Raw genomic sequence first — 44,430 nt, forward strand, 5'->3', positions numbered from 1 at the left:
AATATCCCTTCATCAGCAGGGAATGGCAGTGCTGCTGTACAAGAATCGCCAGCTAAAGCAGCCATCGAGCAAAATGCACCTGCAGCTGCAGCGCAGAAAACTGCACAATCAGCTCCTGCTGCATCTGTTTCTGCACAGCCTGGAGATATTGAAATTCCTGTTACCGGCATCCGCAAAGCGATTGCTTCTAACATGCTGCGGAGCAAACACGAGGCGCCTCATGCCTGGACGATGATTGAAGTGGATGCAACCAATCTGGTTGAATACCGCAATACAATCAAGACAGAATTCAAGCAAAAAGAAGGATTTAATCTAACCTTCTTTGCGTTTTTCGTCAAAGCTGTCGCACAAGCATTAAAAGAATTCCCGCAGATCAATTCAATGTGGGCGGGTGAGAGTATTATTCAGAAGAAAGACATCAATATCTCAATTGCGGTTGCAACAGAAGATGCATTGTATGTTCCCGTGATTAAACATGCTGATGAAAAAACAATCAAAGGCATAGGCCGTGAAATTTCAGAACTTGCAGGCAAGGTCCGCACAGGGAAGCTATCTGCAGATGAAATGAAAGGCGGAACCTTTACAGTAAACAATACAGGTTCATTTGGATCTGTCCAGTCAATGGGGATTATCAACTATCCGCAGGCGGCCATTCTTCAGGTGGAATCCATCGTAAAACGACCTGTTGTGATGAACAATGGCATGATCGCGGTGCGCGATATGGTGAACATATGCATGTCTCTTGATCATCGTGTGCTTGATGGTTTAGTGTGCGGCAGATTCCTTGCCAGAGTAAAAGAAATTTTAGAGAATACGTCTAAAGATACGACCTCTATTTATTAATAAAAAAAACGCCATCACTTTTTGTTATATGATGGCGTTTTTCTTATAATGGCTCCTTAGGAGAAAGCATTTGAAAATGGTTATGCAAGATTGTAATCGTTTCGGGTGTTTTTGAATAAATCTCACCGTCAGTATCGACACTCATTTCTTCCTTTGTTTCAATATGCATGCTTCTCGCCTGATAGTGCATCAGCTGAGAATCTATATGATTCCAGTCAATGTTTTCTTTCATTGTCATCACTTCTTTAATAAGGGAAAAATTCGCTTCTTTAATAATGAAAATATCAGCATAGCCGTCATCGATTTTGATATCAGGATGAGGCAGCATATTTGTGCCGATGAATTTGCCATTTGCAATCAGCACCATGATCGCTTCTTCTTCAATCCATGTGTCATCAAGCTTCAGTCTGAAGTGAAAAGGCTTCATGGATTTAATCGTTCTAAACGCGCTTAGAAAATAGCTGACTTTTCCGAGCAGTGCTTTTTCTGTGTCATTAATATTTTCAGATGTTTCCGCAACAAGGCCGATTCCCCAGAAGTTGAGGAAGTAGCCCCCGCTGGTTTCTGCAGCGTCTGTTCCGCGAATCTCACCTTCAAATAATGCTTCAGCAGCTTTCTTTAAGTTTTGAGGAATACCGAGTGTTCTTGAAAAGTCATTGCAAGTGCCGCCGGGCAAAATGGCGATAACCGGTCTATGAATCAGTCCGCCGAGTCCGTTTATACATTCATGTACTGTGCCATCTCCGCCAAGTATAATCACGATATCCATGTTTTCCCCGTGTTTCCTGCAGTATTCCTGTGCATCCAGAGGTTTTGAAGTTTGAAGCAGCAAAAGCTGTTCCACATGCAGAGAAATAATCGGAACACAGATGCCAAGTGTTTTTTCAGCGTCCTTCTGGCCGGCATTTCCATTATAAATCAGCATGCCTTTTTTATATTTCGCCATAAAAAAACCCCTTATGAGCTTGCAGAATAGGTTTAAAAATTAAATAAATTGATAAAAAACCTTACAATGTAAATGAGAATTCTAAACGGAAGAAGGATTAAATATTCAATCAAGCCGATACACTCAACTAAAGTGTCGACTAACCAATTCCCCCGTTTTTTGCGTTTCTTTTTTTCTCCGAATTTACTCTTCTTCTTTAAATTAACCTCTCTTACTTTAATTGAAACATTTTTTAGATCCATACGTCTGAATGAGCTTGAAGGTTACAATATTGAAATAGAATTGCTGATTGCGTAGAGGTATAATAAAATGAAATAGATTAAGTTTTTACTATTTTCAAAAATGTAAACGCATTCTTTTGCGTCAAGGGGGTGGGCTTCCTATCCGGGAAGCGGGAGTATGAAGCAAAGAATCAATCACGAAATAAATGATTTTGAAAAAGCATCCGAACAAATGTGGGTGGAAGAGGCAGAGAAAGCTTTAAAGGGGAAAAGCATTCAAAGTCTTTCCAGAAAAACATATGAAGGAATTACTCTAAGTCCATTATATACTGAGCACAACACGCAATCCAGCTGGGAAAATAGGGGGACCGCTGCCCAGAAAAGAAATGATTGGTCTGTCAGCCAAAAACTTCAGCGCTCAAAAACACCTGAACAGTTAAATGATGAAATTCGCGAAGCCATGCAGCGGGGCCAGGATATCATTCACTTAGAAGACATTGGGTATTTGGAAACCTATCAGAACATTTGCACAGCGTTTGAAGGCATTGACTTGGAACAAATAGAATTCCATCTTTCATTGAAGGGCAATATCGGATTCTTCCCATTAATGATAACCTATTTGAAAAATAAAGATTGTAAAGGCTTGTTTGCTTTTGATCCATACGGTGAATGGATCAGCGAATCTGACCCTGTTTCTTTAAAGAAGAAAATAGAATGTCTGGCGGAAATGATCGATATACTCGATCAGGAAAATTTGCCAAATGTAAGAGCAGTATTATTCAGCGGTGAAATTTTTCACAATGCAGGCGGGTCCGCATTAGAAGAGCTGGCATTTACGTTTTCTAATGCCATTGAGCTTTTAAATACATTAAAAGAACGCGGTTTTTCCATCGGAAAGCTTGCAGACAAAATCGGTTTTACGTTTTCTGCCGGATCTAATTTTTTTATGGAGATTGCTAAATTCAGAGCGGCTAAAAAAATATGGGCAACCATTATGACAGCATTTGGGGCAAGTGCAGATCTCCATCCTCTAGTATTGCATGCTGCTTCATCAGCATTCAATAAGACAAAGCACGATTTGCACGTAAATTCGCTGAGAGCAACTACAGAAGCATTTTCAGCTGCTATCGGCGGGGTGAACAGCTTAACTATTGCACCTTTTGATGAAGTGCTTGGTGACGTCAGCAAAACAGGTGACAGAATTGCAAGAAACACTCATTATATTTTGAAAGAAGAAAGTCTTTTGTCTAAAGTTGCCGATCCTGCAGGGGGTTCATGGTACATTGAAGAGCTTACTGAAGAGCTTGCGGAACTTGCCTGGAAGGAAATTCAGTGTATTGAAACGATGGGCGGATTCGTGCAGGCAGCAAGGCAAAATTATATTCAGGAAAAATTGCGTACCCTTCTGACACTGAGACTGGAAGATGTCAGTAAACGAAAAGTGCAGCTGATTGGAACGAACTATTATGCGAATTTGCAGGAGCCTGAGCTGGAAATTCAAAAAACTGAAAGAAAAACACCGATTGCAGAAGCAGGCGGGACTGAAAGCGCCTTATCATTGAAAGAATGGATGAAAGCCGCAAATACAGTAAAAGCAAGTGAAATAAATGCAGCATTAACAGGTGATAAATCAAATGAAAAATTAACTCATCTGTTATCAAAGAGACTTGCAGAACAATTTGAAGGTCTCAGGGCCGATTCAGGCAGATACAAAAGCAGATTCGGCCATTATCCAAAAGTGGAGGTCCTAGTGCTTGGAAAGCTGCTTGATTATAAGCCGCGGCTTGATTTTGTAACAGGAATGCTTTCTGCAGGAGGTATAGAGGCTGTGATTTTGAAACCTGATCAGCAGGAAGTGCCGGACAAACCAATTATCATCTGCGGGAAAGATGAGGCGTACGGATCGCTTGATTTCATAAAGGGATTGCAAGACGTTATTGTTTACGCAGCGGGACGGCTTGATAAAGATAAACTTGAGCAGCACGGCATTCATGAATGCATCTATCATGGAATGGATGTTTATGCCTTCTTAAAAAAATTGCAGCTTCAATTGGGGGTATCGTAATATGAATCGAATTAATCTTGCCAATGTAGACTTGATCAGCGGCAGTTCTGCCGAAAAGAATCAGGAAAACGTTCATGCTGCCGAACCTTTTCAATCCAATGAAGGGATTCCCTTAAAAGCTTCTTATACTTCAGAAGACCGAAAAAATATGCCTTATTTGGACAGCTATCCGGGCATTGCGCCTTTTCTGAGAGGGCCCTACTCCACCATGTATGTGAACAGACCATGGACAATCAGGCAGTACGCCGGTTTTTCAACCGCAGAAGACAGCAATGCTTTCTACCGCCGGAATTTAGCCATGGGACAAAAAGGATTATCCGTTGCTTTTGATCTCGCGACCCACAGAGGGTACGATTCTGATCACCCGCGGGTTGAAGGGGATGTAGGGAAAGCAGGCGTAGCTATTGACTCCATTCTCGATATGAAAATCCTTTTTGATGAGATTCCGCTCGATCAAATGTCAGTATCAATGACGATGAATGGAGCTGTTCTGCCTATCATGGCCTTTTATATTGTGACAGCTGAAGAACAAGGTGTTCCTAAGGAGAAACTGGCTGGCACGATTCAAAATGACATTTTAAAAGAATATATGGTCCGGAATACATACATTTACCCTCCAGAAACATCCATGAGGATTATCGGGGATATTTTTGAATATACAGCGGAAAATATGCCAAAATTCAACAGCATCAGTATTTCGGGCTATCATATGCAGGAAGCGGGGGCCACTGCAGATATCGAGCTTGCTTATACACTTGCTGACGGACTTGAATATATTCGGACAGGATTAAAAGCAGGTCTTGATATTGATCAATTCGCTCCGAGACTTTCCTTTTTTTGGGCAATCGGCATGAATTATTTTATGGAAGTTGCAAAGATGAGGGCGGCAAGGCTAATGTGGGCCAAAATTGTCAAAGAATTTAATCCTGAAAATCCTAAATCACTGGCTCTCAGAACACATTCCCAAACTTCAGGCTGGAGTTTGACAGCACAAGATCCGTTTAACAATGTTGCCAGAACATGCATTGAAGCACATGCTGCTGTTATGGGACATACCCAGTCACTGCATACAAATGCACTGGATGAAGCCATTGCCCTTCCAACTGATTTCTCTGCACGCATTGCAAGAAACACGCAGCTTTATTTGCAGCAGGAAACCGGCATATGCGATGTAATCGATCCATGGGGGGGTTCTTATTATGTAGAATCTCTTACAAAACAGCTGATGGACAAGGCTTGGATGCATATTGAAGAGGTGGAAAACCTTGGCGGAATGACAAAAGCGATTGAAACAGGGCTTCCTAAAATGAAAATTGAAGAAGCGGCAGCTAAACGGCAGGCTAAGATAGATTCAGGAACGGAAACGATTATCGGCGTCAATAAATTTCAAGTTGAGGAAGAGGACCCGATTGAAATCTTGAATATTGATAATACAATCGTAAGAAGAAAACAGATTGAAAGGCTTCAGACTTTGAAAGAGGCACGTGATCAGGACAGGGTGGACCTGGCACTTGAAGCATTAACAGAGGCTGTCAGAAGCGGAGAAGGGAATTTGCTTGCGCTTGCTGTTGAGGCAGCGAGAGAAAGAGCAACTTTAGGCGAAATTTCCGATGCAGTTGAAAAGGCCTCCAAACGGCATCAGGCAGTGATCCGTTCCATCAGCGGCGTGTACAGCTCTGAATTTTCAAATGAAGAAGAAATCGAAAGTGTAAGAAGAATGACGGATGAATTTTCCGAACTGGAAGGAAGAAGACCGCGCATTTTAATCGCCAAGATGGGCCAGGATGGTCATGACCGCGGTGCAAAGGTTGTGGCAACGGCATATGCAGATCTTGGTTTTGATGTGGATATCGGTCCATTATTTCAAACACCGGCGGAAACAGCTGCACAGGCAGTTGAAAATGATGTTCATATTGTCGGCATGAGTTCTCTTGCAGCAGGCCACAAAACCCTTCTTCCGCAATTGATAAAAGAATTGAAGACACTTGGCAGAGAAGACATTGTCGTGATTGTCGGAGGCGTTATCCCGTATCAGGATTATGAATTTTTATTAGACAGCGGAGCTTCTGCTATATTTGGACCAGGAACTGTTATTCCGAATGCAGCAAAGGTTATGCTTGAGAAAATTTACGAAAGACTTGGCTATGAGGATGCAGACGAATGACAGGAAGTCCTCAAAAGCGGAAAAAAGCGGGAAGTATGGAAAAGAGCGCAGAGCACTATATTGCAGGTGTTTTAAATGGCGACAGAGTGGCTGTTGCCCAGGCTATTACTCTAGTGGAAAGCAATGCCGAAAAGCATTTTGAAAAAGCGCAGCAGATGATTGAAGAACTCCAGCAAAAAGAGACTTCTTCGATACGAATTGGGATCACAGGGGTTCCTGGTGCAGGAAAGAGCACTTTTATTGATTCTTTCGGGACGTATTTGTGCAGTCTCGGACACAAAGTGGCTGTTCTTGCTGTCGATCCGAGCAGTCAAGTTTCAAAAGGCAGTATACTGGGAGATAAAACGAGAATGGAGAGGCTCTCGCGTAATCAGGATGCCTTTATCAGACCTTCTCCATCAAGCGGAACACTTGGAGGCGTCACGCGGAAAACAAGGGAATCCATCATTGTTTGCGAGGCAGCAGGGTATGATGTGATCCTTGTTGAAACGGTTGGTGTCGGACAGGGTGAGTTTGCCATAAGAGGAATGGTTGATTTTTTCCTCTTATTGGTTTTGACCGGTGCCGGTGATGAGCTGCAGACGATGAAAAAAGGAATTATGGAGCTTCCCGATCTTGTAGTCGTCAACAAAGCGGATGGCGATAATCGTGATCATGCAAAAAAAGCTGAGCATGAGTACAATCATATTCTTCATTTTCTAAAATCCTATACACAAGGCTGGGAAACGAAAGCAGTGACCGCTTCTGCCCTCCATGAAAAAGGGATACAGGAAATATGGGAGACAATTAATGTTTTTTCACAGAAAACAAGAGAAAGCGGAATGTTCGAAGGCAGAAGGAAGCTTCAGCAGAAGGAATGGCTCTATGAAATGATTGAGCAACAGCTGAAGCATCATTTTTTTCAGCATACTTATATAAAAGGCAATATGCAGCGCTATGAAAAAGATGTGGTAGAAGGAAAGCGTCCGGTTTCAGGCAGTGTAAAAGAACTTATTTCTGCTTTTTTAAGCAGATAAGTGCCAATTTAACTGTCTTTCAGAGCTAAAAAGGCGGTTCCGCATTTCAGTGGTGTCCAGCTCCACCGCCCAGCTCCTCGGCCAGAACAAATTCCCCCAAAAAGTCAAAACCGGACTTTTCGGGTGAATTCTTATCTGTCTGTCGGGTCTAAACAGCGGTTCCGCATTTCAGTGGTCATTTGCCGCAACTCTTGGTAAAATGGATGTATTGTCAGTAAAGGAGAGGTTATAACGTGAATATCGATTTTAATATGTTTATGAATGATGTAGTCGCACAGGCAAGAAAAGAAATCACGGCTGCAGGATATACAGAATTAACTACACCTGAAGAGGTGGAAGAAACATTTAAGCAAGAAGGAACAACTCTTGTGATGGTCAACTCGGTATGCGGCTGTGCAGGCGGTATAGCAAGACCTGCAGCTGCTCACTCTGTTCATTATGATAAACGACCTGACCGTCTTGTTACTGTGTTTGCAGGACAGGATAAAGAAGCAACTTCATATGCAAGAGAACATTTCACTGGTTATCCGCCTTCATCACCATCGTTTGCCCTGTTAAAAGACGGCAAGCTTGTGGCTATGGTTGAGCGCCATGAAATTGAAGGACATGATCCGATGAGTGTTGTAGCGAAGCTTCAAGAAGCTTTTGATCAGCATTGCGAAGAAATCTAAACTGCCGTTTTAACGGCAGTTTTTTTTTGGGATCTTTTTATTCTTGAAAAGTTTAACATTCTTTTTCACTATAATATTACTGCATAAAAATAAATTATTTATCTATATATTGCATATTTATAAGTATGTGTTAAAATACATTTAGCCGGATATTTATCCACAAAAAAACACTTGTAAAATATTATTCTATAGAAGATAATATTATTAAATTTAGAATTTTAAGAAAAATACAGGGGGAAAAAAATGAAAAAGCTATTATTAGGTATGATTTCTATTTTAGTGATTGGAGTACTTGCTGCATGCGGATCTTCAGACAATGGATCTGAAGAAGAGAAAAAAGTTTTAAAGATGGCAACATCGGCGGATTATCCTCCTTTTGAGTATATTGACACAGCAAAAGGCAGCGAGATCATCGGATTTGATGTTGACCTTGCAAAAGCAATCGGCAAAGAGCTTGGCTATGAAATTGAAGTTCAGGACATGGATTTCACTGGTTTAATTCCAGCACTTCAGGCTAACAAGGCTGATATTGTTTTAGCAGGGATGACACCGACTGAAGAACGCAAAAAAAGCGTGGATTTCTCAGATGTTTACTATACTGCTAAGCATATGATCATTTCTCCAAAAGGCAGCGGCATTAAATCTGTTGAAGATTTAGAAGGAAAGACAGTCGGCGTCCAGCTGGCTTCGATTCAAGAAGGCAAAGCAGAGGAAATCGCTAAAGAGGTAAACATCAAAGTTGAAAACCGCAACAGAATTCCTGAACTGATCCAAGAAATGAAATCAGGCCGTTTTGATGCAGCGATTATTGAAGACACAGTGGCAAAAGGCTACTTTGAAAAGGATAAAGAACTAGAAGGTGTGACAATAGAAGACGGTGAAACAGAAGAAGCAGGTTCTGCGATTGCTTTCCCTAAAGACAGCAAACATGCAGAAGAATTCAACAAAGAGCTTCAGAAAATGAAAGAAAACGGCGAACTTGAAAAGTTAGTCGTGAAATGGTTCGGCGGAGAAGAAAAATAAGTTAACATAAAAAAACGCTCAACGGAACGATTGTTGAACGTTTTTTAAGAAATAAAAAAGCATAAAATTTTTGCGCATTGGTGTCTAGCTCCAACGCTCAGGCTCCTCGGCCAGAACGGATCCGACAGTAAAGGCAAAAAGCGCCTTTTCTGTCGGATCCTTATCTGTCTGCCTGCGCTAAACAGGCGATTGCGCTTTTCTTAATTCCTTATACAGAAAGGAGTGTCATGAAAAATGAATCTGGATTTTCCGGCTATAGCGCCCTCCATTCCTTTTATCCTTCAGGGGATACCGGTTACATTGAAAATTGTAGGGCTTTCTGCTTTAATTGGATTTATTCTTGCTGTCATTCTTGCTCTGCTCAAGATCAGCAGAATTAAGCCGCTGATGTGGATTGCAGATGCATATACATCCGTTTTTCGCGGCACGCCGCTTATCTTGCAATTATTAATCATTTATTATGGTGCACCGCAAATACTCGGCTTTGAGATTGATCCGTATCCAGCAGCAGTTGCAACATTTGCCCTGAATTCTGGCGCATACATTTCTGAGGTAATCAGAGCAGGCATCATGGCAATCGATAAAGGCCAGCGCGAAGCTGCAATGGCTCTAGGTGTTCCTTACTCAAAAATGATGAAAGACATCATTTTTCCTCAGGCCATCAAAAATATTCTTCCTGCACTGATGAATGAGTTCATTACGCTCACAAAGGAATCTGCGATTGTAACCATTATCGGCGTACAGGATATCATGAGAAGTTCGTATATTGTCGGTGGCCAAACATACCGTTATTTTGAACCGATCTTAATTGCGGGTTTCATCTATTATGTCATGGTTATCATCTTAACACTCCTTGGCAAACTCGTTGAAAGGAGAATGGCGCGCAGTGATTAAAGTAGAAAATCTTCATAAGTCATTTGGTAAATTAGAAGTGCTTAAAGGAATTACCACATCAATTGCTGAAAAAGAGGTTGTCGCGATTATCGGTCCTTCAGGCTCAGGAAAATCCACCTTTTTGCGCTGTTTGAATCGTTTGGAAGATCCAACAGACGGACATGTCTGGATAAAGGATCATGATATTACAAATCCAAAAACAGATATTAATAAAGTTCGTCAAAATGTGGGGATGGTTTTTCAGCATTTTCATCTTTTTCCTCATAAAACCGTTTTGGAAAACTTAACATACGCACCATTAACGGTTAAGGGAACTTCCAAAAAGGAAGCAGAAGCACAGGGTCACGAGCTTTTAAAGAAAGTCGGTCTAGCTGAAAAAGCTCATGAATACCCAAGCAGGCTGTCAGGCGGACAAAAGCAGCGGGTTGCAATTGCAAGGGCGCTTGCAATGAATCCTGAAGTTATGCTGTTTGATGAACCTACCTCTGCTCTTGATCCGGAGATGGTAAAGGAAGTATTGGAAGTTATGAAAAATCTTGCGTTTTCCGGGATGACAATGGCGATTGTAACCCATGAAATGGGATTTGCAAGAGAAGTAGCAGACAGAGTCCTCTTTCTCGATGAGGGTATTTTAGTGGAAGATGCGCCGCCAAAAGAGTTTTTCACCAATCCTAAAACGAAACGTGCTCAAATTTTCCTTGAAAAAATGCTATAATCCTAAAGTGAAAGATGATCATGATGATCATCTTTTTCTTTTTGGAGTTTTAATAAGGGTTGGCCGTACTCATTTATACATACTAATTTGAAAAGAAACACCACTAAATGAGCTGTTCATATTAAACCACAGCAGCGCACATAAGACTTATTTAAAAATCATTCTTCTTTTTGGTTACACTAACAAACAGAATGATGAAGCAAGGGGAAAGAAAATGTTTAAAATCGGATACCGCACGCTTAAAACTGCATTTGGAGCAGCGATTGCCATCAGTCTGGCACAGCTGTTTCAGCTCGATAATTTCGCATCAGCAGGAATACTGACGATTCTCTGCATTCAAGTAACAAAGAAGAAATCATTGCAGACTTCCTGGGCAAGATTTTTTGCCTGTTTAATTGCCATTCTCTTTTCATTTATCTTCTTTGAAGGAATTGGCTATTATCCATTTGTTATCGGACTTCTTTTATTGTTCTTTATTCCTGTGACAGTGATTGTCCGTGCAAAAGAAGGAATTGTGACAAGTTCCGTTATCATTTTGCACTTATACACATCCTCTCATATTACGTTCAGTCTAGTTTTGAATGAAATTGCGCTTATCTCAACCGGGATAGGAGTTGCCCTGATTATGAACCTTTATATGCCGAGTGTTGATAAAAAACTGAAAGAATATCAGCTGAAAATTGAAGATAATCTCTCGAAAATTTTTCTTGAGATTGAGGAATATTTACTATCAAACGACAGTTCATGGGATGGAAAAGAAATAACTGAGACCGCTCTCTTAATAAACGAAGCCAAAACTCTGGCATTCAGAGACGTCGAAAACCATTTTATGAGGCATGAAAATCTCTATTACCATTATTTCAAAATGAGAGAAAAACAATTTGAAATTATTGAACGTGTCCTTCCGATTATCACTTCCGTTAATGTAACGGTCGATCAGGCTGAAATCATCGCTGAATTTATTCAGGAAGTCAGAGAAGCGATACACCCCGGCAATACGGCACACAAGTTTTTAGTCAAACTTCATCATATGAGAAAAAATTTTGAAGAAATGCCGCTTCCAGAAACACGGGAAGAATTTGAAGCAAGAGCCGCTCTTCTGCACTTTGTAAGGGAAATGGAGCAGTATCTTGTCATAAAAAGCCAGTTTAAAGGCATATCTGCAGAGCATGAATTTCATCCTTCCAGTGCAACATAAAGAAAAAAGGGTGATTCATCATGAAAGTATTGCTTCTTTCCATCTTGTTTCTCTCTCCGCTTTGGCCGCTCGGAGAAAATCCATCTGTAGGTGATCCATATGTCATTATCAATAAGCAGTCGAACGAACTTGCATATATAGATAATGGCCAGGTTATAAAAATCTTTGATGTTGCGACAGGCAAGAATGAAGAGCTCACACCAGAAGGTGAATTTACAATCACTGTGAAAGCTCAAGATCCGTATTATCGAAAAAAGAATATTCAGGGCGGTGATCCTGAAAACCCGCTTGGGACCAGGTGGATTGGATTTGATGCAGAAAATTCTGATGGCAGAACATATGGCATTCATGGAACGAACAATGAAGATTCAATTGGCTCCTTTGTGACCCAGGGATGTGTGCGCATGTATAATGAGGAAGTAGAAATCCTCTTTGAACATATTCCAATCGGCACAAAAGTATTTATTACAAAAAACAATAAGCCGTTTGAAGAATTAGCAGCTGAAAAAGGCGCAATGAAAAAAGGTGGTTCCCAATGAGGGAATCACCTTTTTGTTATAAGCTGCCGGTTATCAGTTGTAAAGCTTTGCCTCTTAACCCCTCGGTCAGAACAAATCCGTCAGCAAAGGCAAAAAGCGCCTTTCCTGCCGGATTCTTATCTGCCATGCCTAGGCTAAACAGTCGGCGCCGCATTTCATATTAAAACCACATGCTCATCCCAGCAAGCAATGTTGTGGCAATCATCACGGCAAGCATCAAATAAATGATCACTTTTTGAAATCTTTTAGACATAATCTTCACTCCTATGCAGGATTCTTTCTATATTTTAACGTGAATAAATGGGCTGGACAAGGGAGGAGTTATGAACAAAATTGCACATTTTAGTCGAAACAGCAGGAATATTGACAGTAAATAAAGAAGTAAGTCATGTTCATAAGAGTTAAGCGTTTTCAACAAGAGGAGGGAAGAGATGATTAAAAAGGTAGATCACATAGGGGTAGCGGTGCGTTCCATTTCTGAGGTGCTTCCGTTTTATGAGGAGACTCTTGGATTACAGCTTCAGGGCATTGAGCACGTGGAAGAGCAAAAGGTGAAAGTCGCTTTTCTGAAAATAGGCGAGACAAAAATTGAATTGCTTGAGCCCACATCAGAGGACAGTGCTGTAGCCCGATTTATTGAAAAACGGGGAGAAGGCATACATCATTTGGCTTTAGGTGTGGATGATATAAAGAAACGGATTGAAGATTTACGGAATAATGGAGTGAAAATGATAGATGAAACTCCAAGGAACGGTGCAGGCGGCGCTTCAATCGCTTTTTTGCATCCTAAAGCTGCAAATGGTGTATTAGTGGAACTATGTGAAAAGAAAGAGGGTACTGTTCGATGAGCATAGATATTTTCGATAAAATAAATGAATTATATGATCGAAGACGTGAAGTGGAAATGGGCGGCGGTGATGAACGCATTGAAAAACAGCATGAAAAAGGAAAGCTGACAGCAAGAGAACGAATTGATTTATTAGTAGATGAAGGCACGTTTGTCGAGATGAATCCTTTTACAGAGCACCGCTGCAATGACTTTGGCCTTAGCGGGAAAAAAGGACCTGGAGACGGAGTTGTCACAGGCTACGGCAAAGTCCACGGACGGCCAATCTACTTATTCTCACAGGATTTTACCGTTTTTGGAGGCGCACTTGGAGAAATGCATGCCAAGAAAATTGCTGCAGTCATGGACCTTGCTGCGAAAACCGGAACGCCTTTCATTGGCCTGAACGACTCCGGAGGTGCTAGAATTCAAGAAGGTGTGGTATCATTAGATGGATATGGGCAGATATTTTACCGCAATACCATCTACTCAGGCGTGATTCCACAAATTTCGGTTATCCTTGGTCCTTGTGCAGGCGGTGCTGTATATTCTCCTGCCATTACAGACTTTGTCTTTATGGTCGAGAAAACGAGTCAAATGTTTATAACAGGTCCTAAAGTGATTGAAACGGTAACAGGCGAAAAAATCAGTTCCGAAGATTTAGGCGGAGCTAAAGTACATAATACAATCAGCGGAAATGCCCATTTTTCTGGTGAAACAGAAGAAGAGGTGCTTTCTCAAGTTCGAAAATTAATCACTTATTTGCCGCAAAATAATCAGGAAAAGGCGGTTGTTTTGCCATTCGAAGAGGAATCTGATTATCGTCCTAATCTGACAGACTGCATTCCATTTGATGCGCTCAGACCCTATGATGTCCGAGTGGTGATTCAAGAAGTCGCTGATACAGATTCTTTTTATGAGGTGCAAAAGGACTTTGCGAAAAATATTGTCGTCGGTTTTGCAAGAATAAAAGGAGAAGTCGTAGGACTTGTCTGCAATCAGCCAAAGTATATGGCAGGCGGGCTCGATATTGATTCTTCAGATAAAGCTTCCAGGTTCATCCGTTTTTGTGATTCTTTCCAGATTCCGATTATTACATTTGAAGATGTAACGGGATTTTTCCCTGGAATCAAGCAGGAGCACGGGGGAATCATCAGACACGGAGCAAAAATTTTATATGCCTATTCAGAAGCAACCGTTCCTAAATTGACGGTTATTTTGCGGAAAGCCTATGGCGGAGCATATGTTGCATTAAACAGCAAATCCATCGGAGCGGATCTTGTGTTTGCTTGGCCGAATGCCGAGATTGCTGTAATGGGTCCTCAGGGTGCTGCGAATATTATTTTCGCTAAAGAAATTGAAAACAGTGATAATCCTGAGGAAACAAGAGCGAATAAGATCGAAGAATACAGAGAGAAATTCGCAAATCCGTATGTTGCTGCAAGTCAGGGCATGGTCGATGATGTCATTGATCCGCGGGATACAAGAATCAAATTGATTCAGGCGCTTGAAATGCTGCGGACAAAGCAGGAGCAAAGACCTGTCAAAAAGCATGGAAATATTCCGCTTTAATACAATTTATGGAGGAAATACATATGGTTAATCAAGAACGCTTAGTTAATGAATTTCTGGAGCTTGTTCAAATTGATTCAGAGACGAAATTCGAAACAGAAATGGCAAAAGTTTTAAAAGAGAAGTTTTCAGCACTCGGAGTTCATGTAGTGGAAGATGATACAACTGGAGTCACTGGGCATGGAGCAGGAAATCTAATTTGTACTCTTGAAGCTGTAAAGGACGGAGTGGATCCAATTTACTTTACGTCACATATGGATACAGTTGTTCCTGGAAAAGGCATTAAGCCATCCATTAAAGATGATTACATTGTGACAGATGGAACAACGATTTTAGGTGCTGATGATAAAACTGGTTTATCCGCGATGCTTGAAGCCGTCCGCGTTTTAAAGGAAAATAACATCGCACATGGAAAAATCGAATTTATTATTACTGCCGGTGAAGAATCTGGCCTTGTAGGCGCAAAGGCTTTAGATGGTTCTCAAATCACGGCAAAATTCGGTTATGCATTAGACAGTGATGGAAAAGTCGGCACAATCATTGTAGCCGCTCCAACACAGGCTAAAGTAAAAGCAGCCATCTTTGGCAAAACGGCTCATGCCGGTGTCGCTCCTGAAAAAGGCGTATCTGCGATTACCATTGCATCCAAAGCGATCGCAAAAATGCCTTTAGGCAGAATTGATCAAGAAACAACAGCTAATATTGGCCGTTTTGAAGGAGGCACGCAAACAAACATCGTTTGCGACCATGTGAATATCTTAGCTGAAGCAAGATCCTTGGTTCCTGAGAAAATGGAAGCCCAAGTGGCGAAAATGAAAGAGGCTTTTGAGAGCGTTGCTGCTGAAATGGGCGGACGGGCTGAAGTCGATATTGAAGTGATGTATCCAGGATTTAAATTTGGCGAGGGTGATCATGTTGTTGAAGTCGCGAAAAAAGCGGCTGCAGCAATCGGACGCACAAGCGAGCTTCAAACAAGCGGCGGTGGCAGTGATGCCAATGTGATTGCGGGATTTGACATCCCAACTGTGAATTTGGCAGTAGGATACGAAGATATCCATACAACAAATGAAAAGATGCCGATAGAAGAGCTTGTCAAAACAGCTGAACTCGTTATTGCTATCATTAAAGAAGTTGCTAAAGGCGAATAACCCAAAAAGAATGGCAGGCGCAGCGATTGCTCCTGCTGTTTCTTATTTAGAAAGATGAGGTGTCATGCATGAATAAGCGGGAAAAAGCAACGTTTGCCGGTGGATGTTTCTGGTGTATGGTCAAGCCGTTTGACGAGCAGCCTGGAATCATTGAGGTTGTTTCCGGCTATACAGGCGGAAACATGGAAGATCCTGTTTATGAACAAATTAAAACAGGTGAGACGGGACATAGGGAAGCTGTAGAAATTACTTTTGAACCTGAACTGTTTTCATATGAAAGACTGCTTGAGCTGTATTGGCCGCAAATTGATCCGACAGATGACGGCGGACAGTTCTTTGATAGAGGAAGCCAGTACCGCACAGCCATTTTTTATCATACAGAAGAACAAAAGCAAAAAGCAGAGCAGTCAAAAGCTGCGGTTGAAGAAAGCGGCCGCTTTAAAAAGCCGGTTGTAACTGAAATCCTGCCTGCAGCTCCTTTTTACCATGCAGAGGAATATCATCAAAAGTTTTATGCTAAAAATCCCGAGAAGTATAAGCAAGAAAGAGAAGAGTCTGGAAGAGAAGAATTTATTCAGAAAAATTGGAAGAAGTAAGCGCAAAGCCCTTTGCCGTTTATACAGGTGAAGGGTTTTTTCAATGTGCTGATAATAGTTTGTCAAAGAGCGCAGCGGGGTACTTTCCATATTAAGGAGAGGTGACAATATGAATACATTCAATGAAAGCGCTATTGCTTCCTATGTGAAAACGAGAGCGGAAGAGAATTGCAAGCTTCTTCAAAATAACCTGAATGAACTTGAGAAAGGGAAAATTCTTGGGAGAATGGAAGCCTACAATGAGTTTCTTGAAAGGTTTGGATTTGATAAGGTGGAGTGCAAGTGAATAGATTCAGATGAAAACACACCATTCATTGTTGAATGGTGTGTTTTGCTATGATGGGGAATCGTACCCTTTAAAAATGAATGTTGGTTTTAGGGGGTAAGAAAGCGAGTGAATCGTGCCCTCGAAAACTGAATATCGATTACAGAGGGTAAGAAAGCGGTGAAATCGTACCCTCGAAAACTGATATGTTGGTTTTAGGGGGTAAGAAAGCGAGTGAATCGTACCCTCGAAAACTGAATATCGATTTCAGAGGGAAATAAACCACTTAAATAAAAAACCCCCAGAAAAATCTCCGGGGGCAGCCAAATTTTATGCACTTGCTTTCATCACTTCGTCCGCTTTAATACGGTTGTATTTTCCTTCTGATTTTGACATGACAATCGCAGCCAATGTATTTCCAACTAAGTTAACTACTGTACGCGCCATGTCCATGATGCGGTCAACACCTGCAATAAAGGCAAGTCCTTCTGCAGGAATTCCGATGGTCCCAAGGGTAGCAAGCAGGACTACGAATGATGTGCCTGGAACTGCAGCCATGCCTTTTGAAGTGACCATCAAGACTAAGATCAGCGTCAATTGCTGTACAATTGTCAATTCAATGCCGTAAACCTGAGCAAGGAACAAGGCAGCGATTGCCTGATAGAGCACAGATCCATCGAGGTTGAAGGTGTAGCCAATCGGAACGACAAATGAAACGATTCCTTTAGGGCATCCCATCTTTTCAAGCTTTTCCATTATGCGGGGCAGGACAGTTTCAGAGCTGGATGTACTGAATGCCAGAAGTAATTCGTCCTTAATGTAGCGGAGGAGTGAAAAGATATTCACACCCGCCCATTTGGCAACTGCACCTAAAACAACGATCAAAAAGAATATCAGGGCAGCGTATACTAGCAAAACTAATTTTCCGAGAGACAATAAGGAATCAATCCCGAACTTGGACACGGTTACGCCAATTAGGGCAAACACACCAATCGGAGCCGCTTTCATCACGAGATTTACAACGTGGAACATCGCGTGCGAGACGCCGTCAAAAAACTGAAGGACAGGTTTTCCCCGCTCCCCTATGGCTGCAACCCCAAGCCCAAACAGGACAGAGAAGAAGATAATGGCAAGCATGTCTCCTTCAACGACAGATTTAAAAAAGTTTGTCGGAACGATATGAAGGAACGTTTCCGCTACCGATTTTTCACTTTGCTCCTCAGACGTATCGACATACTGCTGAATATCAGTCTTTTGAGCAGACTCAAGGTCAACACCTTGACCAGGCTGGAAGACATTTGCAAGCAGTACTCCAAGAACAATCGCAACAGTAGTAATGATTTCAAAATAAAGGATGGTTTTTCCGCCAAGCCTACCGACGTGTTTTCCATTGCCGGCACCGGCAACCCCGACAATTAAGCTGGAAATGACAATGGGAATGACGATCATTTTAATTAACCGGAGAAATAAATCACCAAGCGGCTGCAGAAACGCTGCAACGCGCGGATCGTTAAACCAAACAACACCTACCAAAATTCCTGCTATCAAACCGATGAAAATTTGGGAAGCCAGTCCCAATTTAAATTTCTTCATGTATGTACCCCCTCTAAGTTGTCTGAAAATACAAAAAAAGACCATTCTTAAGAAAGAAAGGTCTTTATTTACTAAAGTTCTTTCTCTCAATAAAGCATACGGGGTTAACTGTCGGATTCGGGATTGAGAGTTCCCTGCCTTTGTTTAAAGGATTCACCCCAAGGTAAATGGATTACCAATTGCATGATTCCCCCGCTCTGGATAGATTAAGCTTGTTATTTATTTATGCAGTATAAAAAAACACACAAGATATAATTTACTCTGACAAGCATCAATTTGTCAATCTTTTAATGATGGATGGGGTGCTGATCAGTGTGAGAACAATCTCCGTTGGCGGTGTTTCCTGCTATTATGGTAAACTTAACAGTAACAACAGTCTGGAAAGAAGTTGAACCGTAATGAAAGAGCAAAGCGGGCCAAGAGTCATTCTTCATGTGGACATGAACAGCTTTTATGCATCGGTTGAAATGGCATTTGATCCCGAACTCAGAGGAAAGCCGCTTGCCATTGCAGGGAACGTTGAAGAAAGAAAGGGAATTGTGGTTACTTGCAGTTACGAGGCCAGGGCTAAGGGAGTAAAAACAACCATGCCGCTTTGGCAGGCGAAACGCCATTGTCCTGAACTGATTGTGCGCAAACCAAATTTTGACCGCTACAGAAAAGCATCTAAAGCCATGTTCGATCTATTGCGGGAGTTTACCCATCTTGTAGAGCCCGTTTCAATTGATGAAGGTTATATGGATTTAACGGAGTTTTTAAAGGAGGGAAATCCTCTTCAAATCGCAAAGACTATTCAGGACAGGCTGATGGAAGAGCTTTTGCTGCCTGCAAGCATCGGCGTCGCACCTAATAAATTTCTCGCCAAAATGGCATCCAATATGAAAAAACCGCTTGGCATTACAGTACTCAGAAAGCGTGAACTGGATAAAACGCTTTGGCCGCTTCCTGTAAGCGAGATGCATGGGGTTGGCGAAAAAACCGCCGATAAATTAAGAACAATTGGTATTCAAACTATAAAGGACCTTGCTGATGCTGATGCGATCGGGTTAAAGCAGCTTCTTGGAATTAATGGCGAAAGGCTGAAAAAAAGAGCGAACGGAATCGATGACAGAGAGGTAAACCCTGACTCTGTCTACGATTTTAAAAGCATTGGAAATTCAACTACATTATCTAAAGATACAACAGAGCCGAGAATTATCTATGAAACACTGAACCGTCTGGCCCAATCGGTAAGCAGCAGAATGAAACGAAAGGATGTTCTCGGCACGAAAATCTTCACGACAATTCGCTATTCTGACAGAAGCACATTTACCCGGAGTAAAAAGCTGAACAGCTCCATTATAGAGAAAGAAGATATTTTTACACATGCTAAAGCTCTTTTTGATAAACATTGGACAGGTGAACCGATCCGTCTTCTTGGGATCACATGCCAGGATCTCGTTTTGAAAGAGGAAGCATATAAGCAGCTGGATCTTTTTTCTTTTCAGGAGGATGCCAAAAAAGAACCGCTTTACAAAACCATTGAAGATATTAATAGAAAATATGGCGGCAGCATGGTGAAACGCGGGATGAAAGTAGACAAATCAGAAGATGATAAAACAAGCGGCACAAGTTTTAATAAAGATTTTTTAAGGGAATGAGCAAGGTGCTTTACTTGATAAAAGCAAGGCTCCTGTGTTATTTTACATGAAGAATCCATGTGCATGTATACATGAGCTCTGACTTTAAAAAAATTGATTGAGAAGGGAAGTAAAATTATGTCAAAACAGCAAATTGGCGTCATCGGTTTGGCCGTCATGGGCAAAAACCTCGCTCTTAATATAGAAAGCCGCGGATATTCCGTATCGGTTTATAATCGTTCTTCTGAAAAAACAGAGGAAATGCTGAAAGAAAACAGCGGTAAAAATCTTGTTGGTACATACAGCGTTGAAGAATTTGTTCAATCACTTGAAACTCCCCGCAAAATTTTGTTAATGGTCAAAGCGGGCTTTGCAACAGATGCTACTATCGAACAATTGCTTCCTCATTTAAACAAAGGGGATATTTTAATTGACGGCGGAAACACGCTTTATACAGACACTCAGCGCCGCAACAAGGAGCTTGCCGAGAGCGGCATACATTTCATCGGCACTGGTGTATCCGGTGGCGAAGAAGGGGCTCTCAAAGGACCATCTATTATGCCTGGCGGACAGAAAGAAGCATTCGATCTAGTAAAACCTATTTTCGAAGCGATTTCTGCAAAAGTTGATGGAGATCCGTGTACTACATATATCGGCCCTGATGGTGCCGGCCATTACGTGAAAATGGTTCATAACGGCATTGAATACGGTGACATGCAGCTGATTTCAGAAGCTTATTTCATTTTAAAAAATGTTCTTGGTTTATCTGCAGAGGAGTTGCATGAAGTATTTGCAGACTGGAATCAAGGCGAGCTTGACAGCTATTTAATTGAAATCACAGCCGACATCTTCACGAAAACAGATGAAGAGACAGGCAAGCCTCTAGTAGATGTTATCTTGGATACTGCAGGCCAAAAGGGTACTGGAAAATGGACAAGCAAAAGCGCTCTTGATTTAGGTGTTCCTCTGCCGATTATTACTGAGTCTGTATTTGCACGCTTCATTTCTGCCATGAAGGATGAGCGGGTGAAAGCAAGCAAAATCTTATCAGGACCTGCAGCTGTTTCTTATGAAGGCGACAAAGCAGAATTGATTGAAGTTGTGCGCAAAGCACTTTATATGAGTAAAATCTGTTCTTATGCACAAGGTTTCGCTCAAATGAGAGCTGCTTCAGATGAATACAAGTGGGATCTTCAGTACGGCGATATCGCCATGATTTTTAGAGGCGGCTGCATCATTCGCGCTGCATTCCTGCAAAAAATCAAAGACGCATATGACCGTGATGCAGACCTTGCAAACCTGCTGCTTGATCCATACTTTAAAGAAATTGCAGAAAGCTACCAGGGAGCACTCCGCAAGGTCTTAACAGTTGCGATTGAGCAAGGAGTACCTGTGCCTAGCTTCTCAGCTGCGCTATCATACTATGACAGCTACCGTACAGAAACGCTTCCTGCCAACCTCATTCAGGCACAGCGCGATTACTTTGGAGCTCATACTTATCAGCGTACAGATAAAGAAGGTATTTTCCATACAGAATGGATGTCTAAGTAATGAAAGAAACACGGAGCGGAATGCTCCGTGTTTTTTTTATGTTTCTAAAAAGAGGAACAACCTTAATTTGTATTCTCAACGTGCGCACAATAAGTTAAACCAGTAAAGGCAAAAAAACACATGAAACTCTTTAACGAGGGCGATCATGTGTTTTTTAACGTAAATCTTTTTTAACGATAAACAAAGTCTGCGTGCATTCGCGGACCAACTTTGTGTATTGTAATAGTTTTCTAGTCCGGCAGGCTGCTGAAATGTGTCTGGATAAAAGGCGACTTTTGTTTCGGCGGTAAAGTTGAAATGCTGCCAGCGTCTGGCGACAAGAGACTGAATGGATTTTGTGTGTTTCACAACAAAAACATTATAAAAATAAATAAATATTTATTGTAAATCAATAAATAATATGTTAAATTCAAATTGAAAATATTTCGTGGGGTGATTTGATGGATCGGGGAACAACACTTTTTTTAAAGATAGCTGTCATTCTAATTGGAATTCCAGTTCTTGCTTTGTGCATTTTTTTGGTGCCGGAGATAGCGGCTTTTGCAGCGGAATTGTATCCAGATCTTGCTTATTTGCAATATCTCGTTCTAATTGATTTGTATGCTTCGGCGATACCTTTTTATTTTGCTCTGTATCAGGCTTTTAAACTTTTAAGCTATATCGACAGGAATGAAGCATTCTCGGAATTATCTGTAGCAGCTTTAAAGAAAATAAAATTCTGTGCTTTCAGTATTAGTATCCTGTATGGACTGGGAATGCCCCTGTTCTATCTCATGGCGGAGATGGACGACGCCCCGGGCATCCTATTAATCGGATTGGTCATCATCTTTGCTTCATTTGTAGTTGCGGTGTTTGCAGCTGTTCTCCAAAAGCTATTAAAAGAGGCAATTGATATAAAATCAGAAAATGATTTAACGGTCTGAGGTGAATAACATGGCGATTATAATCAATATTGACGTGATGCTGGCTAAAAGGAAAATGAGCGTAACCGAACTTTCGGAGAGGGTTGGTATAACAATGGCTAATCTTTCCATTTTGAAAAATGGGAAGGCAAAGGCCATTAGGCTTTCAACATTAGAGGCGATTTGCAAGGCTTTAGAGTGTCAGCCGGGAGATCTTTTAGAATACCGAAGTGATGATGACACCAACTAAACAGGACGCACATTTTATTCAGAAAAAATGGAGGCAAAAGTCATGAGAGCAATCAAACAACTCGTTCGTTTTGGATGGGAGCAGGCCCTGTCATGTTTGTTTCCTGTCGTTATTTTTGCCTCTTTGGCGATTACACAAATCCTGCCGCTTCCTCTCCTGCCGCGGTATGACTGGCTGCTCCTCATCTGCCTTCTGATGCAGTGGGGGATGGTGCGTTCCGGGCTTGAAACACGTGATGAACTAAAGGTTATCACCTTATTTCACCTTATCGGGCTTGCTCTTGAAATTTTTAAGGTGCATATGGGCTCCTGGTCGTATCCAGAGGAAGGATATTTTAAAATCCTTGGGGTACCTTTATACAGCGGATTCATGTATGCAAGTGTAGCGAGTTATCTTTGCCAGGCGTGGAGGAGGCTTAAAGTTGAGCTTGTTAAATGGCCGCCGTTCTTGGCAGTTGTATCTCTTGCCGCTGCCATATATTTAAATTTTTTTACGCACCACTATTGGATTGACGTCCGCTTTTGGCTATTTGGACTTGTAATAATCGTCTTTTGGCAATCAAGGGTTACATACGAGGTAGGTGGAACACGTTACCGTATGCCGCTAGTCCTCTCTTATGTACTCATCGGCTTTTTTATATGGATAGCCGAAAATATCGCAACGTTTTTTGGAGCCTGGGAATATCCAAACCAAACCGATGCATGGAGTCTCGTTCATATTGGAAAGGTCAGTTCATGGCTTCTATTAGTGATTGTCAGCTTTCTTATAGTAGCGACGTTAAAGCAGGTTAAGGGGAAAAGTTCCACTGGGATAGACGCTGGTCAAAGTTTATAACTGCAAATCAATGATTAAAGGTTCTGGACCTGAGTCCGACCTTTTTCTATTGCCTGTTTCATTAAAGTTTCAGGCTCTTTTCGTAAGGATTGTTGCTTTTAGGCTAGAAGTTATAACCATAAGTGAATGCAGCAAAAGCAACTTGACTTCTTCTGGAGAATAGAGGGAATTGGTTGATTCCATTTTACAGCTGCCGTTCTGGAATTTTGTTCTCATAGCGTGCGGTTGATTCCACTTTTCCGTGCAAAAACCTAAATCGTGGAATCATAACATGCATTTGATTCTACTTCGCTCCACAATAACCAAATTTATTGAGGGAAACCAAAAACTACAATTTATGCGAAAACAGCCAATTTTTAAAACCAGCCGAAATGAAAACAGTATTCTAACGGAGTGGTCAAACCCGCTTACATTATTATTTATACCTAGGCTTATCCTGTTTTGGAAGCCAATTAAACAGTTAGGGGCTTAACCAGAACAAGGTTAGCCTTTTTTTATGCAAATAAATATTCTCAGTTAGATTTCAGTCAAAACGGAGTCCGTCAGGCTATGATTGTCCGGTATTTTTGTGATGCAAATTAGTTGACGTATTCGGCCGGCGGAGTATATATTTCTTTAGGTAAACGAAATAATTAGCTGAAGGCGGGATCGCATGTCAACTATATCTGCAGAGAGAAGTTTATCAGTCCCCGGCTTAAAGCATGAAAACAAAATTGTCTTGCTTTGGAGCTTAACCGTTTGGCTCGTGGTGATGAACACGACAATGTTTAATGTTGCATTGCCGAGTGTACTTCATGATTTGTCTCTCTCATCAGGCACAGCCTCATGGATTGTGTCAGGGTACTCAATTGCTTTTGCCATATCAACGCTGACATACAGCCGCCTGTCAGATTTTCTTCCTATATCAAGGCTGCTTGCCATCGGGCTTGCGATGCTTGGAACAGCCTCTATCATCGGTTTTTTTTCACATAGCTTTTATTTGCTTTTATTCGCAAGAGTTCTGCAGGCAGCAGGGGCGGGAGCTGTTCCGGGTCTTGCGATGGTTCTTGCCGGAAAATACATTCCGATTTCAAGAAGGGGAAAGGCGATGTCGCTGATTTCTTCTGCAGCATCGCTTGGTTTCGGCCTTGGTCCGGTCATCGGAGGAGCGATTACCACCTATCTCGGGTGGAATTACCTTTTTGTCATTACTGGATTTGTTGTCTTTCTTCTTCCGATGTTCAAAAAGCTATTGCCGGAAGAGGACGTGCAAAAAGTGCATTTCGATTCAGTCGGCGGGCTGCTTACAGGACTCGGGGTCACGGGACTTCTGCTCTTTTTATCCACTTTATCCTTGCCGCTTCTGGCAGGAACACTGCTGATGCTGTTCATTCTCTGGAAGCATATCCATAAAGTCAGCATTCCGTTTGTTCAGCCTTCGCTGTTCAGGAATAAGCAGTATGTGAAACTCGCGGCAGCTGCTTTTTCAGGCTTTATCATTCATTTTTCAGCACTCTTTATGATGCCGATTATTCTGACAGAACTGTTTGAAAAGGATCCTGCAGCCATCGGACTCATTATTTTTCCCGGTGCCATCTTGTCTGCTGTTGCAGCCCAATTCATCGGCAGGCTGATTGACAAGTTTGGAAATGTACCGCTGATTTCGTTTGGCCATGGGATGCTGCTGATTTCATTGCTTATTTTGGGTTTGTTTGCCGGAAACTCCCCATACGCCATCCTGGTTGCCTATATGTTTATGAGCACTGGTTTTTCAAGCTTAACTTCAAGTATAGCCAATGAGGCATCCCGCATCCTGCCGGAGGATGAAATTGGATCTGGCATGGGACTGACCCAGCTGATTCAATTCTTTGGAGGGGCTTTTGGCGTTGCTCTCTCAGGTATATTGATTGAATGGCAGCAAGGCATTCCGGTTTCCTCGATCTATGCAAACATCTTTTGGGGATTGAGCTGCCTGATTGGAATCTCTTTCCTTATTTTCTGGTCGTACGTCAAAATCGAATCAAAGAAAAAATCACTTCGCAGATGAAGTGATTTTTTTTGCATGATAATAATTGTCTGTCAGGAGCCATATACAAAGAAAAACGCCTGAATTCTCAGGCGCTTTCGGAAAATTAATCGACTATATCGGTTATTGGCCACCAGTGGAAGCCGTCTTTTTCAAGAAGTTCGTCAGCTGCTTTTGGACCCATTGCGCCGCTTGCATAGTTAGGGAATTCCGCTTTATTCGATTCCCATGCTTTAGAAATGGTATCAACATAGCTCCAAGAGAGTGAGACTTCATCCCAGTGAGTAAAGTTAGTAGCATCTCCGCGCAAGCCGTCGTAGATGAGCTTTTCATACGCTTCCGGAGTGTTGAACTGGTCTACACAGTTGCTGCAGTAGTCAAGCTTAATAGGTTTAACATAAGAGCCGCCGCCTGATTCTTTAGCATTCAGGTGGAGTGTGATGCCCTCATCAGGCTGAATGTGAATGACAAGCAGGTTAGGATGCTTGCTGTCTACATCGTTTGAATAAAGATTCATTGGCAGATCTTTAAACTGAACAACAATCTTCGTTGACTTAGCGGTCATTCGCTTGCCTGTACGGATGTAGAAAGGAACTCCGGCCCATCTGAAGTTGTCGATCATCAGCTTGCCGGCAACAAAGGTTTCAGTGTTGGATTCAGGGTCAACATTGCTTTCTTCGCGGTAGCCCGGAACTGAGATCTCTTCAGATTCGCCTTTTCCGTATTGTCCCCGCACGAAATAATCAGGCACATCCTGTTCAGTAAGAGGGCGCAGTGCGCGCATTACTTTTACTTTTTCAGAACGAATCTCGTCTGTTTCAAGTTTAATCGGAGGCTCCATTGCAAGAAGGGCTACCATCTGCATAAGATGGTTTTGAACCATATCCCGCAGAGCACCTGAGTTTTCATAATAGCGTCCCCGGTCTTCGACACCCAGCACTTCGCTTGAAGTGACCTGAATGTTTGAGATGTAGCGGTTATTCCATACAGACTCAAACAGGGCGTTAGAGAAGCGGATAACTTCAATGTTCTGCACCATCTGTTTTCCAAGATAGTGGTCAATCCGGTAGATTTGATCTTCTGAAAAAGCTTCGCGGATTTCATCGTTAAGCTCCTTTGCAGAAGGCAAATCATGGCCGAAAGGCTTTTCTATTACTAGTCGGCTCCAGCCTTCTGTAGCTGTTAAACCTTCGCTTTTTAAGTTGCGTGCAATTGTTCCGAAAAATTCCGGCGCCATTGCCATATAGAACATTCTGTTTCCAGGAATTCCGTATTGGCTGTCAAGGTCAGAAAGCATCCCTTTCAGCTCAAGGTATGAAGATGGGTTTGTCACATCAAACGGATGATAATGAAAGTGTGATGTGAATTCTTCAATTTCTGATGATTTCTTGATCGATGATTGAATCGATTCACTGATATTCGAGCGGAATTCATCATTTGTCCACGGTCTTCTTCCGACACCGACGACAGCAAAATCAGGATCTATTTTTTTGCTGCGGTACAGGCGGTAGATGGATGGGAAAAGCTTTCGTTTTGCAAGATCCCCTGTTGCTCCAAATATTACAATTACTGCTTTTGGTTTTTGTTCCGTATTCATGTATTGAACCTCACTTTATATCAGCCGGATTTATTAAAAAAGTATGTAACCTGTTCAAGTACTTAATTTTAATGCTAATAATGAAGTAAATCAAACATTTAAGATTATTTTCATACTTAAGTAGTATGAACCAATTGATTGCAATCCATAAATCGGAAAAAAAGATAAAAGATGAAATAGTAATTAAAAAATAGTTCAAAAACTGCTTGTCGCAGGCTATTTTCTAATGTACGATAATTATGAAATTTGTTTTAATTAATATTTCATAACTTACGGGGGTGCAAAATGAGTATCCAATTAAAAGGCGTCAGTAAATCTTATAAATCAGGTGAAGTAGAGGCTGCTGCACTAAAAGATGTAAATTTAACGATCAACAAGAGTGAAATTGTTGTGATATTGGGTCCGTCCGGATCAGGGAAGTCAACACTGCTGAATGTCACCGGAGGAATTGACAGGGCTGATAAAGGAGAAGTGATTGTACAGGGATTGCAGCTTCATCAGTTAAAAGATAAAGAGCTGACAGCATACCGGAGAGAACATGCAGGTTTTATTTTTCAATCCTACAATCTGATTTCCTCTTTGACAGTAAGGGAGAATGTTGAAGTTGGCTCTGAAATCAGCCGCACACCGCTGCAGCAAGATGAAATCTTAAAAAAAGTGGGGATGCATGACCATCAGGATAAATTTCCGCACCAATTAAGCGGAGGAGAGCAGCAGAGAACAGCGATAGCCCGTGCCATCGTCAAAAATCCAAGCATCTTGTTTTGCGATGAGCCTACAGGTGCTTTAGACGAAGAGACAGGTAAAAAGATACTGTCGCTTATTCAAGAAGTGAACCGGACTTATCAAACGACGGTGCTGATCATTACTCATAATCCAGGTATTGCGGATATGGCCCATACCGTTTTGAAAATGAAAAGCGGCATGGTCATTGAAACGATAAAGAATGAAAATCCGATTGAGGCTGAGCAGGTGAGATGGGTATGAAAATCCGTAAAATGGCTCTGCGAGGGATTCGGCAAAAGCCTTTGCAATTTGCAGGAGCCGCCTTTCTATTAGCCATTGCTGTCATGCTGTATGTCATGCTTTCAAGCTCTATGGCACTAATGGATTCGAGCAATCAATTATTCAGAAAAGACTATAAACAGGAAGACTTTCAATTTGCTGCAGGTGAAAAGCTCACAAAAGGGCAGATGGATGACCTGGAAAAAAAGTTTAATCTTGTTTTAGAGGAAAGATCATGGCTTGATTTGGAGTGGAAAGAGGGAACGACCGTCCGTTTTCTGTCACTTCAAAGCGGAATGAACCTTCCTTTTGTTGAAAAAGGAGCACTGCCTGAGAAGAAAAATGAAGCTGCTCTTACCGCAGCATATGCGGGCCGCCATAACCTTGATATCGGCGATCAATGGAAAGCCGGCGGGAAGACGTATACTGTAACGGCACATGTGCACTTGCCCGATTACATTTACGGCGTACAAAATGAAAACGACCTGTTTTATGATTCTAAGACTTTTGGTGCAGCATTAACAAAAGAGGCTGATTTTCCGGAAAATCGTCAGGCTCCGGTCTACTACACAGGTCTTTTCAAAGAAAAGGAGCAGCAGACGGATGAGCTGAAAAAAGCCGTTTCGGCCGTTGTTCCTGTCACAAAATGGACAGATGCTGAGGATAATATCCGGATTTCATATATTGAAGCGGAGATTGAATCAAATCAGTCATTCGGAACGGTTTTTCCCTTATTTATTGGATTGCTTTCCTTATTCATCGTCGTCCTGATTGTAAAAAGGCAAATTGAGCTTCAGGCTAAACAAATTGGCACTCTTTTAGCATTAGGGTATACAGCAAGAGAGATTACTTCTTCCTTTATGGTATACCCTCTTGCTGTTGCTGCTGGCGGCTCAGCCGCTGGAACGGCAATCGGTATCCTTGCTTCAAAGCCGATGACAAGTCTGTATACGTCTTTTTATAATTTGCCGATCTTAAAAAGCTTTGCCTTTGATCCGTTTACGCTTTTGCTTGGATTTGCAGTGCCGATTATTATTATCGGAGCAGCCGGTTTCTTTACTATCCGAAAGACGGTGATAAAACCGCCGCTTCAGCTTCTGACTACTAGACCTGCCTTTTCAAAAAAAGGAAACGTCAGCCTGCCAAAAAGGCTTTCTTTTAAAGCCCGGTTCCGATTGAAAATGCTGATAGGCAATCCGTCGAAAAGTTTTGTTCTATTCGCCGGAATTCTTTTCTCAGCTATCCTTCTCACCTTTGGATTCATTTCGATGAACTCTATGAATCAGCTTCTTAAAAAAACATACGAGGATGCTTACCGGTATGAGTATGCAGTCTATTATCAAGATTTAAAAACTAATGATATGACGGGCGAAGACAGTCCGTTTACTGTTTCTGAAGTAACATTAAAAAGCGGAAGCAAAAAGGATGCAATCACACAGCTCTATGGAATAGATGCGGATACCTCCATGCTGAAGCTGATTGACAGCATGGGAGGCGATTTGAATCAAAGCTTATCAGACGGGGCTGTAATTACACAGGCGCTGGCTGCTGCAGCGGGTCTGCAAAAAGGGGATTCCGTTACCATCCGCAATCAGTGGACAGAGAAGGAGCAATCCGTCAAAATCTCCGGCATTGCTGAGATTTACATTGGCCACGCAATCTATCTGCCAAGAGAAGAAGTAAACAGCTTTTTAGATTTGGAGGCTTCGGCACACCTTGGAAAATGGTCGAATGAAAAACCGGAGGAAAATTCAAACGAACCCATTACCATGATTGAAGACAAACAAGCAATGAAAAAGGTGTTTGAAACCCTGCTAGAACCTACAAAATATTCTGTCGCTGTCATCAGTTTATTTGCTTTTATCATTGGCTTAGTCATCATTTATTTACTTACAAGCCTGATCATGGAAGAAAATACAGTCAATATATCATTGCTTAAAGTCATGGGATATGGGCAAAAAGAAATCTCTTCAATTCTTTTAAATGTTTACACTCCTATTGTGATTATTGGCTATATGCTTGGAATTCCTCTCGCTTTCATCAGCTATAAAGGCCTGATGGCTTCCGTTTCCGAATCAACAAGCTTCTCTCTTCCAATAGAAGCGGAACCCATCATGCTCATAGCCGGATTTATCATTGTCTATTTAGCTTATTGGACATCTCTGCAGCTTTCAAAACGGAAAATCAGAAACATTCAGCTGCAGGAAGTGTTAAAGCGTCAGGAATAGGCAAGAGAAAGGCACCGCTCCCGGTGTCTTTCTCTTTAATTCAGCCGCTCTATTCTTTTAAAAGGAGCGGTTGTCCATGTTTCGCAAGGTACAGATGATGAAGATGACATCGCATCAAGTATACGCGGGACTAAGTGATCCCGTTTAATATAGTTTTTTATCGTTTCCTTCTTCAGCTTAAAAAAAGCAGCTTCCATGATTTCATCAGGCTGTTTTTCGAGTTTTCCGCTTAGCAGATCTGCATGGAAAACGATGTTTAAAATGCTGCCTGTTGCGTTGTAATAAACTCCGCTGATGCGCGTTGGCTGAATAATGAAACCCGTTTCCTCCAGAATCTCGCGGCAGAGCGCCTGCTCGAGAGGTTCTCCTTCTTCTACCTGGCCGCCGGGCAGCTCCCATGTGTCTTTCCTGAAAAATGTTTTCACCAGCAGCACTTCCTGTTTTTTATTAGTAATAAAAGCTGATACAGATACAATGTGTTTTGGGGGTTTCATAGAATCACCTTTCCTGAAAGATAAAGATATATTCTTTAAAATCAACTATATCCCTTTTCCTTCTTCATATTTATCCCCAAGTCATGTATTCTAAAAGATAAGAAAACCGGACGAGGTGAAACCATTTTGGATCTGCTGTTTTTAGGAACAGGTGCTGGAATGCCCGCAAAAGCAAGAAATGTCAGCTCAATTGCTCTCCGTCTTTTAGAGGAGCGAAAAGCTGTCTGGCTGTTTGACTGCGGAGAAGCAACGCAGCATCAAATTTTATATACAACGATTAAACCGAGAAAAATAGAGAAAATTTTTATCACTCATATGCATGGGGACCATATTTACGGTTTGCCGGGATTTTTGGGAAGCCGTTCATTTCAGGGAGGGGACGAGCCTCTGACAATCTATGGTCCAGCGGGAATTAAAGAGTATGTTCAGTCATCCCTTGAGCTTAGCTTTACCCATTTAAAATATCCGCTTGAAATCGTTGAAATTGAGGATGGGTTTGTTTTTGAAGACGAACAGTTTACAGTTGAAGCGAAAAAGCTGGAACACGGGGTTCCTTCATACGGTTACCGGATTACCGAAAAAGATGCTCCAGGAATGCTGCTTGTGGACAAATTAAAAGAAGCAGGTGTCGGGCCGGGGCCTGTATATAAAAAATTAAAAGAAGGAGAAACCGTTCAATTAGAAGACGGCAGAATCCTATCTGGCGCTGAGTTCCTAGGAGCCCCTAAGAAAGGCAGAATCGTGACAATATTAGGAGATACGAGAACGTGTCCGCAAATCGTGGAGCTTGCAAGAAACGCAGACTTGCTTGTCCATGAGGCGACATTCGGAGAAGATGATGAGCTGCTTGCATCCCAATATTTCCATTCTTCTACAACTCATGCGGCTGCGGCTGCTTTAGAGGCAAATGCAAAAAAACTGGTTCTGACTCACATCAGCGCACGCTATCAGGATGATGATAAGGACACACTTTTGCACGAAGCAGCTTCAATCTTTAAAAACACATCGGTTGCTGACGATTTTTCATGTTTTGAAGTGGAGAGAGCACATGACTAAAATTATTTATGCTGTCCGGCATTGTCAGGCAAAGGGCCAGGCATTTGATGATGAGCTTACAACTGAAGGACTTAGCGAGGCTCAAAATCTTGCAGAATTTTTTAAAGGACTTGAAATGGATAAAATCATCTCAAGTCCTTTTCTCCGCGCCATTCAAACGGCCGCACCGCTCGCCGAACTGAATAACATCGAACTGAATCTTGATGAACGTCTTTCTGAAAGAGTCATGAGCGGAAAGAACATGAAGGACTGAAAGACAGGCTTAAAGATACATTTGACGATCTAACTCTTGCATTTGAAGGCGGTGAGTCCAACCAATCGGGCATGGAACGTGTTCAATCGCTTCTAGCCGAGATCACGGCTTTAAAGGAAAATCATATCATTCTTGTCAGTCATGGGAACCTAATAACCCTGCTGCTGAGATCGTTTAATGATACATATGGATTCAATCACCTGATGAGCATGACGAATCCCGATGTACATAAAATTACGCTTAAACAAGCTGGTGAAGCAGACATTCAGAGAATATGGAGTTGACAAAGGAGAGAAGAGCAGATAGAATAATCATATCAAATCGTAATTATTACGTTTTATGATTTTTATAGGAGGAAACATGACATGAGAGTGAACGTAACCCTGCAATGCACGGAGACTGGTGACCGTAATTACATAACTAAAAAGAACAAGAGAAACAATCCAGATCGTCTGGAATTGAAAAAATATTCACCAAGACTTAAAAAAGTGACACTGCACCGCGAAACAAAATAATAAATGATGAAGGAACGGCATCACTTTTTGATGAAGTTCCTTTTTTCTTGCCTGAAAATAGCGAAATACTGCAGATTTTTTCCCTCTCGTGTTAAAAGGAATACGGCATAAATTCCTAGAATATAAAACTAACAGGAGACATTTGAAGAATGGGGGGATTTGGTGAATAAATACAAAGTATCCTTAGGTTTATTCATTTGTTTTGGTCTGGCCTTTGTTATTTGGTCAATGACAGAAATATCACAATCCTTCGATGAGCCTCTCGAAGCACTTCAGCATACGAAACATGATATGGAAGTAGTCATTCCAGCCTATAAAATAAATGATGAAGCCCTCTTCTTTTTTATTGACCAAAAGAATCATTTAGGAACAGCCTTTTTAAAAGAAGGCATTTATGGCTGGAAAGCGGGGTCCATCTCAACGAATCCGCTGGCAGATCGTCCTGCAGAAAGTGAACTATTAAATTATCATTTCTACGGAAACTCTATGATTTATGGCCTCCTCTCTGATGAGAAAGGATCTCTTGAAGTGAAAATAAACGGAACCGAAGCCCGCACTCTCCAAGTAGGCGGCATGCTGGAGCAAGAAATTGCCCGAAAATACAATCTGCAAAACACAGTTCTTTGGTATTATCAGCAAGATGAGCTCGTGCCCGGAGGCGGTGAGGTTGAACTGCTTCAGGATAAAGTGAAGCTCTTAGATGAGAAAGGTTTTTAGCAATTTGGAAAGAGGGGCTGATGCAAGCTCCTTTTTTTATTGATCCTGCATGCCGTCACATGATAAGAGGTGCTGCCCGTGCTTTTTTGTTTTGCGGCGGCAGAAATACGGGTACAATTCAAACCAAACCTTTTAATACAGAAAGGAGCAGTTTGATGCCTGAAGGTCCAGAAATCCGCCGTGCAGCCGATCAAATAGAACAGGCTCTGCTTGCTTTGCCTGTCGGTGAAGTGTTTTTTGCATTTGACCGGCTCCGGGAATACGAAGCTTTTTTTACAGGAGCCAGAATCAAAAAAGTGGAAACCAAGGGGAAAGCCATGCTGATCCGTTTTGATAATGGCTATACGATTTATTCCCACAACCAGCTTTACGGGAAATGGGTGATACGATCTTCTTATTCTTACCCTAAAACCAGCCGTCAATTGAGGCTTGCTATCCATAATGAAAAAAAATCAGCACTTCTTTACAGTGCATCTGAGATTGAGGTGCTAAAGGACTGTGAAGTGTCAGAACATCCGTTTATCTGCAAGGCAGGACCAGATATTTTGAATGATGAAATAACCTCCAAACAATTATATGATCGCTTTCAGCAGAAAAGATTTTATCGCCGTAAGTGGGCCTCGCTGCTGCTGGACCAAAGCTTTATCGCCGGGATAGGCAACTATTTGAGAAGTGAAATTCTGTATGTTTCCGGCATTCATCCCATGTTTCGGCCAGCAGATTGTACGGAAGAGCAATTGCGCAGCGCCTCAAAAGCGATCATTAGCCTCACCCAGCAGTCCTACCGGAGTCAGGGCATCACTAATGACTTGGAGCTTGCTCTGAAACTGAAGGAGCAGGGAGAAAAGAGATCTGAATACCGCCATTGGGTTTTCAGCCGGGAAGGAAAGCCTTGCCGCAAGGATGGAACGGAGATTGAAAAGATGGTTGCCGCATCAAGGCGATTGTATTTTTGTCCTTTGTGCCAGTCGAAAGATTGAGATGGATATATTGAAAAAAGCAGCCGTCATGGCTGCTTTTCCAGTATAAACTTTCAATGAATTTTTACCACCCGCGAGCATACTGCTTAGGCGCTTCAATTTCAGCGCCGAGCTCCTCAGCAGCGGTACGCGGCCAGTATGGATCGCGGAGAAGGGTGCGTGCAAGGAAGATCAGATCTGCACGGCCGTTTCCAAGTATTTCTTCAGCCTGCGTTCCTGTAGTGATCAATCCGACAGCGCCTGTATCAATGCCTGCTCCTTCGCGGATGCGCTCGGCAAATTTCACCTGATAGCCCGGAAAGACTTTAATGTCTGCCGGTACTAGGGCGCCGGAGCTTACATCAATCAAGTCAACTCCTTGTTCTTTCATCCATGAGCAATATTCTACGTAATCTTCTTGATCAAGACCTTCAGGATGGTAATCAGTCGCAGATACCCTGACGAACAGAGGTCCGTCCCAAATTTCATTCACTGCATCAATGATCTCTTTCAGGAAGCGGTAGCGGTTTTCTTTGCTTCCGCCGTATTCGTCTGTCCGCTTATTGGAAAGCGGCGAAAGGAACTGGTTAATTAAGTATCCATGTGCACCGTGAAGCTCAATAATATCGAATCCGGCTTTTTTAGCGCGGATTGCTCCATCTTTAAAAGCCCCAATGGTTTCTTGGATTTTTTCTTTAGTCATTTCAACAGGTGTTTTGCTTTTCTCGTTGAACGGAAGAGCAGAGGCGGAGACAATTTCGCCCTCAAGAACGGCTTTTCTTCCTGCATGTGCAAGCTGAATGGCTGTTTTTGCCCCGTATTGCTTCATGCCGTCTACTAGCTTTGCAAGACCCTCTGTATGGTCATCGCTCCATATCCCTAAATCCTGGGGGGATATCCTTCCTTGAGGAGTAACAGACGTTGCTTCGATCATGATCAGTCCGGCACCGCCGACAGCCCGGCTGATATAGTGTGTCATATGAAAATCTTCGACAATGCCGCCTTCGCGATGGGAAGAATACATGCACATTGGAGACATGACGATCCGGTTTTTAAGTGTAACGTTTTTTACGGTGTATGGTGTAAATAAGTGATTCTTCATCTTTAATTGCCTCCCTAAGTGAAATTCATAAAAAAAGTATATCAGCTTTGTGGTAAGACTTCATTTAAGTTGCCTGACAACGGAGCATTGCATGGAAGCAGGGATGCTAATGATTGAAAATGCATCCCTATAATCAGGGGGAATATAAGGTGCCAAAAAGGTCAAATGCATCCTTTTAATCAGGAGCGCCGGGAATATAGGGTACCAAAAAGGTCAAATGCATCCTTTTAATCAGGAGCGGCGGGAATATAGGGTACCAAAAAGGTCAAATGCATCCTTTTAATCAGGAGCGGCGGGAATATAGGGTACCAAAAAGGAAAAATGCATCCCTATAACCAGGAGCTCCGGGAATATAGGGCAGCAAAAAGGAAAAATGAATCCTTGTAATCAGAATCGCCGAAATTATAGGATAGCAAAAACCCAAATACATCCCCATAAAAGGACCAGCCAGACAAGACACCAATCATCCAAACGCCCTCTTATTAATCAAACATGCATGATTAAAATGAGCCTCTTTTAAAAATTGCGAAAATTCTTTAGAATAGAAACAATACCTATTTCAGGAGGTCTCATCATGAATTCAAAATGGCAAACAAAACAGCAGCTGACAGAACTAGTAACAGGCCTAGTGAACCTTGCAAGCATTACAGGATCAAAAGATGAGATTGCACTTGCCCAGCACCTTTATTATGTGCTGAATGATTTTGCTTATTTCAAAGAAAATCCGGATTTTCTGCAGCTCCACCCGCTTGCTGATGGACGGTATTTTCTGACTGCTCTTGTAAAAAGCGAAAGGCAGACAGATGAAACCGTGCTGTTATTAAGTCATTTTGATGTGGTTGATGTAAAAGATTACGGTCATCTGCAGCATTTAGCGTTCCATCCTCATGAATTAACGAAGGAGCTGCTGAACTCTGCAGATCTTCTGCCGCCTCAAGTTAAAGAGGATATCGAAACAGGCGAGTGGCTTTTTGGGCGCGGCACTATGGATATGAAAGCGGGGCTTACAGTTCAGCTTGGAATGCTTGAACGGGCAATGAATGGCGAGTTTGAAGGGAATATCCTTTTGGTGACTGTTCCTGACGAAGAAGTGAATTCTGCCGGAATGCTCGGCGCGGTTCCTGTTTTAACAGAGCTGAAAAGTCAATTTGATCTTTCATACCGGGCATGCGTAAATTCTGAGCCTATGTTTTCAAGATATCCGAACGATAAAAATTATTATGTATACAGCGGTTCAATCGGAAAAGTGCTTGCTGGATTTTACTGCAGCGGAGTCGAAACTCATGTGGGAGAGCCTTTTTCAGGATTAAACGCAAACCTTATGGTATCTGAGCTGAACAGGCTCCTTGAACTGAATGAGCGCTACAGCGAAAAAGTCGATGATGAAGTTACCCCGCCGCCGATGAATCTGATGCAAAAGGATTTAAAGGAAGAGTATTCGGTTCAAATTCCTCACGAAGCTGTCACGCTTTTTAATATTTTAACAATGAAACGCAGCATGCTTGAACTGCATGGCATGCTCATGAAAACCGCCGAGCAGGCGGCAGGCAATATTGAGCGCTTCTATGATAAGAAAGCGAAACATTACAGCCAGTCTGTATCCTATACACCCGCATCATATAAGGTAACCGTTATGTCCTATGATGACTTGCTTAAATACGCCGTGATGAAAGCTGGAGAGGCTGAAGTGAACCGGCATATCCATTATTTAAAAGCGAACCGCGGCGATCTCGATGACCGGCATTTCACAAATAAAATTGTCTCTGGCTTATCTGGCTTATGCAAAGAGCTTGCCCCTTTAATTGTTGTTTTTTACAGCCCTCCGTTTTATCCGGCTGTTTCATCAAAAGAGGATGAATTTATCCAGGGCATTCTTTCAGAAGTTCAAAGATATGCAAAGGATCAGTTTCAGATTTCACTCAGGAATCAGCAGTATTTTGCCGGTCTCTCCGATTTGAGCTTTCTGCAGATTAAAGAAAGCGAAGAATCCATCCGTGAGCTGACAGACAATATGCCGATTTACGGGGACCATTATCGGCTTCCTCTTGAGGAAATCAAAGCACTGAATATTCCTGTTTTAAATGTCGGGCCATTTGGAAAGGATCCGCATAAATGGACGGAGCGTCTGCATCTCCCTTATTCTTTTGAAACGTGTCCTGAGCTGCTTTCGTTTACATTGAAGCGGATATTTGAAAAGAAATAGGTGAAATCAGATGAAGATTGAGCGAGTTGAAATAAAGAATTCCCGGCACTTAACATTGATCGGGAATTTTTATCCCGCATCATCAGATACCGTCATTATTATGTGCCACGGTTTTACTTCAGATAAGTCCTCCCGCGGAAGGTTTGACCGGTTTGCGCTGCGGTTTCAGGCGTCAGGCTTTCATGTGCTTGCGTTTGATTTCAGCGGCTGCGGGGAAAGCGATGACGATTCACTTACAATGGCTAAACAAGCGGATGACCTGCAGGCTGCACTTTCGTTTGTAAAACAAAAAGGCTTACGTAAAATTGCTCTTTACGGTCACAGTTTAGGGAGCAGAATCTGTTTGATGAGCTATTCTAAGGATATTCAGACAATGGTGCTTACCGGTGCTTCAACAGGCGGGATTGTATATGACTGGCACGGGCATTTTACACCGATGCAAATGAAAGAACTGAAAGAAACAGGAAAAATAACACAGCTGCTGACAAATGGCCCGAGAAAAAAAGTGATCATTGAGCAGCAAATGCTTGATGACTTTGAAAAGTGTGATCAGAAAAAACTGCTGTCTGCCATATCGTGTCCTGTCTTAATCATCCATGGCAATCATGACGGGGAGGAAAAGATGCTTTCAGAAAAATCGCGGGAAGGAATGAAATTTCTGTCAAAGGAATCGGAGCTTGTTATTATAGATGGCGCAGCTCATAGTTTTATGGGGTATTTGGACGTTGTCGAAGAGCTCTCGATGGATTGGCTTCTGCGGCATCAAGAATAGCTGATTTCATTTTCATGAAGGTTTCCGCGGTGAATTTCTATGGCATGGTGTTCTGCCGGATGGAAAAAGTACATTTGCATTCGATTAATTTATGGATAAGGGAGCGGTTTGAATGTTTGTTGTAAATGTTGAAGGTGCTGTCTTTAAAGATGGCCGGTGGCTGATTATTGAAAGAAGCATGATGGAAGAACATGCACAAGGACAGCTTTCCCTTGCAGGCGGAAAAGTGGAGAAGGAAGGGGTTTCTTCGAATATTTTAGAACGGACGCTGAAACGTGAAATCGAGGAAGAAACCGGCATTGAGATTCGTGATGATCTGAGTTATGTGCATAGCACTTCTTTTGTTTCGGATGACGGAGTCCATGTGGTTGATGTGGTTTTTTTGTGTGAATATAAGAGCGGCACACCTTATGCCAAAAGCGAAGAAGAGGTATCATCTGCTGCATGGATGACTTATGAAGAGATAATGGCGAATGAGGATGCTCCCCCTTGGCTTAAAAACAGCATTCAGCTCTCTGACTCTATCAGACTGAAAAAAGAGACTGGCCAGATCCTATAAAAGGATGAAGGTCAGTCTCTTTTTTAGTTTAATTGAGATAAAGGTTTGCTTTCTTCTGCGAGCGTGTAATCTTTATACTTCTCAATCATGCTGTTTTTGTTCAGCCAGTTCTCTACGGCCTTTATATCGTACATGATTTCTGCCTGTCCTGTACAATAAGGCTGCAGATCATATTGATTCACGATTCTGCCTCCAATAAGAATGGACGGATGATTCGGCAATGCTGCCAGAGCTTCAACATATTTTTTTATATTCGGCAAATGATACACAATGGAAATGGAGAGGCAGATGACTTCCGGCTTCCATAGCTCTGCTTTTTTAATGGCGTATTCAAGCGGAAGATTAGGGCCTAAATAGTGTGTTTCATACCCTTTTTCTTCGAATAAGCTGTTGACCATTTTCAGGCCCAAATAATGCTGCTCTCCCTCAACACACAGAAGCATTGCTTTCTTTCTGCCTTTTGATGGTGAATTTTGCATCGGCGGATAAAGCGTTGATAAAATAAAATCACAAACCACGCTTGCCAAATGCTCATCCGCTACCGTAATTTCATTGTTTTCCCATAACGCGCCGACATGCTGCATCGCAGGCGTGAACAGTTCTTCAAACAGTTGGGTCCGTGACAGGTGACTGTGAGCTTTGAGCAGCTGGACTGCTGCATGCTCATCGCTGTTCAATAGCAATTGAGCAAACTCCAGTGCTTGAGAATTCTTCATAACAGAACACCACCGTTTCTCTTTATTTCTCTTTTTCTAGTAAAAGTGAGCGGATGCCGGCATCCAAATATGAAAGATAATCTGATACTTTCTTTGCATCCTCCAACTCAGCTGAAATGAGCACCTCTTTAATCAGCAAGAAGTTATCAATCAAATGCTGTGTCTTCATGCCGTGTTTCACTAAAATTCCGTTCAGCCATTTCGCATAATCTGTAAAAACCTGATCATTTTGCAGTTCATAAGCTGTTTTAAGATGGTTTAAGTGATGATGATTGTCTTCCCTGCATTTGTCTTTTCCTTTTTCTCCGAAACGTTCCAGCAGAGAAGGCTCGTTCTGATAGATCTTTTCGGTTACGTCATGCACAATTTGGTCTGCCGGAAAAAAACTCATCGCGCAACCACCTTGTATTGTTTGACTTTAGGAATCACAGCTGCAAGCTCCTGATCGGGATATTTCTTTTCAAGATCATGAATCTTCTTGAAATCTTCGCTTTTTACCCAGTTCAAGTAATCTTCTTTACTCTTAAAAATAAGCTGTACCGTTAATTCTCCTGCACGCTTATCGTTTTGCAGAAGGAGAAAATCGACAAAGCCTTCTGCATCGTCTACCATGCGGGAACGATTCTTATATATGGAAATGACTTCATCTGCTTTTTCATTCGGCACATCAAATGTTGAAAATACTGTATACATTTTATCACCTGTCTGAGTTATGACGTTGCTTGACCTTGTTCTTTTTTACTTCAACAAGCCAGCTGTTTTTCCTGCATCCAATCTCTTTAAGTATGCTCTTTTAATGCATTTTTTGCAAATATCTCTCCAAGCTCATGCGAACGCTCTGCCGCTCTTTTAACACAGGCAGCGATTGCTTCGCTGACTTTATATTCCTCAAGCTTCTCTAAACCGGCTTCCGTCGTGCCGCCGGGACTTGTGACCTCTTTTCTGAGCACTGCAGGCTCTTTTTCTGAAGTCAGCAGCATCTCAGCTGCCCCGAGCAGTGTCTGTGCAATCAATGCTTTTGCTGTCTCTTTTTCAAGACCGGTTTCTTCCGCTGCTTTTTCAAGTGCTTCCGCGATATAATAAATGTAAGCGGGACCGCTTCCGGAGAGGCCTGTTACCGCATCGAGCTGATGTTCTGAAACATGGGCAACTGTCCCGATTGCCTCAAAAAGCCCTGCTGCCTGCTTCAGCTGATCCGCTGTTACAGCTGAATTGCATGCAAGTGCTGTTGCCGATCTCTGAAGTGCAGCCGATGTATTTGGCATCGCGCGGACAATCGGCAGCTCTTTTCCGAAAAGCTTGCGGATGGTTTCACTCGAGATGCCGGCGAGAACGGAAATAATGACCTGACTGCTGTCGACATAATCCTTGATGCTCTCAATTCCTGCTTTGACATCCTTTGGTTTCATCGCAAGGATAATAATCGATGCACCCCCAACTGTCTCCTGTTTGCTTTTTGTAACGGACACTCCGTAAGTCTGATGAAGAAAGTCCAGCCGTTCCATGCTTGAGCGATTTGTGACTTTTATATATTCAGGGAGGCAGACACCGCCATTGACTAATCCGTTTATGATGGCTTCTGCCATGGATCCTGCACCTACAAAGGCGATTGTTTTCATGTGAATTCCTCCTTTTATTTTCTGAAAAGCAGTTCATGTATTGCACAAATAAAAAAACCTTTTCATCCAATTAAAAATAAAGGACGAAAAGGTTTCCGCGGTACCACCTTCATTGGGAAATGCGCGATGCATGACCCCAACTTTATATCCCGTAACGAGGGATCACGTCAAGTTTGCCTGAGAGCTCACAGGGCAGGTTCAATCAGCAAGAGGATGATGAAACCTTTCAGCCGGCGGATTTCACTCTCTGTTTATCATTGCTTGATTTACTATTCCTGTTCATTGCTTAATCTATATTCATTTGCTGCATTTGTGCGTTAAAGTGATTTTCATCATTATGCGAGGTTGGACAAGTGTTTGTCAAGCGGATTTTTTTCCTTTTTTGATGATGAATTATTTGAAAATAATGACACATTTGCAGGGAACGTGTAAAATAAGCTTTATAATCAATGAATAAGCATTCATAATTGGTGTATTGAATATATTAGACTTATATAAAAATAACAAATGAGGAAGATGGTATGAAAACGAAATCAGATATGATCATCAAATTAACCTTGCCGACTCCTTTTCCAGTGGGAGATGTGAATGTTTATCTTGTCAAAGGAGATAGGCTCACACTGATCGATGCCGGACCTAAAACTCCAGAAGCTCTCGCTGCCCTGAAAACTCAAATGGAGCAGGCAGGATACAGAGTTGAAGACATTGAGCAGGTAATCCTGACGCATCATCATCCAGATCATGTCGGACTGCTTGATTACCTGCCTCAGTCGGCGGACGTGATTGGACATCCATACAATGCCCCGTGGATCATGCAGGATGAATCATTTATGACAGCTCAAAAAGAATTCTTTATGAAGCTGTTCACGGAATTTGGCATTGATGAGCGTCTGCTTCCTGGTTTGGCAAAGTTTGATGCATCGATGAAGTATGCCTGCAAACGGAACTTAACATCATGCCTCAGGGAAGGGGACGCTGTGCCAGGCATGGAAGGGTGGCATGTCATTGAAACCCCGGGGCATGCTCAAACCCATATTGCCCTCTATCGTGCAGAGGACGGCCTGATGGCTGGCGGCGATCATCTTCTTCAGCACATATCGGCAAATCCGCTGCTTGAGCCTCCAATGGATGGGGGAGAGCGGCCAAGACCCCAGGTCCAATTTAACGAATCCTTTCATTCTCTGCTGAAAATTCCGATTTCAAGCGTTCTTTCAGGACATGGAGAAACGGTTCTAAAGCCGCATGATTTGATCCGCTACCGCCTGAAAAAACAGGAGGAGCGTGCATTTGAAGTGCGCGGCTACATAAAAGAAAAACCGATGACAGCATTTGAAGCCTGTCAGAGGCTCTTTCCGCATCTTTATAAAAGACAAATGATGCTCACTATGTCTGAAACGGTCGGACAGCTTGATTACTTAGAGGCATTGGGAGAAATTAAAGGGCATATGGAGGGAGCAAAGAAAATTTATTCTTGCTGAGGTGTGCGAAATGAATGAAAAACTGAAAAACCGATACGTAGTCATAACAGGAGCGTCAGGCGGAATCGGCGAAAAAATGGCTGTGCAGGTAGCTAAAAGCGGGGGGCATCCTATTTTACTTGCAAGAAGGGCAGACCGCCTTGCTGCAGCCGCTCTGCATATTACAAAAAACTACAATGTTTCTTGTCCTTACTATCAGCTTGATATCAGTGATTTTAATGCTGTTCAAAAAACATTTGAACAGATTTTGAGTGATATCCCGCAAATTGATGTGCTCGTAAACAATGCGGGTTTCGGTGTTTTTAACACGGTAGAAGATGCTACTCTTGATGAAATGAAATCCATGTTTGAAGTGAACGTATTTGGCTTGATTGCATGCACAAAAATGGTGCTGCCTGCTATGAGAGAGCGCAACGCCGGCCACATCATCAATATCGCTTCACAGGCAGGAAAGCTTGCCACGCCTAAATCAAGCTTGTATTCTGCTTCGAAGCATGCTGTGCTTGGTTTTACGAACAGCCTGCGGATGGAGCTTTTAGAGACGGACATTCATGTCACCTCTGTAAATCCAGGACCAATCAAAACAGAATTCTTCGATATCGCCGACCAAAGCGGCAACTACGTGAAGAATGTAGAGCGCTTTATGCTGGCCCCTGATAAGGTGTCAGAGAAAATCGTCGGATCTATGCTCTCTAACAGGCGTGAAATTAACTTGCCCGGCTGGATGAATGCCGGCAGCAGCTTTTATCAGCTGATGCCCCGTTTGTTTGAAAAAGTGGCGGGGAAGGCGTTATCAAGGAAATAAACAAAACCGGCCGCTGTTGAAGGCCGGTTTTGTTCATTTTTGAAAGCTGAATGGAGGTTTCTGCTTTTGCTCGAAAAAGAGGAATTTGGATAAAGAGGGAAGTGAAGCTCCTCGGCCGGAACAAAATCCTCCAATTAAATTGGAAACCCCATGAATTAATTCGAAAACCCCATCAATTAATTCGGAAACCCCATGAATTAATTCCAAAACCCCATCAATTCGGTATTGATTACTCGGTCTGAAAGCCGGCTCCGCTTTTCGTAGTGTCCAGCTTCACCTCCTAGCCCCTCGGCCAGAACGGCTCCGTCTGTAAAGGCAAAAAGCGCCTTTTCAGCCGGATCCTTATCTGTCTGTCGGGTCTAAACAGTCGGCTCCGCTTTTCTATATTAAAGCTCCTGGTTCGTCACATATCCATATACAATATCCTCTACAATTTCAAACCATTCTGTGTCTTCCTGCTGCTTTTTTTCCAGTGCTTTTGCAACAAGGCCATGTGCTTCTTTTTCACTGAGCGATCCCTCAAGCTCATACTGCTGAAAGGCTTGCTGAATCATTTTGCAAATCCACTTTTCGTCCATGTTCCACCTCTTCTTACACTGATTATAAGCGGCTGTACGCCTGATGCCAAGCGGGGAATGATCTGCTTTACGGGCGGTTCCGCATTTTCGCGGTGTCCAGCTCCATCGCCCAGCTCCTCGGTCCAAACAAAATTCTCCAATTAAATTGGAAGCCCCATCAATTAATTCGGAAAACCCTCCAATTAATTTGGAAACCCCATCAATTAATTCCAAAACCCCTCCAATTAAATGGGAAACCCCATCAATTCGGTATGGATTCCTGGGTCTGAGCTGTCGATTCCGCATTTCGTGGTGTCCAGCTTCACCTCCTAGCCCCTC

Annotated in this window: 45 protein-coding genes, 1 pseudogene and 1 riboswitch (1 of these 47 only partly in view); of the genes and pseudogenes, 34 read left to right on the forward strand and 12 right to left on the reverse strand. The window is 42.3% G+C overall.

Annotated features, from left to right (window positions below):
* Positions 1–843: the 3' portion of a dihydrolipoamide acetyltransferase family protein gene (locus ABEQ24_RS11245; protein ID WP_430006875.1), read on the forward strand. It extends 468 nt beyond the left edge of the window; only the last 843 of its 1,311 coding nucleotides appear in the window; its start codon lies off the left edge, out of view; it ends in the stop codon at positions 841–843.
* A gap of 43 nt (positions 844–886) precedes the next feature.
* Here ABEQ24_RS11245 and ABEQ24_RS11250 read toward each other — a convergent pair whose 3' ends face one another.
* On the reverse strand, positions 887–1,789 hold the full coding sequence (locus ABEQ24_RS11250) for a diacylglycerol/lipid kinase family protein (RefSeq protein WP_430006876.1): 903 nt from the start codon (positions 1,787–1,789) through the stop codon (positions 887–889).
* Positions 1,790–2,188: 399 nt separating this feature from the next.
* Here ABEQ24_RS11250 and ABEQ24_RS11255 point away from each other — a divergent pair, with 399 nt between their 5' ends.
* The 9 genes from ABEQ24_RS11255 to ABEQ24_RS11295 all read left to right on the forward strand — a co-directional run bounded on the left by ABEQ24_RS11255 (position 2,189) and on the right by ABEQ24_RS11295 (position 12,295).
* Positions 2,189–4,075 (forward strand): methylmalonyl-CoA mutase family protein, encoded by a 1,887-nt coding sequence (locus ABEQ24_RS11255; protein ID WP_430006877.1) that lies wholly within the window; start codon positions 2,189–2,191, stop codon positions 4,073–4,075.
* Between the two features lies 1 nt (position 4,076).
* Positions 4,077–6,239 (forward strand): methylmalonyl-CoA mutase, encoded by a 2,163-nt coding sequence (gene scpA, locus ABEQ24_RS11260; RefSeq protein ID WP_430006878.1) that lies wholly within the window; start codon positions 4,077–4,079, stop codon positions 6,237–6,239.
* On the forward strand, positions 6,236–7,255 hold the full coding sequence (gene meaB / locus ABEQ24_RS11265; protein WP_430006879.1) for a methylmalonyl Co-A mutase-associated GTPase MeaB: 1,020 nt from the start codon (positions 6,236–6,238) through the stop codon (positions 7,253–7,255). The genes scpA and meaB overlap by 4 nt, the downstream gene beginning before the upstream one ends.
* Positions 7,256–7,488: 233 nt before the next feature.
* Positions 7,489–7,926: a BrxA/BrxB family bacilliredoxin gene (locus tag ABEQ24_RS11270; protein ID WP_430006880.1), complete on the forward strand. Its 438-nt coding sequence runs from the start codon at positions 7,489–7,491 to the stop codon at positions 7,924–7,926.
* A 243-nt stretch (positions 7,927–8,169) separates the two neighbouring features.
* Positions 8,170–8,949, forward strand: coding sequence for a transporter substrate-binding domain-containing protein (locus ABEQ24_RS11275; RefSeq protein WP_430006881.1), 780 nt, complete (start codon positions 8,170–8,172; stop codon positions 8,947–8,949).
* A 234-nt stretch (positions 8,950–9,183) separates the two neighbouring features.
* On the forward strand, positions 9,184–9,843 hold the full coding sequence (locus tag ABEQ24_RS11280) for an amino acid ABC transporter permease (RefSeq protein ID WP_430006882.1): 660 nt from the start codon (positions 9,184–9,186) through the stop codon (positions 9,841–9,843).
* On the forward strand, positions 9,836–10,558 hold the full coding sequence (locus ABEQ24_RS11285; RefSeq protein ID WP_170292815.1) for an amino acid ABC transporter ATP-binding protein: 723 nt from the start codon (positions 9,836–9,838) through the stop codon (positions 10,556–10,558). Before ABEQ24_RS11280 ends, ABEQ24_RS11285 begins: the two co-directional genes overlap by 8 nt.
* 214 nt (positions 10,559–10,772) lie before the next feature.
* Positions 10,773–11,756, forward strand: coding sequence for an aromatic acid exporter family protein (locus ABEQ24_RS11290; protein WP_430006883.1), 984 nt, complete (start codon positions 10,773–10,775; stop codon positions 11,754–11,756).
* 20 nt (positions 11,757–11,776) lie between these two features.
* Positions 11,777–12,295, forward strand: a complete 519-nt coding sequence (locus ABEQ24_RS11295) for a L,D-transpeptidase (protein ID WP_430006884.1) — start codon at positions 11,777–11,779, stop codon at positions 12,293–12,295.
* Between the two features lie 160 nt (positions 12,296–12,455).
* Here ABEQ24_RS11295 and prli42 read toward each other — a convergent pair whose 3' ends face one another.
* Positions 12,456–12,548, reverse strand: a complete 93-nt coding sequence (gene prli42, locus ABEQ24_RS11300; protein WP_430006885.1) for a stressosome-associated protein Prli42 — start codon at positions 12,546–12,548, stop codon at positions 12,456–12,458.
* A 178-nt stretch (positions 12,549–12,726) separates the two neighbouring features.
* Here prli42 and mce point away from each other — a divergent pair, with 178 nt between their 5' ends.
* The 5 genes from mce (at position 12,727) to ABEQ24_RS11325 (ending at position 16,723) form a co-directional block, all read left to right on the forward strand.
* A complete protein-coding gene (mce, locus tag ABEQ24_RS11305) occupies positions 12,727–13,143 on the forward strand; it encodes a methylmalonyl-CoA epimerase (RefSeq protein WP_430006886.1) in 417 nt (138 codons plus the stop codon).
* Between the two features lie 2 nt (positions 13,144–13,145).
* The gene (locus ABEQ24_RS11310; RefSeq protein WP_430006923.1) at positions 13,146–14,693 is read left to right on the forward strand and encodes an acyl-CoA carboxylase subunit beta; all 1,548 of its coding nucleotides are present in this window, start codon (positions 13,146–13,148) and stop codon (positions 14,691–14,693) included.
* A 23-nt stretch (positions 14,694–14,716) separates the two neighbouring features.
* Positions 14,717–15,841, forward strand: a complete 1,125-nt coding sequence (locus ABEQ24_RS11315; RefSeq protein WP_430006887.1) for a M20/M25/M40 family metallo-hydrolase — start codon at positions 14,717–14,719, stop codon at positions 15,839–15,841.
* Positions 15,842–15,909: 68 nt separating this feature from the next.
* The gene (msrA, locus tag ABEQ24_RS11320) at positions 15,910–16,437 is read left to right on the forward strand and encodes a peptide-methionine (S)-S-oxide reductase MsrA (protein ID WP_430006888.1); all 528 of its coding nucleotides are present in this window, start codon (positions 15,910–15,912) and stop codon (positions 16,435–16,437) included.
* A 109-nt stretch (positions 16,438–16,546) separates the two neighbouring features.
* A complete protein-coding gene (locus ABEQ24_RS11325; RefSeq protein WP_430006889.1) occupies positions 16,547–16,723 on the forward strand; it encodes a hypothetical protein in 177 nt (58 codons plus the stop codon).
* A 309-nt stretch (positions 16,724–17,032) separates the two neighbouring features.
* Here ABEQ24_RS11325 and ABEQ24_RS11330 read toward each other — a convergent pair whose 3' ends face one another.
* Positions 17,033–18,295 (reverse strand): cation:dicarboxylate symporter family transporter, encoded by a 1,263-nt coding sequence (locus tag ABEQ24_RS11330; protein ID WP_430006890.1) that lies wholly within the window; start codon positions 18,293–18,295, stop codon positions 17,033–17,035.
* A gap of 78 nt (positions 18,296–18,373) precedes the next feature.
* Positions 18,374–18,518: riboswitch (cyclic di-AMP (ydaO/yuaA leader) on the reverse strand.
* Positions 18,519–18,693: 175 nt separating this feature from the next.
* On the opposite strand from ABEQ24_RS11330, the gene ABEQ24_RS11335 reads away from it, so the two are divergent.
* Together ABEQ24_RS11335 and gndA are read left to right on the forward strand one after the other, a co-directional pair.
* A complete protein-coding gene (locus ABEQ24_RS11335) occupies positions 18,694–19,935 on the forward strand; it encodes a DNA polymerase IV (RefSeq protein ID WP_430006891.1) in 1,242 nt (413 codons plus the stop codon).
* Positions 19,936–20,052: 117 nt separating this feature from the next.
* Positions 20,053–21,465, forward strand: a complete 1,413-nt coding sequence (gndA, locus tag ABEQ24_RS11340; protein WP_430006892.1) for an NADP-dependent phosphogluconate dehydrogenase — start codon at positions 20,053–20,055, stop codon at positions 21,463–21,465.
* 198 nt (positions 21,466–21,663) lie between these two features.
* On the opposite strand, the pseudogene ABEQ24_RS11345 reads toward gndA, so the two are convergent.
* Positions 21,664–21,792: pseudogene (locus ABEQ24_RS11345) on the reverse strand (hypothetical protein); the annotation flags it as partial.
* Positions 21,793–21,905: 113 nt separating this feature from the next.
* Between ABEQ24_RS11345 and ABEQ24_RS11350 the strand changes: the two are divergent.
* The 4 genes from ABEQ24_RS11350 (at position 21,906) to ABEQ24_RS11365 (ending at position 25,477) form a co-directional block, all read left to right on the forward strand.
* Positions 21,906–22,388, forward strand: coding sequence for a DUF2975 domain-containing protein (locus tag ABEQ24_RS11350; RefSeq protein WP_430006893.1), 483 nt, complete (start codon positions 21,906–21,908; stop codon positions 22,386–22,388).
* Positions 22,389–22,398: 10 nt separating this feature from the next.
* Positions 22,399–22,617: a helix-turn-helix domain-containing protein gene (locus ABEQ24_RS11355; RefSeq protein ID WP_430006894.1), complete on the forward strand. Its 219-nt coding sequence runs from the start codon at positions 22,399–22,401 to the stop codon at positions 22,615–22,617.
* Between the two features lie 42 nt (positions 22,618–22,659).
* A complete protein-coding gene (locus ABEQ24_RS11360; RefSeq protein WP_430006895.1) occupies positions 22,660–23,451 on the forward strand; it encodes a DUF817 domain-containing protein in 792 nt (263 codons plus the stop codon).
* Between the two features lie 652 nt (positions 23,452–24,103).
* Positions 24,104–25,477 carry an MFS transporter gene (locus tag ABEQ24_RS11365; RefSeq protein ID WP_430006896.1) on the forward strand — a complete coding sequence of 458 codons (1,374 nt, stop codon included), beginning with the start codon at positions 24,104–24,106 and terminating at the stop codon, positions 25,475–25,477.
* 85 nt (positions 25,478–25,562) lie between these two features.
* Here ABEQ24_RS11365 and zwf read toward each other — a convergent pair whose 3' ends face one another.
* Entirely contained in the window at positions 25,563–27,053 is a 1,491-nt protein-coding gene (gene zwf / locus ABEQ24_RS11370; RefSeq protein ID WP_430006897.1) for a glucose-6-phosphate dehydrogenase, read from the reverse strand.
* Positions 27,054–27,338: 285 nt separating this feature from the next.
* On the opposite strand from zwf, the gene ABEQ24_RS11375 reads away from it, so the two are divergent.
* Complete coding sequence (locus ABEQ24_RS11375) at positions 27,339–28,040, forward strand: ABC transporter ATP-binding protein (RefSeq protein WP_430006898.1); 702 nt, start codon at positions 27,339–27,341, stop codon at positions 28,038–28,040.
* Positions 28,037–30,286, forward strand: a complete 2,250-nt coding sequence (locus ABEQ24_RS11380) for an FtsX-like permease family protein (RefSeq protein WP_430006899.1) — start codon at positions 28,037–28,039, stop codon at positions 30,284–30,286. The genes ABEQ24_RS11375 and ABEQ24_RS11380 overlap by 4 nt, the downstream gene beginning before the upstream one ends.
* Positions 30,287–30,321: 35 nt before the next feature.
* On the opposite strand, the gene ABEQ24_RS11385 is transcribed toward ABEQ24_RS11380, so the two are convergent.
* Positions 30,322–30,780, reverse strand: a complete 459-nt coding sequence (locus tag ABEQ24_RS11385) for an NUDIX hydrolase (RefSeq protein WP_430006900.1) — start codon at positions 30,778–30,780, stop codon at positions 30,322–30,324.
* A 126-nt stretch (positions 30,781–30,906) separates the two neighbouring features.
* Here ABEQ24_RS11385 and rnz point away from each other — a divergent pair, with 126 nt between their 5' ends.
* From rnz to nei, 6 genes are all read left to right on the forward strand, one after another.
* Complete coding sequence (rnz, locus tag ABEQ24_RS11390) at positions 30,907–31,836, forward strand: ribonuclease Z (RefSeq protein ID WP_430006901.1); 930 nt, start codon at positions 30,907–30,909, stop codon at positions 31,834–31,836.
* Entirely contained in the window at positions 31,829–32,089 is a 261-nt protein-coding gene (locus ABEQ24_RS11395; RefSeq protein ID WP_430006902.1) for a histidine phosphatase family protein, read from the forward strand. The genes rnz and ABEQ24_RS11395 overlap by 8 nt, the downstream gene beginning before the upstream one ends.
* Positions 32,086–32,373 carry a histidine phosphatase family protein gene (locus ABEQ24_RS11400; protein ID WP_430006924.1) on the forward strand — a complete coding sequence of 96 codons (288 nt, stop codon included), beginning with the start codon at positions 32,086–32,088 and terminating at the stop codon, positions 32,371–32,373. The genes ABEQ24_RS11395 and ABEQ24_RS11400 overlap by 4 nt, the downstream gene beginning before the upstream one ends.
* Before the next feature lie 81 nt (positions 32,374–32,454).
* Positions 32,455–32,604, forward strand: coding sequence for a 50S ribosomal protein L33 (rpmG, locus tag ABEQ24_RS11405; RefSeq protein WP_070876717.1), 150 nt, complete (start codon positions 32,455–32,457; stop codon positions 32,602–32,604).
* 162 nt (positions 32,605–32,766) lie between these two features.
* The gene (locus ABEQ24_RS11410) at positions 32,767–33,321 is read left to right on the forward strand and encodes a hypothetical protein (RefSeq protein ID WP_430006903.1); all 555 of its coding nucleotides are present in this window, start codon (positions 32,767–32,769) and stop codon (positions 33,319–33,321) included.
* 155 nt (positions 33,322–33,476) lie between these two features.
* Complete coding sequence (nei, locus tag ABEQ24_RS11415; protein ID WP_430006925.1) at positions 33,477–34,301, forward strand: endonuclease VIII; 825 nt, start codon at positions 33,477–33,479, stop codon at positions 34,299–34,301.
* Between the two features lie 64 nt (positions 34,302–34,365).
* On the opposite strand, the gene namA is transcribed toward nei, so the two are convergent.
* On the reverse strand, positions 34,366–35,382 hold the full coding sequence (gene namA / locus ABEQ24_RS11420; RefSeq protein WP_430006904.1) for an NADPH dehydrogenase NamA: 1,017 nt from the start codon (positions 35,380–35,382) through the stop codon (positions 34,366–34,368).
* Positions 35,383–35,956: 574 nt separating this feature from the next.
* Here namA and ABEQ24_RS11425 point away from each other — a divergent pair.
* The 3 genes from ABEQ24_RS11425 to ABEQ24_RS11435 all read left to right on the forward strand — a co-directional run bounded on the left by ABEQ24_RS11425 (position 35,957) and on the right by ABEQ24_RS11435 (position 38,916).
* Positions 35,957–37,585, forward strand: coding sequence for a M20/M25/M40 family metallo-hydrolase (locus ABEQ24_RS11425; protein ID WP_430006905.1), 1,629 nt, complete (start codon positions 35,957–35,959; stop codon positions 37,583–37,585).
* 10 nt (positions 37,586–37,595) lie between these two features.
* Positions 37,596–38,357 (forward strand): alpha/beta hydrolase, encoded by a 762-nt coding sequence (locus tag ABEQ24_RS11430; RefSeq protein ID WP_430006906.1) that lies wholly within the window; start codon positions 37,596–37,598, stop codon positions 38,355–38,357.
* Positions 38,358–38,469: 112 nt separating this feature from the next.
* Positions 38,470–38,916: an NUDIX domain-containing protein gene (locus ABEQ24_RS11435; RefSeq protein ID WP_430006907.1), complete on the forward strand. Its 447-nt coding sequence runs from the start codon at positions 38,470–38,472 to the stop codon at positions 38,914–38,916.
* A gap of 23 nt (positions 38,917–38,939) precedes the next feature.
* Here the strand turns inward: ABEQ24_RS11435 and ABEQ24_RS11440 are convergent, their stop codons facing one another.
* The 4 genes from ABEQ24_RS11440 to proC form a co-directional block, all read right to left on the reverse strand.
* Entirely contained in the window at positions 38,940–39,632 is a 693-nt protein-coding gene (locus tag ABEQ24_RS11440) for a cobalamin B12-binding domain-containing protein (protein ID WP_430006908.1), read from the reverse strand.
* Between the two features lie 22 nt (positions 39,633–39,654).
* Positions 39,655–40,023, reverse strand: a complete 369-nt coding sequence (locus ABEQ24_RS11445; protein WP_430006909.1) for a hypothetical protein — start codon at positions 40,021–40,023, stop codon at positions 39,655–39,657.
* The gene (locus ABEQ24_RS11450; protein WP_430006910.1) at positions 40,020–40,325 is read right to left on the reverse strand and encodes an antibiotic biosynthesis monooxygenase family protein; all 306 of its coding nucleotides are present in this window, start codon (positions 40,323–40,325) and stop codon (positions 40,020–40,022) included. Before ABEQ24_RS11450 ends, ABEQ24_RS11445 begins: the two co-directional genes overlap by 4 nt.
* An 86-nt stretch (positions 40,326–40,411) precedes the next feature.
* Positions 40,412–41,251, reverse strand: a complete 840-nt coding sequence (gene proC / locus ABEQ24_RS11455; RefSeq protein WP_430006911.1) for a pyrroline-5-carboxylate reductase — start codon at positions 41,249–41,251, stop codon at positions 40,412–40,414.
* A gap of 521 nt (positions 41,252–41,772) precedes the next feature.
* Here proC and ABEQ24_RS11460 point away from each other — a divergent pair.
* Both ABEQ24_RS11460 and ABEQ24_RS11465 read left to right on the forward strand, forming a co-directional pair.
* Positions 41,773–42,729, forward strand: coding sequence for an MBL fold metallo-hydrolase (locus ABEQ24_RS11460; RefSeq protein ID WP_430006912.1), 957 nt, complete (start codon positions 41,773–41,775; stop codon positions 42,727–42,729).
* Positions 42,730–42,739: 10 nt separating this feature from the next.
* Positions 42,740–43,534 carry an SDR family NAD(P)-dependent oxidoreductase gene (locus tag ABEQ24_RS11465; protein WP_430006913.1) on the forward strand — a complete coding sequence of 265 codons (795 nt, stop codon included), beginning with the start codon at positions 42,740–42,742 and terminating at the stop codon, positions 43,532–43,534.
* A gap of 386 nt (positions 43,535–43,920) precedes the next feature.
* Here ABEQ24_RS11465 and ABEQ24_RS11470 read toward each other — a convergent pair.
* Positions 43,921–44,430 (reverse strand): YqzH family protein (locus ABEQ24_RS11470; protein ID WP_430006914.1); only part of this gene is annotated, 510 nt, incomplete at its 5' end.

Origin of the sequence: Metabacillus idriensis (assembly GCF_050483325.1) — a bacterium.
Taxonomy (GTDB): domain Bacteria; phylum Bacillota; class Bacilli; order Bacillales; family Bacillaceae; genus Bacillus_P; species Bacillus_P idriensis_A.

Coding starts and splice junctions, on each gene's coding strand:
- ABEQ24_RS11250 (WP_430006876.1), bottom strand. CDS start 1,789: ATGGCGAAATATAAAAAAGGCATGCTGATTTATAATGGAAATGCCGGC.
- ABEQ24_RS11255 (WP_430006877.1), top strand. CDS start 2,189: ATGAAGCAAAGAATCAATCACGAAATAAATGATTTTGAAAAAGCATCC.
- scpA (WP_430006878.1), top strand. CDS start 4,077: ATGAATCGAATTAATCTTGCCAATGTAGACTTGATCAGCGGCAGTTCT.
- meaB (WP_430006879.1), top strand. CDS start 6,236: ATGACAGGAAGTCCTCAAAAGCGGAAAAAAGCGGGAAGTATGGAAAAG.
- ABEQ24_RS11275 (WP_430006881.1), top strand. CDS start 8,170: ATGAAAAAGCTATTATTAGGTATGATTTCTATTTTAGTGATTGGAGTA.
- ABEQ24_RS11280 (WP_430006882.1), top strand. CDS start 9,184: ATGAATCTGGATTTTCCGGCTATAGCGCCCTCCATTCCTTTTATCCTT.
- ABEQ24_RS11290 (WP_430006883.1), top strand. CDS start 10,773: ATGTTTAAAATCGGATACCGCACGCTTAAAACTGCATTTGGAGCAGCG.
- ABEQ24_RS11295 (WP_430006884.1), top strand. CDS start 11,777: ATGAAAGTATTGCTTCTTTCCATCTTGTTTCTCTCTCCGCTTTGGCCG.
- prli42 (WP_430006885.1), bottom strand. CDS start 12,548: ATGTCTAAAAGATTTCAAAAAGTGATCATTTATTTGATGCTTGCCGTG.
- mce (WP_430006886.1), top strand. CDS start 12,727: ATGATTAAAAAGGTAGATCACATAGGGGTAGCGGTGCGTTCCATTTCT.
- ABEQ24_RS11315 (WP_430006887.1), top strand. CDS start 14,717: ATGGTTAATCAAGAACGCTTAGTTAATGAATTTCTGGAGCTTGTTCAA.
- msrA (WP_430006888.1), top strand. CDS start 15,910: ATGAATAAGCGGGAAAAAGCAACGTTTGCCGGTGGATGTTTCTGGTGT.
- ABEQ24_RS11325 (WP_430006889.1), top strand. CDS start 16,547: ATGAATACATTCAATGAAAGCGCTATTGCTTCCTATGTGAAAACGAGA.
- ABEQ24_RS11330 (WP_430006890.1), bottom strand. CDS start 18,295: ATGAAGAAATTTAAATTGGGACTGGCTTCCCAAATTTTCATCGGTTTG.
- ABEQ24_RS11335 (WP_430006891.1), top strand. CDS start 18,694: ATGAAAGAGCAAAGCGGGCCAAGAGTCATTCTTCATGTGGACATGAAC.
- gndA (WP_430006892.1), top strand. CDS start 20,053: ATGTCAAAACAGCAAATTGGCGTCATCGGTTTGGCCGTCATGGGCAAA.
- ABEQ24_RS11350 (WP_430006893.1), top strand. CDS start 21,906: ATGGATCGGGGAACAACACTTTTTTTAAAGATAGCTGTCATTCTAATT.
- ABEQ24_RS11355 (WP_430006894.1), top strand. CDS start 22,399: ATGGCGATTATAATCAATATTGACGTGATGCTGGCTAAAAGGAAAATG.
- ABEQ24_RS11360 (WP_430006895.1), top strand. CDS start 22,660: ATGAGAGCAATCAAACAACTCGTTCGTTTTGGATGGGAGCAGGCCCTG.
- ABEQ24_RS11365 (WP_430006896.1), top strand. CDS start 24,104: ATGTCAACTATATCTGCAGAGAGAAGTTTATCAGTCCCCGGCTTAAAG.
- zwf (WP_430006897.1), bottom strand. CDS start 27,053: ATGAATACGGAACAAAAACCAAAAGCAGTAATTGTAATATTTGGAGCA.
- ABEQ24_RS11375 (WP_430006898.1), top strand. CDS start 27,339: ATGAGTATCCAATTAAAAGGCGTCAGTAAATCTTATAAATCAGGTGAA.
- ABEQ24_RS11380 (WP_430006899.1), top strand. CDS start 28,037: ATGAAAATCCGTAAAATGGCTCTGCGAGGGATTCGGCAAAAGCCTTTG.
- ABEQ24_RS11385 (WP_430006900.1), bottom strand. CDS start 30,780: ATGAAACCCCCAAAACACATTGTATCTGTATCAGCTTTTATTACTAAT.
- ABEQ24_RS11395 (WP_430006902.1), top strand. CDS start 31,829: ATGACTAAAATTATTTATGCTGTCCGGCATTGTCAGGCAAAGGGCCAG.
- rpmG (WP_070876717.1), top strand. CDS start 32,455: ATGAGAGTGAACGTAACCCTGCAATGCACGGAGACTGGTGACCGTAAT.
- nei (WP_430006925.1), top strand. CDS start 33,477: ATGCCTGAAGGTCCAGAAATCCGCCGTGCAGCCGATCAAATAGAACAG.
- namA (WP_430006904.1), bottom strand. CDS start 35,382: ATGAAGAATCACTTATTTACACCATACACCGTAAAAAACGTTACACTT.
- ABEQ24_RS11425 (WP_430006905.1), top strand. CDS start 35,957: ATGAATTCAAAATGGCAAACAAAACAGCAGCTGACAGAACTAGTAACA.
- ABEQ24_RS11430 (WP_430006906.1), top strand. CDS start 37,596: ATGAAGATTGAGCGAGTTGAAATAAAGAATTCCCGGCACTTAACATTG.
- ABEQ24_RS11435 (WP_430006907.1), top strand. CDS start 38,470: ATGTTTGTTGTAAATGTTGAAGGTGCTGTCTTTAAAGATGGCCGGTGG.
- ABEQ24_RS11440 (WP_430006908.1), bottom strand. CDS start 39,632: ATGAAGAATTCTCAAGCACTGGAGTTTGCTCAATTGCTATTGAACAGC.
- ABEQ24_RS11445 (WP_430006909.1), bottom strand. CDS start 40,023: ATGAGTTTTTTTCCGGCAGACCAAATTGTGCATGACGTAACCGAAAAG.
- ABEQ24_RS11450 (WP_430006910.1), bottom strand. CDS start 40,325: ATGTATACAGTATTTTCAACATTTGATGTGCCGAATGAAAAAGCAGAT.
- proC (WP_430006911.1), bottom strand. CDS start 41,251: ATGAAAACAATCGCCTTTGTAGGTGCAGGATCCATGGCAGAAGCCATC.
- ABEQ24_RS11460 (WP_430006912.1), top strand. CDS start 41,773: ATGAAAACGAAATCAGATATGATCATCAAATTAACCTTGCCGACTCCT.
- ABEQ24_RS11465 (WP_430006913.1), top strand. CDS start 42,740: ATGAATGAAAAACTGAAAAACCGATACGTAGTCATAACAGGAGCGTCA.